General features: G+C 48.0%; 54 protein-coding genes (1 of these 54 only partly in view). 40 read left to right on the top strand and 14 right to left on the bottom strand.

Features of this window, described 5'->3' with window-relative positions; all coding sequences use genetic code 11:
- Window positions 1-390 precede the first annotated feature (390 nt).
- The 3 genes from C3B51_RS18040 to C3B51_RS18030 all read left to right on the top strand — a co-directional run bounded on the left by C3B51_RS18040 (window position 391) and on the right by C3B51_RS18030 (window position 2,025).
- Window positions 391-1,089, top strand: coding sequence for a hypothetical protein (locus C3B51_RS18040; RefSeq protein WP_130245959.1), 699 nt, complete (start codon window positions 391-393; stop codon window positions 1,087-1,089).
- Window positions 1,090-1,200: 111 nt separating this feature from the next.
- Window positions 1,201-1,668 carry a hypothetical protein gene (locus C3B51_RS18035; RefSeq protein WP_130245958.1) on the top strand — a complete coding sequence of 156 codons (468 nt, stop codon included), beginning with the start codon at window positions 1,201-1,203 and terminating at the stop codon, window positions 1,666-1,668.
- A gap of 147 nt (window positions 1,669-1,815) precedes the next feature.
- On the top strand, window positions 1,816-2,025 hold the full coding sequence (locus C3B51_RS18030; RefSeq protein WP_130245957.1) for a hypothetical protein: 210 nt from the start codon (window positions 1,816-1,818) through the stop codon (window positions 2,023-2,025).
- A gap of 98 nt (window positions 2,026-2,123) precedes the next feature.
- On the opposite strand, the gene C3B51_RS18025 is transcribed toward C3B51_RS18030, so the two are convergent.
- Genes C3B51_RS18025 through C3B51_RS18010 form a run of 4 tightly spaced genes read right to left on the bottom strand, consistent with a single transcriptional unit; the run spans window position 2,124 to window position 4,761 of the window.
- The gene (locus C3B51_RS18025) at window positions 2,124-3,011 is read right to left on the bottom strand and encodes a phosphotransferase family protein (RefSeq protein ID WP_130245956.1); all 888 of its coding nucleotides are present in this window, start codon (window positions 3,009-3,011) and stop codon (window positions 2,124-2,126) included.
- A 28-nt stretch (window positions 3,012-3,039) separates the two neighbouring features.
- Window positions 3,040-3,597: a carboxymuconolactone decarboxylase family protein gene (locus tag C3B51_RS18020; protein WP_130245955.1), complete on the bottom strand. Its 558-nt coding sequence runs from the start codon at window positions 3,595-3,597 to the stop codon at window positions 3,040-3,042.
- A gap of 24 nt (window positions 3,598-3,621) precedes the next feature.
- Entirely contained in the window at window positions 3,622-4,170 is a 549-nt protein-coding gene (locus C3B51_RS18015; RefSeq protein WP_130245954.1) for a redoxin domain-containing protein, read from the bottom strand.
- Window positions 4,171-4,179: 9 nt separating this feature from the next.
- Entirely contained in the window at window positions 4,180-4,761 is a 582-nt protein-coding gene (locus tag C3B51_RS18010; protein ID WP_125719096.1) for an NAD(P)H-dependent oxidoreductase, read from the bottom strand.
- A gap of 108 nt (window positions 4,762-4,869) precedes the next feature.
- On the opposite strand from C3B51_RS18010, the gene C3B51_RS18005 reads away from it, so the two are divergent.
- From C3B51_RS18005 to C3B51_RS17985, 5 genes are all read left to right on the top strand, one after another.
- The gene (locus tag C3B51_RS18005) at window positions 4,870-5,229 is read left to right on the top strand and encodes a winged helix-turn-helix transcriptional regulator (RefSeq protein WP_130245953.1); all 360 of its coding nucleotides are present in this window, start codon (window positions 4,870-4,872) and stop codon (window positions 5,227-5,229) included.
- A 342-nt stretch (window positions 5,230-5,571) separates the two neighbouring features.
- Window positions 5,572-5,892: a 2Fe-2S iron-sulfur cluster-binding protein gene (locus C3B51_RS18000; protein ID WP_130245952.1), complete on the top strand. Its 321-nt coding sequence runs from the start codon at window positions 5,572-5,574 to the stop codon at window positions 5,890-5,892.
- Window positions 5,885-7,273: an NAD(P)/FAD-dependent oxidoreductase gene (locus C3B51_RS17995; RefSeq protein ID WP_130245951.1), complete on the top strand. Its 1,389-nt coding sequence runs from the start codon at window positions 5,885-5,887 to the stop codon at window positions 7,271-7,273. Before C3B51_RS18000 ends, C3B51_RS17995 begins: the two co-directional genes overlap by 8 nt.
- Window positions 7,274-7,278: 5 nt before the next feature.
- Window positions 7,279-8,505, top strand: a complete 1,227-nt coding sequence (locus C3B51_RS17990; RefSeq protein ID WP_130245950.1) for an NAD(P)/FAD-dependent oxidoreductase — start codon at window positions 7,279-7,281, stop codon at window positions 8,503-8,505.
- A gap of 190 nt (window positions 8,506-8,695) precedes the next feature.
- Window positions 8,696-10,819 carry a TonB-dependent siderophore receptor gene (locus C3B51_RS17985; RefSeq protein ID WP_130245949.1) on the top strand — a complete coding sequence of 708 codons (2,124 nt, stop codon included), beginning with the start codon at window positions 8,696-8,698 and terminating at the stop codon, window positions 10,817-10,819.
- A gap of 142 nt (window positions 10,820-10,961) precedes the next feature.
- Here C3B51_RS17985 and C3B51_RS17980 read toward each other — a convergent pair whose 3' ends face one another.
- Window positions 10,962-14,066 carry an efflux RND transporter permease subunit gene (locus C3B51_RS17980; protein WP_130245948.1) on the bottom strand — a complete coding sequence of 1,035 codons (3,105 nt, stop codon included), beginning with the start codon at window positions 14,064-14,066 and terminating at the stop codon, window positions 10,962-10,964.
- Window positions 14,063-15,235: an efflux RND transporter periplasmic adaptor subunit gene (locus C3B51_RS17975; protein ID WP_130245947.1), complete on the bottom strand. Its 1,173-nt coding sequence runs from the start codon at window positions 15,233-15,235 to the stop codon at window positions 14,063-14,065. The genes C3B51_RS17980 and C3B51_RS17975 overlap by 4 nt, the downstream gene beginning before the upstream one ends.
- A 166-nt stretch (window positions 15,236-15,401) precedes the next feature.
- On the opposite strand from C3B51_RS17975, the gene C3B51_RS17970 reads away from it, so the two are divergent.
- From C3B51_RS17970 to C3B51_RS17940, 7 genes are all read left to right on the top strand, one after another.
- On the top strand, window positions 15,402-16,223 hold the full coding sequence (locus C3B51_RS17970; RefSeq protein ID WP_130245946.1) for a nicotianamine synthase family protein: 822 nt from the start codon (window positions 15,402-15,404) through the stop codon (window positions 16,221-16,223).
- Between the two features lie 5 nt (window positions 16,224-16,228).
- Window positions 16,229-17,494 carry an MFS transporter gene (locus C3B51_RS17965; protein ID WP_240701924.1) on the top strand — a complete coding sequence of 422 codons (1,266 nt, stop codon included), beginning with the start codon at window positions 16,229-16,231 and terminating at the stop codon, window positions 17,492-17,494.
- A gap of 9 nt (window positions 17,495-17,503) precedes the next feature.
- Window positions 17,504-17,956, top strand: coding sequence for a hypothetical protein (locus C3B51_RS17960; protein WP_125719110.1), 453 nt, complete (start codon window positions 17,504-17,506; stop codon window positions 17,954-17,956).
- A 157-nt stretch (window positions 17,957-18,113) separates the two neighbouring features.
- Entirely contained in the window at window positions 18,114-18,836 is a 723-nt protein-coding gene (locus C3B51_RS17955) for an ABC transporter ATP-binding protein (RefSeq protein ID WP_130245945.1), read from the top strand.
- A gap of 39 nt (window positions 18,837-18,875) precedes the next feature.
- Window positions 18,876-20,315 carry an ABC transporter permease gene (locus C3B51_RS17950; protein ID WP_130245944.1) on the top strand — a complete coding sequence of 480 codons (1,440 nt, stop codon included), beginning with the start codon at window positions 18,876-18,878 and terminating at the stop codon, window positions 20,313-20,315.
- Window positions 20,302-21,660: a DUF3526 domain-containing protein gene (locus C3B51_RS17945; protein WP_130245943.1), complete on the top strand. Its 1,359-nt coding sequence runs from the start codon at window positions 20,302-20,304 to the stop codon at window positions 21,658-21,660. Before C3B51_RS17950 ends, C3B51_RS17945 begins: the two co-directional genes overlap by 14 nt.
- A 143-nt stretch (window positions 21,661-21,803) precedes the next feature.
- On the top strand, window positions 21,804-22,301 hold the full coding sequence (locus C3B51_RS17940) for a GNAT family N-acetyltransferase (protein WP_130245942.1): 498 nt from the start codon (window positions 21,804-21,806) through the stop codon (window positions 22,299-22,301).
- 40 nt (window positions 22,302-22,341) lie between these two features.
- Here C3B51_RS17940 and C3B51_RS17935 read toward each other — a convergent pair whose 3' ends face one another.
- Complete coding sequence (locus C3B51_RS17935) at window positions 22,342-23,793, bottom strand: carboxypeptidase-like regulatory domain-containing protein (RefSeq protein ID WP_125719117.1); 1,452 nt, start codon at window positions 23,791-23,793, stop codon at window positions 22,342-22,344.
- A 187-nt stretch (window positions 23,794-23,980) separates the two neighbouring features.
- Here C3B51_RS17935 and C3B51_RS17930 point away from each other — a divergent pair, with 187 nt between their 5' ends.
- On the top strand, window positions 23,981-24,676 hold the full coding sequence (locus C3B51_RS17930; protein WP_130245941.1) for a hypothetical protein: 696 nt from the start codon (window positions 23,981-23,983) through the stop codon (window positions 24,674-24,676).
- Between the two features lie 425 nt (window positions 24,677-25,101).
- Window positions 25,102-25,794: a hypothetical protein gene (locus tag C3B51_RS17925; RefSeq protein WP_130245940.1), complete on the top strand. Its 693-nt coding sequence runs from the start codon at window positions 25,102-25,104 to the stop codon at window positions 25,792-25,794.
- 106 nt (window positions 25,795-25,900) lie between these two features.
- On the opposite strand, the gene C3B51_RS17920 is transcribed toward C3B51_RS17925, so the two are convergent.
- The 3 genes from C3B51_RS17920 to C3B51_RS17910 form a co-directional block, all read right to left on the bottom strand.
- Entirely contained in the window at window positions 25,901-27,037 is a 1,137-nt protein-coding gene (locus C3B51_RS17920) for a hypothetical protein (protein WP_130245939.1), read from the bottom strand.
- A 157-nt stretch (window positions 27,038-27,194) separates the two neighbouring features.
- Window positions 27,195-27,404 (bottom strand): cold-shock protein, encoded by a 210-nt coding sequence (locus tag C3B51_RS17915; RefSeq protein WP_010385841.1) that lies wholly within the window; start codon window positions 27,402-27,404, stop codon window positions 27,195-27,197.
- Between the two features lie 430 nt (window positions 27,405-27,834).
- Window positions 27,835-28,710, bottom strand: coding sequence for a LysR family transcriptional regulator (locus tag C3B51_RS17910; protein ID WP_130245938.1), 876 nt, complete (start codon window positions 28,708-28,710; stop codon window positions 27,835-27,837).
- Window positions 28,711-28,812: 102 nt separating this feature from the next.
- Here C3B51_RS17910 and C3B51_RS17905 point away from each other — a divergent pair, with 102 nt between their 5' ends.
- The 7 genes from C3B51_RS17905 to C3B51_RS17875 all read left to right on the top strand — a co-directional run bounded on the left by C3B51_RS17905 (window position 28,813) and on the right by C3B51_RS17875 (window position 37,762).
- The gene (locus C3B51_RS17905) at window positions 28,813-30,387 is read left to right on the top strand and encodes an NADH-quinone oxidoreductase subunit L (protein WP_130245937.1); all 1,575 of its coding nucleotides are present in this window, start codon (window positions 28,813-28,815) and stop codon (window positions 30,385-30,387) included.
- A 1-nt stretch (window position 30,388) separates the two neighbouring features.
- Window positions 30,389-32,839, top strand: a complete 2,451-nt coding sequence (locus C3B51_RS17900) for a YbcC family protein (RefSeq protein WP_130245936.1) — start codon at window positions 30,389-30,391, stop codon at window positions 32,837-32,839.
- A 195-nt stretch (window positions 32,840-33,034) separates the two neighbouring features.
- Window positions 33,035-33,256, top strand: a complete 222-nt coding sequence (locus tag C3B51_RS17895; protein ID WP_125719131.1) for a hypothetical protein — start codon at window positions 33,035-33,037, stop codon at window positions 33,254-33,256.
- 91 nt (window positions 33,257-33,347) lie between these two features.
- Window positions 33,348-34,094, top strand: a complete 747-nt coding sequence (locus tag C3B51_RS17890; RefSeq protein ID WP_125719133.1) for a substrate-binding periplasmic protein — start codon at window positions 33,348-33,350, stop codon at window positions 34,092-34,094.
- A 272-nt stretch (window positions 34,095-34,366) separates the two neighbouring features.
- Window positions 34,367-35,314 carry a GlxA family transcriptional regulator gene (locus tag C3B51_RS17885; protein WP_130245935.1) on the top strand — a complete coding sequence of 316 codons (948 nt, stop codon included), beginning with the start codon at window positions 34,367-34,369 and terminating at the stop codon, window positions 35,312-35,314.
- Window positions 35,314-36,552 (top strand): peptidase S41, encoded by a 1,239-nt coding sequence (locus C3B51_RS17880; RefSeq protein ID WP_130245934.1) that lies wholly within the window; start codon window positions 35,314-35,316, stop codon window positions 36,550-36,552. Before C3B51_RS17885 ends, C3B51_RS17880 begins: the two co-directional genes overlap by 1 nt.
- Before the next feature lie 166 nt (window positions 36,553-36,718).
- Complete coding sequence (locus tag C3B51_RS17875; protein WP_130245933.1) at window positions 36,719-37,762, top strand: type III polyketide synthase; 1,044 nt, start codon at window positions 36,719-36,721, stop codon at window positions 37,760-37,762.
- 178 nt (window positions 37,763-37,940) lie between these two features.
- Here C3B51_RS17875 and C3B51_RS17870 read toward each other — a convergent pair whose 3' ends face one another.
- Window positions 37,941-39,311 (bottom strand): BNR-4 repeat-containing protein, encoded by a 1,371-nt coding sequence (locus tag C3B51_RS17870; protein WP_165389191.1) that lies wholly within the window; start codon window positions 39,309-39,311, stop codon window positions 37,941-37,943.
- A 302-nt stretch (window positions 39,312-39,613) separates the two neighbouring features.
- Between C3B51_RS17870 and C3B51_RS17865 the strand changes: the two genes are divergently transcribed.
- The 8 genes from C3B51_RS17865 to C3B51_RS17835 all read left to right on the top strand — a co-directional run bounded on the left by C3B51_RS17865 (window position 39,614) and on the right by C3B51_RS17835 (window position 45,216).
- Window positions 39,614-41,545 (top strand): tetratricopeptide repeat-containing diguanylate cyclase, encoded by a 1,932-nt coding sequence (locus C3B51_RS17865; RefSeq protein ID WP_130245931.1) that lies wholly within the window; start codon window positions 39,614-39,616, stop codon window positions 41,543-41,545.
- Window positions 41,546-41,594: 49 nt separating this feature from the next.
- The gene (locus C3B51_RS23630) at window positions 41,595-41,753 is read left to right on the top strand and encodes a hypothetical protein (RefSeq protein WP_165389190.1); all 159 of its coding nucleotides are present in this window, start codon (window positions 41,595-41,597) and stop codon (window positions 41,751-41,753) included.
- On the top strand, window positions 41,753-42,007 hold the full coding sequence (locus C3B51_RS17860; RefSeq protein ID WP_130245930.1) for a hypothetical protein: 255 nt from the start codon (window positions 41,753-41,755) through the stop codon (window positions 42,005-42,007). The genes C3B51_RS23630 and C3B51_RS17860 overlap by 1 nt, the downstream gene beginning before the upstream one ends.
- Entirely contained in the window at window positions 42,004-42,624 is a 621-nt protein-coding gene (locus C3B51_RS17855) for a sulfite exporter TauE/SafE family protein (RefSeq protein WP_165389189.1), read from the top strand. Before C3B51_RS17860 ends, C3B51_RS17855 begins: the two co-directional genes overlap by 4 nt.
- Before the next feature lie 15 nt (window positions 42,625-42,639).
- Window positions 42,640-42,987, top strand: a complete 348-nt coding sequence (locus C3B51_RS17850) for an integrase core domain-containing protein (protein WP_130245928.1) — start codon at window positions 42,640-42,642, stop codon at window positions 42,985-42,987.
- Window positions 42,988-43,028: 41 nt separating this feature from the next.
- The gene (locus C3B51_RS24190) at window positions 43,029-43,343 is read left to right on the top strand and encodes a transposase (RefSeq protein ID WP_130245927.1); all 315 of its coding nucleotides are present in this window, start codon (window positions 43,029-43,031) and stop codon (window positions 43,341-43,343) included.
- 258 nt (window positions 43,344-43,601) lie between these two features.
- Window positions 43,602-44,699 (top strand): hypothetical protein, encoded by a 1,098-nt coding sequence (locus C3B51_RS17840; protein WP_130245926.1) that lies wholly within the window; start codon window positions 43,602-43,604, stop codon window positions 44,697-44,699.
- Window position 44,700: 1 nt separating this feature from the next.
- Window positions 44,701-45,216, top strand: a complete 516-nt coding sequence (locus tag C3B51_RS17835) for a hypothetical protein (RefSeq protein ID WP_130245925.1) — start codon at window positions 44,701-44,703, stop codon at window positions 45,214-45,216.
- Between the two features lie 325 nt (window positions 45,217-45,541).
- On the opposite strand, the gene C3B51_RS17830 is transcribed toward C3B51_RS17835, so the two are convergent.
- On the bottom strand, window positions 45,542-46,213 hold the full coding sequence (locus tag C3B51_RS17830) for a hypothetical protein (RefSeq protein WP_130245924.1): 672 nt from the start codon (window positions 46,211-46,213) through the stop codon (window positions 45,542-45,544).
- Between the two features lie 459 nt (window positions 46,214-46,672).
- On the opposite strand from C3B51_RS17830, the gene C3B51_RS17825 reads away from it, so the two are divergent.
- Together C3B51_RS17825 and C3B51_RS17820 are read left to right on the top strand one after the other, a co-directional pair.
- On the top strand, window positions 46,673-47,644 hold the full coding sequence (locus tag C3B51_RS17825) for a DUF6731 family protein (protein WP_130245923.1): 972 nt from the start codon (window positions 46,673-46,675) through the stop codon (window positions 47,642-47,644).
- A gap of 13 nt (window positions 47,645-47,657) precedes the next feature.
- Window positions 47,658-48,098 carry a hypothetical protein gene (locus C3B51_RS17820; protein ID WP_130245922.1) on the top strand — a complete coding sequence of 147 codons (441 nt, stop codon included), beginning with the start codon at window positions 47,658-47,660 and terminating at the stop codon, window positions 48,096-48,098.
- Between the two features lie 62 nt (window positions 48,099-48,160).
- On the opposite strand, the gene C3B51_RS17815 is transcribed toward C3B51_RS17820, so the two are convergent.
- Entirely contained in the window at window positions 48,161-49,150 is a 990-nt protein-coding gene (locus C3B51_RS17815; protein WP_130245921.1) for a phage integrase, read from the bottom strand.
- A gap of 313 nt (window positions 49,151-49,463) precedes the next feature.
- Between C3B51_RS17815 and C3B51_RS17810 the strand changes: the two genes are divergently transcribed.
- Window positions 49,464-49,691 (top strand): hypothetical protein, encoded by a 228-nt coding sequence (locus C3B51_RS17810; protein ID WP_130245920.1) that lies wholly within the window; start codon window positions 49,464-49,466, stop codon window positions 49,689-49,691.
- Window positions 49,692-49,931: 240 nt separating this feature from the next.
- Here C3B51_RS17810 and C3B51_RS17805 read toward each other — a convergent pair whose 3' ends face one another.
- On the bottom strand, window positions 49,932-50,300 hold the full coding sequence (locus C3B51_RS17805) for a hypothetical protein (protein ID WP_130245919.1): 369 nt from the start codon (window positions 50,298-50,300) through the stop codon (window positions 49,932-49,934).
- Between the two features lie 102 nt (window positions 50,301-50,402).
- On the opposite strand from C3B51_RS17805, the gene C3B51_RS17800 reads away from it, so the two are divergent.
- From C3B51_RS17800 to C3B51_RS17785, 5 genes are all read left to right on the top strand, one after another.
- Window positions 50,403-50,639: a DNA-binding protein gene (locus tag C3B51_RS17800; RefSeq protein WP_130245918.1), complete on the top strand. Its 237-nt coding sequence runs from the start codon at window positions 50,403-50,405 to the stop codon at window positions 50,637-50,639.
- Window positions 50,640-50,653: 14 nt separating this feature from the next.
- A complete protein-coding gene (locus tag C3B51_RS17795) occupies window positions 50,654-52,681 on the top strand; it encodes a replication endonuclease (RefSeq protein ID WP_130245917.1) in 2,028 nt (675 codons plus the stop codon).
- A gap of 98 nt (window positions 52,682-52,779) precedes the next feature.
- Window positions 52,780-53,097, top strand: coding sequence for a hypothetical protein (locus tag C3B51_RS17790; protein WP_130245916.1), 318 nt, complete (start codon window positions 52,780-52,782; stop codon window positions 53,095-53,097).
- 17 nt (window positions 53,098-53,114) lie between these two features.
- Entirely contained in the window at window positions 53,115-53,234 is a 120-nt protein-coding gene (locus C3B51_RS24185) for a tail virion protein G7P-2 (protein WP_430929846.1), read from the top strand.
- Between the two features lie 97 nt (window positions 53,235-53,331).
- Window positions 53,332-53,366, top strand: the 5' end (the start) of a protein-coding gene (locus C3B51_RS17785) for a major coat protein (RefSeq protein ID WP_165389188.1). It continues 202 nt past the right edge of the window; 35 of the gene's 237 nt are visible here — the first part of the coding sequence; it begins with the start codon at window positions 53,332-53,334; its stop codon lies beyond the right edge, outside the window.

Genomic DNA, 53,366 nt, shown 5'->3' with positions numbered 1-53,366 from the left:
ATGATTTAGGAAACAACGCCCAATGGCTCATCAAAAAGAGACTATGCGTTAGTTTTGAGAGACTCCCAAATAAAAACCGCTGTGCTGATGACGGCAGTTTAAAATTGGATGTCCTTGCAAATTTCCTAGCAAGTGAAAGTTGACTTCTATCGAACAAACTTTCGGTTTCCAGCATTAATCAATTAGGGTGCCGAGCATGAATTTGGCGCAGTTTTTCCTGAGCATATCGTGTAGGATGGTGATATCCTGCATGGTGTTTTTATCTAATTGGTTTTTGGCGAAATAAATTAGATAGAACAATGCCGTGTGTGTCCATCATATTGATTTAAAATATAATTACCTGGGAACTCCTCAGAGCAAGATGTTAGAAGCTGCCATTACCAGAACGTTATGAGTAGAAAAGTTAAGTACATAATATCCCTTTGTTTACTACTTGCTGTGGCTATAAATTTTGGCCCTGTACTATGGGGTATCTATCTAATCAATAAATCACAGAAAGATGCAGGTGGCGGAGAGGTCTTTACTGGACTGGTTTCAGGTGTATTTAATGAAACAACCCATAACGCTCTAAATCGCTTTGATTTGGGTTTTATTTCAATAGGGTTACAGGGTCGCTTTGTGGATGATAAGCTAGATGAGTTTAAACCAATGATGTATTCTTTTTCATCAGAAGCTGGAGAGAGTGTTGTCATTTCTAATAGGTTGTTAGAAGACGTAAATGTTGGTTATTTAGTTTCAAAACTAAGGCAGAGCAGTAACTTTGGAATTGATTTTATTTCCAATGACTTTGACTTTTTTAAAATCTTAATTAATTTGCAGCCAAACAATATTGGCGTTTTTAGCTCTCTATCCGAGATAAATCAAATGTTGGCGCTGCTAAGTTTTAGAGGTATTTATATCTACAAGTCTGAAAAGGAGTTTTATTACTTCAAGTTGGATGAAAAACTAGAAATAATTCAGCTGGTTGAGAGTCGAAGTAAAGGTCGTGTATTGCTATTTCACAATAAAGTTTGGTTGGGTGAGATAAACTACGATTCTTTAACAAAAGAAAGATTATCCATACTTCTTTCTAATATTAAAGTGAATTAAAATACTTATAACAAGCGGCTATGTCGGACGAATTTTCGCTGCCAATTTTTGCGCAAAAATACACAAAGTCGTCATCAGAAATTTGCTCGATGAGCGAGGCGTTAGGAAATTATGAAATTAATCCCCTACGAAAAATTCCAAATAGACACTGGCCTATCTTCTGAAGAGCTAGTACAACGAATTAGAGCGTTTACAGGGGAAAAGAAACTTTTCAGTTTCAGCCCAACACATGAATTTAGCGGCCATGTAAATGAATACGAATTTGAAATTACGAAAAATATTACGTATCAGAATTCATTTAACCCAGTTATTGAAGGCAAGATTGAGCAAAAAAGTGTTGGTGCACAGGTAACAATCTCGATGCGCCTGAACTTACCTACAATGATCTTCATGTTTATTTGGTTTTTAGTTGTCGGTATTGGTTGCATGGCATTTCTTTCAAATATGAATGAATTCTCCTTGCAAATGTTGATACCATTTGGAATGCTAATTTTTGGTGTTGCATTGGTATCAGGTGGCTTTTGGTTTGAAGCATCAAAGCAAAAAAGAAGACTCATCGAGTTGTTATCAAAAAAATAAGACAACTATGGATGGGGTGCCTAGGTCTCAGTAGGGGCTTATTCTTCACAAATTTTAGCCTAGTTTAAGACGCCCATAAAGCGGGGTTACCGCTAAAGCACGGCACATCGACCCACTAACACTCATATCAAACAAGGAACGAATACTATGACGAAGTTTATCGCCATTGCAGCGTTTGCAGCGATGGGTGTTTATCAATTATTTGTAGGTGACTTTATTACAGGCCTGGTCATGCTGGCTTTTGCCATTTTTTTCGCGGTGGTAGAAACCTCAAAGGGAAAGTCGTCAGGCACTTCTGTGCACACCTCCTATTACGACGGTGATTCGTCGGGCGGGGATAGTGGCGGGGGTGATTAGGCAAAATTACAACGGCCTCAGACCGCAGTCCTCCAATTCAGCCTTTGGTGAACATGTTGCCAAAACACACAAGCATGTGATGCTTAAGCGCTGTTTACCTATTCCGAGACAGATAAAACACCATTCAGATGCTGTGTAAATTCACCTTCGAACCGCGCCAGCTTTCCTACTTTTAATTTATTGTGTGTCAGGTAAAGGTAATCGTTGAACAGGCGCAACAGGCTCCAGCAGGCTACGCGTTGTTCAAGCCTTGTTTGTACTGCCGGGTTTTCACTGTAAAGCGCGATAGCGCGGGTTTGTAGAGCTTGGTCGGCGATGGGGCCTTTACCGTGCCAGTTGAGCAGGGCCAAATCAAAGGCCGGATCGCCAAAGTGGGCGCGCTCCCAGTCAATGGGGATAAGCTGCTGAGCAGGCGTGAGGATGAGGTTGCCAGGGTGAAAGTCGCCATGATTGAGCGTAAAGGTACTGAGCTGGTCAAAACAAGGCTGGTGCGCCTGCAATACCGGGTGTAGCGAGTGGTAGAGCTCGCTCAGTTTGGCCCGTTCAGTGGTGCGGCTGCGAAAATATCGCCAGACAGCGGTGAGGTGGTTTGCCGGGTTCAGGATGAGCCCGGCTGGGGCGCTGACTTTGCCGTGGCGTGGTGCGCTTATCTGATGGATTTGTTTGAGCAAGCGGATCACCTGCTCAAGATTGAGTGCAGCCCAGTCGGCCATGCATGTTCCCTCAATATAAGGGCGTAACAACGTCTGCTGGCCATTTTTACTTTGGTGGAGTTCAACCGGCTGCGCAAAGCGGGTGGGTGTCAGCAAGGTGTATACGTAGGCCTCAGTTTCTAACCCTGAACGATTGCGGTCAAGTGAGCGTTTACATACCCAAAGATTCCCATCATCTCTTGTCAGCAGAGTGTTGTTATGGGTCAGGCCGCCGTTAAGCGGCCTGTGCGGTGTAGGCTTGCGGTGCAATGGTGGCAATGCATTCACACTCATGGTTTATGTTGCATATTAACGCTGGTGATTAACGTCGATCCGGGTGCGTCCACTGGTAGGGCTGCATGGGCGAGTCCAGTTCGGTTTTGGCCAGGGCATTGGTAAAATTGGAGATAAGCTTTGCAGCCAGGCCGGTCAATACTTCCAGCGCTTGCTGCTTGTTGTATCCGGCAGCAAGAAACGCATTTAATGCGTCATCGCCAATGTGGCCCTGTTTGGCCAGCAAGGCTTTTACAAAGTCCTGCAGTGCTTGCAGTTTGCTGTCGGGCAGTGATGTGCCTTCGCGCAGTGCGGTGATCAGCGCCTCGGGCATACCGGCAGATTTCATCATCCAGGTGTGGCCGGGTACACAGTAGTGACAGTTATTTTGGTAGTTGGCGGTCATAAAAACCACCTGCTGTTCAACCGCCGACAAGCTGCTGTCCTGCATGAAAGCGGTAAAGGTGTCGTTATACGCCTTATAGGTGACGGCCGACTCAGCCAGTATTTTGTGTAGATTGGGCAGCATGCCAAAGCTGGCCAGCGACTGCTCCATCAGCGGCTTTGATTTTTCTGGTGCCGTATCGGGTTCATAATAGGTAAACATGGTTTTTCTCCTGCGCAATTCGGCTTAGCGGTGCATACCGCGAATGGGGTAGTTGTTATCCGGGTCGCGGATCCAGGCCAGTCCGTTGACCAGCGAGGTCAAGTCCGGGCGAACAAACGGGTTGTTAGAGATATCCGCCACCTGAATATTGCCGGCTTCATTGACGACAAACAGGCCGGGTTCCGCAAACGGATGATCGGTTTCCTGTGCGGAGCGCGGATCAGAAATAAATAAGCCCAGCGTGTTCATTTGCTCAAGGCTCAGGCCATAGCCCAGTTCAAAAGACACATCCAGCTGCTCGCTGTGGCTTTGCAGTTGTGCCAGGCTGTCGCCCGACACGGCAACAATATCGACTCTGATAGCGGCCAGCTTATCTTTGAATTGCTCTAGCTCGTTGAGGTAGCGGGTGCATAAGGGGCAATGGCGGCCCCGGTAAACCAGCACCAACTGCCAGCGCTGGTCATTATTGGCCTGTGCCAGAGGGCGAGTGCTGCCATCGGGCAAAGTCACCTGAATATCCGGGAACGGGCTGCCGGGGTGGAGTTTTTGGGTGTACTGTTCTGCCTGGCTCATGAGTATTCCTTAAAAGTGGGTGTTTAAATGGCTTTCGAAGCGTGCAAGGTCGCGCTCAATGTCTGCGTTTTTCATCACATCAAAACAGCTAAACGTAGGTATAGACTGCATGCCAAAGAACTTAAAGTTCATATGTGCCGGAAAGAGTAAGTCGTCTACACTTTTGCCTTCAAAAAATTCGTGCTCGTCATTAAACGACTCCGCCGGGGCATTAAAAGTCACAGACAGCATGTAACGTGTGTTAGTGAGTGTTCCGCCACGGCCATAATTGGCTTTGGGGTTGTCTGCCGAGCGGCCATCGCCATTACACAAAGCGCCGCCCATGCCTGCGGTGTATACCTCGTCCATGTACTTTTTAAATGACCAGGGCAGGCCCATCCAGTTGATGGGAGACTGCAGGATCACCACATCGGCCCAGCGATGTAGCTCAAGTTGCTGCTCAATATCCAGCGGCTCAGCCATAGTAACCACCCGGGTCTCATAACCTTTGGCATTAAGGTGAGAGACCGTTTTATCCACCAGGGTGGCGTTCAGTTTCCCCTCAGAAAATGGGTAGTACTGATGGGCGTTTATGATCAGGGCTTTGTTCATGTTTATTCTCCAGTAGGCTTAATAGCTTGTGTGGTTTATAATAGTAACCTGTGGCTTTTATTCAATTAGTTTACTTTTGGTAACCACCCTGGTTTTGGAGTTGTGACTGTGGAAAGTGTTGTTAAAACAGATAGTAAGGGCAGGAAAAAAGTTTTAAATGCCTGTCTGGAACCCTGCGCTATCGAAAAAGGTATGCGTCTGATTGGCTCAAAGTGGACGGGATCGATTATTTATCATCTTAAAAATGAACCTGTGCGGTTTAACGATCTGGCCAGAATGCTTGGCGGTGCCAGCAAAAAAATGATTGATCAGCGCCTTAAAGAGCTCGAGGCACGGGGTATGGTGCTGCGTACGGTTGTGAATGAACGCCCGGTGGCGGTTACCTATGAACTGACCGAGTTTGGCCGCTCGGCACTGCATATTCTTGAGCAGCTGCGGGTCTGGTCGGAATCTCATCAACTTGATTAAGGTAAAAGTATGCTTAATCAGTTCGTAAAGTGATCAGACCATGCTGCAAAAATCAGCATGCCCGGATCCAGATCAATTTCTGTTTATTTACTGTAAATAAAGGTGGCTTAATTGTTTATTCCGGGTTAATCTTCCCTCGTTCACAGGAGATGAGCTGAATGTGCCTAAAATAGGGCATATACGAGCGAAAGGAACCGGAAAAAAACGGTTACACACTTTTAATCAATTAACTTTTAATTATCATTTTAAGTTGCCCTCAGCGTCAATGGCTCTCGCCTGTCCTGTAAATTAAGCGCCTTTATTGCGCCTGATTGATGTATCACAACACGAGAGAGACAAGCTATGAAATCACTTAAGCGCACCAGAGATATCACGCCTCTGCCTTCGCGCAATTTTAAAATTACCGTCGATGATCAACCGGTTGAGGCCTGTGAAGGCGAAACTGTGTTGTCGGTTTTGCTGGCCGCAAACTACGCCAGAGTGATGGAAAACGACCGCAACGTGGCATCGGGTGCCTATTGTGGCATGGGCGTGTGCCATTGTTGCCAGGTTAAGATCAATGCAAAACATAAGCAGCGTGCCTGCCAAACTTTGGTGGAGCCACAAATGTCGGTCGAAACCCTGGCTAATCGTTTCAAGGAAGAGGGGATCAAACATGACTAGCCAGACACACGATAAAGTGGTGATTGTCGGCGGCGGCCCCGCTGGCACGGCGGCGGCAGCGGAGTTGGCACGGCATGGGTTAAAGTCAGTGATCATCGACGAAGCGCCTAAACTGGGTGGGGTGATCTATCGCGGACCACTGCGCCAGACCGACTCATTGCCACACCTGGATGACAATCTTAAGCGTGCCATGACCGCCTTGCAAACGCGTTATCAGGCCCACAGTGATTCCATAGAAGTTAAAACACAGACGCGGGTACTGGGCCCGGAAGGCAGCAATCAGCTGTTGCTGAGCGACAACTCAGGTTTGAGCCGTCAGCCCTATGGCCACCTGATCCTGGCAACGGGTTGTCACGAGCGCAGTGTGCCGTTTCCGGGCTGGCAGCTTCCCGGGGTAATGCTGCTTGGCGGTGTCCAGCTACAACTTAAAAGTGGTCTGGTCAGACCGGGGCAGCGCATGGCGCTGGTGGGCACCGGGCCTTTATTGCCTCTGGTTGCCTGTCAGCTGCACAAAGCGGGTGTAGATGTGGTGGGTGTCTATGAAGCCAGCCCGTTTGCCAAACTTGCCAAAGAAGCGGTGGCGCTGCTTAACAAACCTAAGCTAACGCTGTCTGGTATGAGCATGATGAGCTACCTCAAAAAGCACAAAATTCCGTTCAAATACGGCTGGGGTATTGTCAGTGCGCAGGGTAAGGAGCAACTGAGCAGCATTCAGGTGGCACCTTATGACAGTCAATGGCGCGCGCAACGAGACCTGGCGCAGCAGGTGGATGTGGATGCCATTGGCGTGGGTTACGGGTTTGTTGCACGTACTCAGCTTGCCATGCTACTGGGTCTGGAGCACCACTACAGTAAAGTCAGTGGCTATGTGCCGGTACTGGATGAGTGGCATCAAAGCCAGAATCACGAGGCATTTGTAGTAGGCGACAGCAACGGCCTGCTTGGCGCCGATGCGGCCATTTGCGAAGGCCAGCTGGCGGCACTACGCCTGGCCTGGCAATGTGGCAAAATCACCGAATCGCAGCTGAGTGCTCGCTCTACCAAAGTCAAAAACAAACTGGCACGGATTAAAAAATTCCGTTTCGGGTTTGATCGCTTCTCCGACCGCCAAAGCGGACTGTTGTCTCTGGCGCAGCCCGAGACTGTGGTTTGTCGTTGCGAGCAGGTGCGCCGGGAGCAGCTCGACGAAGCCATTGCTCAGGGCGTAAAAGACATCACCAGTCTGAAGATGCGAACCCGTATTGGGATGGGAGATTGTCAGGGTAAAACCTGTAGCTCTTATGCGCTGGATTATTTGCATGAGGCCGGTTTGACCGAAAATATCGGCGTGATCAAACCGCGTTTTCCTCTTGATCCTATCCCCTTTACCTTAATGGAATGAACACAATGAAAAAATATGATGTTGTCATCGCCGGTGGCGGTGCTGTGGGTGCGGCGTGCGCATACTTTTTAAGCCGCGATACTGATTTAAAAATCGCGTTAATTGATTTAAAGAAACCCGGTAATGCGTCGCGCGCTTCTGCGGGTGGACTGTGGGCCATTGGCGAGTCAGTTGGTCTGGGCTGTGGGGTGATCTTTTTCAAAACCTTGTCTAAGTTACACAGCGAAGCGAAGGGTGAAGAAGTACCCGTGATGCGCCCGCACCAGCTGCCTGACTGCTTTTTTGAATTTGCCCTGACGTCTAACAACATGTATCCGGCGCTGCATCGGGAAATGCTGGAAAAGCATGGGGTGGATTTTAAGTTTGAGCGCACGGGTCTGAAGTTCATCATGTATAACGAAGAAGACCGATTATACGCTGAGCAGATCACCCAGGGGATCCCGCATCTGGCCGATCAGGTACGCTGGCTGGATGCCGAGGAGCTTAAAAAGGAAGAGCCCTATGTAACGGATGATGCCATTGGCGCTATCGACTTTATCTGTGACCATCAGGTGAATCCGTATCGTCTTGTCGATGCCTATCTGGAAGGCGCGCGGCAAAATGGTGTGTCTTTGTATCTGAACACTGAAGTGACCTCCGTTATCCGCAACGGTAATGTGGTGGAAGGGGTGAAAACCGCTGACGAAACCTTTTTCTGCGATACCTTGATCAATGCATCTGGTGCCTGGGCCAATGAGCTGTATCAGCAGGCAACCGGGCGTACTATGCCGGTTTATCCGGTCAAAGGGCAGATTGTACTCTCAGAGCGCATGCCTAAGATCATGAACGGTTGTATCAGTACCAGCGACTGTTATATCGCGCAAAAAGACAACGGCGAGATCTTGATCGGCTCATCCACCGAAGAGAAGGGCTTTGATACCACCAACAGCCTGGACAAAATTCAGGAGCTGTCGCAGGGCGCAATGAAGTGCTTACCTATTTTGAAAGAATCGAGCATCAAGCGCTGCTGGGCAGGACTGCGTCCGGGTACGCCAGATGAGCTGCCGATCCTGGGACCGGTTGACGGCGTTGAAGGCTATCTGAATGCCTGTGGTCATTTCCGTACCGGAATACTGACCTCAGCCATTACAGGGCAGTTGATGACCGAGCTGGTGACGGGCAAAAAGACCACGCTGGATTTAACGCCGTTTAGCGTTGAGCGTTTTGAAGAAGCTGCACAAAAGGCGGGCTAAAACCGCTTAACTTACATACGCACAGGGAGCAAGGACGCTCCCGATTTCACTTTCCTGACAGGCTTATCTTTGTCAAAACCGCGTCATATCAAATACACAAAACTTCATTGATTATTTCTTAACACTTGGCTGCATTCGTGGTACAGTCCTCGCGGAAATTGTTATAGTATATCATAATGAAGGATTGATAATGAAACCCTTACACTCTGCGTGTCGTTTAAGTGTACTCTCTTTGTCTCTGGCTGCGGCGTTTTCTGTTTGTGCTGACAATGCCATTGAAACGATTGAAGTAACGGGAGAGCGTCAGGCCTATCGTGGCAACTTTAGTCATCTCCAGTCACCCGAATCTTTGTTTGAATTTGACGCTGAATTAATTGAAAAAACGGGTGTAACCGGACTTACTCAGGTGCTGGATATGTCGGCGTCGGTGAGTCGCCAGAACAGTCTGGGTGGCCTGTGGGACAGCTTTGCGATCCGCGGCTTTTTTGGTGATGAAAATGTGCCTAGTGGCTATTTGGTTAATGGGTTTAACGCGGGCCGCGGGTTTTCTGGTCCGCGGGACGTATCGGGTATTGAGCGCGTAGAGGTGTTAAAGGGGCCAAAAGCGGCCTTGTTTGGCCGAGGAGAGCCGGGCGGCTCAATTAACCTGGTGACGAAAAAGCCGACTTTTGCGTCTTCCAGCGAGTTTGAGCTGACTGCGGGCAGCCGGGCTCACCGTCGCCTGGAAGGGGATGTGAATGCCGTACTATCCAAGTCAGTTGCCGGACGTTTTATTGGTTTCTATCAGGAAGAAGACAGCTTCCGCGATACCATAGAAACACAAAAGCACGGCGTGATGGCTTCATTTGTCTTTGATCAGAGCCCAGATTCAACCTGGCATTATGACTTTGAATATGCCGAGCAGGAGATCCCATTTGACCGTGGTATCATCGCGCCGAATGGCAACTTCGACTTTATGCCCATTGAGCGTTTTCTGGGTGAGCCCGGTGATGGGCCAACCACGACTATGGTGCATGGTCATCAGCTTAACTGGTTGTACGATTTAAGTAGCGACTGGCAGCTAAGCTCCGCACTGGCATTCAGACAAACAGAGCTGGACAGCCTCTCCAGTGATGCAGATATCGCGCCGTCCAGACAAAAGTTATATCTCGACTTTCAGACGCTGACGCGTCAGCACAGACAGCGCGCTTACGATACCGACCAATATGTAGCACGTTTTGAACTGGCTGGAGATGTCACCACTGGCGCAATCAAGCACCACATCATTGTGGGCGTTGACTATGACCGATTTGAATTTGATCGTGACTACCGGGTTGCCCGCGCGCCTAAGCTGGCCACCAATCCGACTGATGCACAGTTGTATGCCATTAATATTCACCAGCCAGTGTATGGCCAGCATACGCCACCCACACCAAGTCCGGTGATTGTGCGTCAGCAAAACCAGTGGGCAACAGGCTTGTATATTCAGGACCAAATTGCCCTGACGGACGAATTTCAGGTGCGCATTGGCGGTCGTTTTGACTGGTTAAAGCAAACCACAGACGACAAGGTCAGAATGCAAAATGCTTCACAGTCTGAGCAGCACTTTAGCCCGCAGCTTGGCCTGGTGTATCAGTTCAGTGACAACTGGTCTGTGTACTCAACCTATGGTGAAGGCTACCGTCTGAACTTTGGTACTGACTATAAAGGCGATGGCTTTGATCCTAACCAGAGTGAGTCAATCGAGTTTGGCAGTAAGTGGTCGCTGCTGGATAACAATCTGGATATTACGCTGGCGTATTTCGACAGTGAGCAGACCAACATCATAGTTGCGGACATCAATAACCCCGGGTTTAGCGCTGCCATTGGTCAGGCGACCAGCCAGGGTATTGAACTGGACGTAGTCGGTCAGCTGCCGGCAGATGCCCAGATCCAGTTCTCATACACCTATCTGGATGCGCAGGTTGACAAGGACTCCATTGATACTGGTCTGGGCGTAGCCATTAAAAAAGGCGACGACCTGCTAAACATCCCTGAGAATTCTGCCAGCATTCAGCTGAGCCAGCAGTATTTGGTGGCAGGTAATGCCTTGTCTGCGGGAATTGGCGCGCAGTATGTGGATGAGCGACTGGGCCAGCGTGGCACAGATTTCTATCTGCCTTCTTACGTTACGGTAAATCTGTTCGCAGAGTATGCGATAAGCGAGCGCTGGTCGGTTAAGGCACAGGTACACAACGCCTTTGACCGTAAGCACTTTACTAACTCATATTCGCAGATGTGGGTACAACCGGGGGAGCCACGTAAGGTATTGGTGTCGACCTCTTATCAGTTCTAACTTTTGCCCTTCGACCTCGTGAGTCGTTTAATGTGTCCTTGCGCTCCCTGCCTGGGCACTTTTTTCTATCCTAAAACGGTTTTCAGATAGCTGTCTGCGTTTTAAATAGGATGCCCGGCAGTCCTTGCCGGGCTTTTTTATGTCAGCTTCGCAGCAACTTGAGTGGCGCGATTTTTGTGCTTAGCAGGCGTTTAAGATCTTCGAGCATTACATACAAACAGGGCACCATCAACAATGTCACCCCAGTTGCAAACAGCACCGAAAAGCTCAGGGAAATAGCCGTTGGGATCACAAACTGCGCCTGTAAACTCGACTCAAACATAATCGGCACCAGTCCTAAAAAGGTGGTCAGTGAGGTGAGTAAAATGGCCCGAAAACGACCAATGCCAGCCCTGATAACCGAGGTTTTTATATCCAGACCCGCTGCTCTGTGGCGGTTGATCACATCGGTCATTACCAGTGAGTCGTTGATCACCACGCCCGCTGCGGCCACAATTCCAAACACCGACATCATGCTCAGGCTGTAGCCGAGCAGGTAATGTCCCCACAGTGCGCCAACTACGGAAAAAGGGATCACCGACATCACCAGCACAGGTTGCAGATAGCTCTGCAGCGGCAATGCCAGCAGACAGTAGACGACCAGCAAGCCAACAACGGCAAACATCAGCACCTGGCTTTGTTCCTGACGCTGAGCTTGCAGCGCGACACCCGGTTTTGTCGTCAGTCCCGGATGGGCTGCTGTCAGCTCGTTTAGCAACTGGGATTCTATATATTCGGTGACATGGGCAAGGCTTGTTTGCTGTTCATCGACATCCGCACTGATGGTGGCGACCTGATATCCCTGCTCGCGGGTGATACTGGCAAAGCCCGGTACTTCAACGGTGCGTGCCACATCGCCAAAAAACACCTGCTCGCCATTGGGGAGGGCGATCAGTGTGTGGGCCAGTGCGCTTATCTGCTGGCGATCGGACTGGTCGCCCCGGACCTTAAACATGACTTCCTGACCTTCACGCATAACGCGCTGCAATTCAAGACCGTAAAACCTGGCGCCAACTTGTCGGGTTATTTCCCTGGCGCTCAGGTTGAGCTGGTGCGCCAGCGGTTTTAATTGGATCTGGTATTCAGTCTGGGCACTGTTGAGAGACGAGTAGACACTGTGCACGCCTGCAATGCGGTTTAGTTTGTTAATCATGGCCCGGCTGGCCTGATAAAGGGTGTCGGCGTCGCTGGCAAACAGGCGGTATTCCAGGTCGCTTTTCTCGGCAATGTCGATAACATCTGATTCTATGGTGAGTTTTTTCACACCGGGTATATCTGGCAAGTGCGCCTGCCAGCGTCTGGCCAGCTCAAAGGTGTCGAACGGACGCTGCGCTTCCGGCACTAACGGCACCACCACCTCGGCTTCAGTCAGATGGTCGATGCGGGTATACATGGCATCCATCATGGGTTTACCGGTTTGCAGCTGGATATCTTGCTCAACCTGGTTGATCAGGGTTTCTATTTGTTCAACCGCGGCCAGAGTTTGCGCCTCAGAAACATTGTGATCCATCTGAATATTAATTGACGGATAATCGTGCGGTACTTTGGGCACAGGAGTAAAGCGCAGCAAGCCGCTGACGGGCAGGCAGATGGCCAGGGCCAGCAGGCAGAAAAACCCGGCGATGACGGCATAACGGTAATGAATGCAGTGTTTGAGTAAAGGGGCATAATGCGTGTTCAGCCGTTTCTGCAGCCCGCTATTAAAGCGGTTACGCCAGTGGTCGTTTGGTTTTGCCGGTAAGCGGGTTGCGGCCAGATGTGCCGGTAAAATTAGCTTTGATTCAATCAGGCTGAAGGACAGGCATAAAATACAGACACCGGCTATGGCAATAAATTGCCCTGAATTAGGACCGCTGCTGAACATAAAAGGCATAAATACGGCTATGGTGGTCAGTACACCAAAGGTGGCAGGCATGGCCACTTTTTGCGCGCCCTGGATCACTTGCTCTGGCGAATGACCCTGCGATTCAACCTGCTCACAGACGCTCTCGCCTATCACTATGGCGTCGTCCACCACAATGCCCAGCACCATGATAAAGGCAAACAAGGAGACCAGGTTCATGGTGATCCCAAGCAAGGGCATCAGCCAGAAAGCGCCCAGCATAGAAACAGGCAAACCCAGCATCACCCAGATTGCAAGGCGGGTGCGCAAAAACACGGCCAGCACGATGAATACCAAAATAGCGCCCTGTGCGAGGTTTTCCAGCATCATATTGAGGCGCCCTTGCAGGTAAAAGGTGACATCAACAAACTCGTAAATGTTGATGTGTTCAGGCAGTGCCTGACGTTTGTACTCTACATACGCCTTAACCTTTGCCACCACATCGGTAAGTGACTGCTCTTTGGCCGCCAGCACCATAATATAAACGGCCTGCTCGCCATTAAAGCGTCCGGCATCCAGGGTTTCACTAAAGCCATCTTTGATGGTGGCGATATCGCGCAATTGCACGGTTTCGCCAAGCAAACCTCTGATAATGGGCGTACTGGCCAGTGCCGACCCCTGATAGCCACGTTGCGCCAGTCTGAGATAAATGTTGCCGCGCGCCGTTTTTATTTGGCCCGCTGACAGGTTATCGGCGTGTGTCTGAATCGCACTGACCACGTCAGACAGGCTGAGGTTATATTCGCGCAACTTGAGTGGCGACAATTCTATGGCGACCTCGTAGTCGGGAATGGCCGATAAGTCGACATGGGAGATCCCCTTTAACTGTAACAGCTCTGCTTTTAGTTCATTACCGAGTTTGCGCAGCTCAAGCGGGTCGTCCGGACCGGACAACACCACACTCAGCGCGCGCTGACGTTGTGCCCGCTCAACAATTTGCAACGGCTCCATGGCGACGGGGAAAGTTGCAATGGCATCGAGCTTCATCTTGATTTCATCCAGACGCAATGCCAGGCTCTGTCCGTATTCCAGCTCAATCTCCACCCGGCCACGTGAGGGGGTCGCCTGGCTGGTGAGGCGTTTAATGCCTGGCTGGGGTTTTAGCGCCTGTTCAATTTTGAGCAGGATATTTTCTTCGATCTCTCGGGCCGAGGCGCCCAGCTCGGTGGCGGTGACAATAATCTTATTGTTATCAGAAACCGGAAAGGTTTGCCGTTGGATCCCCTGATAGCTCAGCAAGCCCATGCAAACGATAAACAGCATCAGCAGATTTGCGGCAACGGGGTGGTGCACAAAATAGCCAATTAACTTGCTTTGCCGGCTCATTGCTTATCTCCTTTACTTGCCAGCTGGGTATGATCCGCGCCGCTGCGCACCAGCATGCCCGTTTGCGGATAGTCAGGTAGATGTGTGATCAGTTGATAATCTGCGTGGGGCGGCGCCGCGATCAGCACACTGCTTTGCTCCCGGCGCAGTATGTTGGCGGGATATTGCACCAATCTGTGCTGTGAGTTCATAAGCCAAAGCGTGTCATTTTTAACCCACTCCTGGGGCACTTTCAGGACGTTTTTCAGCGTGACGCCAGCAACGTGTGCGTGTAAAAACTGGCCGAAATACACTGGTTGCTCGTCGCTGTGTAGCGCATACGGGTCGTCTATTCGGATCACATAGTAAGCCATTCTCGTGGTATCGCTGAGCTGACCGGTATGGCGGGTGAGGGTGCCGGTTCGCCTTATCTCACTTGCGCTGACAGTGACGCCGGATGCGGGGAGTTGTGGTAAAAAGGGCCTGTCAAAGTTTGCCACGGGCACATGCAGTTCACCATAGTGCAGGTTAACCAGCTGCCCCAGTGGCTGACCGGCTTTAATCACCTGACCCAGGCCTGTATCTCGCTTTGCTATCAGCGCATCGTAAGGGGCGTAGTAATGGGTTCGTGAGAGGTTTTTTTGTGCCTGTGCCAGTTGGGCTTCGGCTGCTTTAAGACGCGCACGGGCACTGGCAACCTGAGGCTTTCTGAGTGCAAGGTCGGTCACATGTGGGCTACTGGCCCATTCTTTTTTTGCCACATCGGCCAGCGCTAACTGCTCTGACAAATGGGCCTTTGCCAGTGCCAGCTCCGCCTGTTTATTAAGTAACTGGGTCTGATAATCAAATGCGTCCAGCCTGGCAAGCAGAGTACCTTTATGAACAATGCCTCCCTCTATAAAAGCGTCGTTTAGCCAGGAAATTTTGCCCGGTAATTCAAAAGCAATGTCTGTTTGTTCGGCGGGCTTTAATACACCTGACAGGTGCAACGAGGTTTGATAGTCAGCGGGCACTAAAGGTGTACTGGAAACTCGTGGCGGCTGTGCCGGCTGTACCTTAGCTTCTTTTGGGGGATTTGCGAGTGTTATCAGGGCCACACAGGCACTGACGCCTGACAGCACAACCAGGAGCAGCACCAGTGAACGGCGCTTAAGTTGATGATAAGAAGACTTATTTTTATTTGACTCCATAATGGGTTTCCTGCTCGTCATATAACTTTAATGGTAAATTATTTGTTTCGTAAAAATGCTAATAGACTAACTTAACTAAAAATTTCTCAATAAATCTGTTTACACATAAATAACCGTTAGGTTATGTTATATCATAAAATCGGAACAGTACAGCAGTGACTAACTTATGACAATCGCGAATCACGTAGGGATCCACGCCTCGCAAATTGTGGACGTTTATGAACAAATTCATAGCATGGAGGCTCTGACTATCAACCCGGACACGATGGCTATCTTCGACCGCTTTCTTGGCCTGTTATCTAACGAGCATGGCAGCGAGTTTGCAGAGCAGGTGCTGGCACAAGATAAGATCAGGGCCATTAAGCCTCAGATCCAGCACTTGTTTAGTCTGGCATCCAGCATGTATGAGCGACACTGGGCGCAGCGCCTGGTGAGCAGTGACACGCCTCGGCAGGTGTTGCAAACTGAATACCCCTATTTTAAGCACTACCAGCGTGCAACGGGACTGGAGATCAATGCCATTAAATCTCTGGCGGCAGACCCGGTAAAGCAGGTTCTGATGGTGGGCTCTGGTGCATTGCCGCTGACGTCTTTGGCTTTACACCATGCAGGTTTGCAGGTTGATAATCTGGACATACAGCGCGACGACTTGTTGCTTGGCAAGCAGGTGTGTAAAGCACTGTCTGCCGATAATCAAATGGGCTTTATTCATAACGACATTTGCGAGCAGGCGGATCTGGCTCGCTATGATGTGATCTGGCTTGCCGCCCTGGTGGGGGATGAGCAGCTTAAAGACAAAATCATTGCACACTTGTATGAGTACATGCGCCCGGGGGCTCAGCTGGTAGTGCGCACTGCGTTCAACCTGCGCACGCTATTGTATCCAAGTGTGGACGAGAGTGGGCTGGCACCGTTTCAACTGAAACTGAAGATCCAGACTTACGCCGATAACTTTCACTCTATTTTGATTGCCCAAAAACCGGTGTAGCTGTTATGTCGATATTCACCTCCTATCTCAGGCTCAGTGCCGAGTATCGTTGGATGCTCGTTGCTGCGTTTGTGTTTAATCTGGGATTTTACATGCTGATCCCGTTTTTGGCGGGCTACCTGAAACAAGACTTGTTGCTGAGTGCCACCCTGGTTGGATTGGTCCTGGGTGTGCGCTCTTTTTGCCAGCAGGGCCTGTTTTTAGTGGGCGGCTTACTGGCCGACTTGTTTGGCGTAAAAAAACTGATAGTGATCGGGTGTTTACTCAGAGCGCTGGGATTCTGTCTGTTTTTGTTTTCGCAAATCACGGAGCTGCTGTTTTTGGCGGCCTTTATGACCGGGTTTGCCGGTGCCTTGTTTACCCCTGCTGCTCAGTCTTACTTTTCTAAACAAGCTGAGCTGAGTCGGGTGCAAATGTTTGCACTGGTCGGGGTTGCCAGAAATGGCGGGGAGTTACTCGGCCCGGTGTGTGGCCTGCTATTGCTGAGTGTTAGCTTTGATGTGTTGTGCGTGGTTTCGGCGCTGCCTTTTGCACTCTTTGCGCTGCTATTCATGGTTTTACTGCCAGCGAAACAAGCCCCGGCGGACAACCAATCTGCCTCGGAGAAATCGTCGGGAGGCGGGGTATCGGCCATGATTGCCGGTGTGCTAGGCAACCGGCCATTTTTGCTATTTTCAATGCTCATGTCGGGCTACTTTATGCTGATCAATCAGATCTCTTTTGCCATTCCGCTGCATCTGGTTAATCAGTCCGGGGCACCGCAGGATGTGGCCTGGGTACTGACCTTGTGTGCGCTGATCTCAATTTGTTTTCAGTTTCCCATCACGCGTATGTGCGAGCGCTGGCTGTCGCCCGATCAGTGGATCAGCATAGGTATTGCATTAATGGGGCTATCGTTTGCCACCCTGGTTCCCGCCTGGCCTTATCAATCCGGCGTTTTGTATTACCTGCCGATGAGCCTGCTGGCCGTCTTGTTTACCTTCGGCACTATGGTGAGTTTTCCCTTTATCATGAGCCAGATTTCTGTGCTGGCACAGGATAAGTCGGTTGCCACGCACTACGGATTTTTTTATTTGTTTGCCGGTGTCGGGTTAATTGCGGGCAGTGCAGTGGTCGGGGTGGCGTTTGATTATGCCAGCCTGAGCCAGGACCTGGCCTGGTATTGCCTGATAGCCATTGGCGTGGGTACGGCGGTGTTAAATACCTTGTTTATGTCAACGCCCGCCATACATGCCCAAATTCAAACAACCAGCCCATCTACATCAAAGTAAGGATTAACCATGATTCAACTTACTCAAGCGCAGCAACGAGCCTATATGTCAGACTATTTGGAAAATGGCTGGCGTGAGGAGCGCATGTCTTTTAGCTCTGTCTCATTAGAGCCCGGTTATATTGATGGCCGCATTAATGTGGAGCATTTTCAAATGCCTGGAGATGGCCGTTTTCATTTCAGTGCCCAAAGCGCCATGATCTGGATCTCTCAGCTGGGCATTATTTATGGTTGCTGGGACAACCAGCTGAGTAAAAAAGCGGGGGAAGTGTACCTCAGAGATCTCGATATTAAATTTAAGCGCACCATTAACACAACCGAAGAAGTGCGCTTTGAAGGCTTCTTCCCTAAGCAGTGTAAAAAGCGTTTGTCGGACAACCTGGTGTATTACAAAAATGCGCAGATCCATGTTGAGGGCGGGGCCTTTACGGGCACGGCGAGCTTTTTGGTGCCCACAGGTTAAGGTGGCAGAGTAATAAAAACTGTTCCTATTTAGATAATTAGTGTTATGTTATAACTAATCATAACTAATGACGTTTTTCAAACCGCCCATACACCGCATTTATGTTCGTCCATAAACGCGGTGTGCGCGGTTTTTATTGTATCAGGGAGAACTTTTTGTGTTAGAAGCCATACAGTTAAGTAAATCATTTGCCGATAAACAGGTGATCACCGACTTGAGCTTTAAAGTTGAGCAGGGCGAGATCATGTGTCTGCTCGGTGCCAACGGCGCGGGAAAAAGCACCACGCTGAATATCTTTCTTAACTTTTTACAGCCCGACAGTGGCCAGGCGCGCATTGACGGGGTCGATGTTCAGCAAAGCCCCAGTGGCAAAGACAAACTGGTGTATCTGCCCGAGCAGGTGAACCTGTATCAGGAATTCAATGCCATTGACAACCTCAAATATCTGGCCAGTTTATCCGGGCTTTCGGTCAGTGAGGCGCAGATCAACGCCGCACTGGACGAAACAGGACTTGAGCAAAATGCCCGTAAACAGTCATTAAAAAATTACTCAAAAGGAATGCGGCAAAAGGTTGGTATTGCCTTTGCCATCATGCGCCAGGCCAAAGTGTTGTTGCTGGATGAGCCTACGTCGGGGCTGGACCCCAGTGCCACACTGGAGTTTATTCGTATTGTTGAGCGGCTGGCGAAAAAAGGTGCTGCCATCTTGATGGTGACACACGACTTTTACTGTGCACATACCCTGGCCGACAAAATTGGCATTATGGATAAAGGCAAACTGCTGACGCTGTTAGATAACAATAAACTGCCTTTGAGCAGCCTGGAAACCACCTACCACGAACTGATCTCCGGGAAAGCGGCCATGCGCGAAGCCAGCTAACGCGGTTGGGCTCATGTATAAACAGGAATTGTCTGATCTATGAATAATAAAATAATGCAGATCTGTCGCCATGAATTGGCCAGTAAACGCAAAAGCCCCAGCCTGTGGCTGATCTTTTTTATGACCCAACTGCTGCTGGTGGTTGCCTTATTTACCGGCTGGCAGCAATACCAGCACAGTATGCACACCCAGGCCAAAGCACAGGAAATTGTTGAACAGCAATGGAATGCCCAGCCAGACAGGCACCCGCACCGGGTTGCACACTTTGGCCATTTTGCGTTTCGTCCTCCCAGTGCGCTGAGTTTTTTTGACCTGGGCGTTAATGCCTGGGTCGGCGACAGTATCTTTTTAGAGGCGCACAAACAAAATAGCGCCAATTTTGCCAACGATCAGGATGGCGGCACCTTACTGAGGTTTTCCGAGCTCAGCAGCGCCAACATTTTGCTGATCATCTGGCCTTTGTTGATCATTGCTCTGGGTTTTGCCAGTGTCAGTGGAGAGCAAAAAAGCGGCACACTGCGCCAGCTGATGTCCATGGGCGTGTCGTTCCGTGAATTAATCGCCGGCAAGAGCCTGAGTTACTTGCTGGTGTCTGTGGTGTTTATCTTACCTGTGTTTGTTTTAGCCCTCGCCCTGGCCGCCGGCTCAGGCGCTCAGTTTTCAGCAGAAGCGCCACTGAGATTAACGCTGCTGTTTGGCACCTATCTGCTTTACTGTCTGTTCTGGATAGCGCTGACGTTATTGATTTCGAGCCTGGTAAAGGCGCCAAAACAGGCGCTGGTGCTGCTGACGTCGGTATGGTTTATCCTGACTATTCTGATGCCACGCATGCTGGCAGAATTTGCACACCACCAGTATCCCCATCAAAAGCGCAATGATTTTGAGCTGGCCATTAAACTGGATAACCGTAAAGTCGGAGACAGCCATAACCCCAACGACCCGTATTTTAGCCAATTCCGTGAACAAACGTTGAAAAAGTATGGTGTATCGACGGTTGAGGAGCTGCCGATTAATTACAAAGGGCTGGTGATGCAGGAAGGGGAAAAACTCAATGCTGAAATCTATAAAAAGCACTATCAGCAACAGGTAGCGCTGTTTGAGGCGCAGCGCCAGTTTGTCAGTCAGTTTTACTGGCTGAATCCGTATTTGTTTGTTCGTGATTTTTCAATGGCGCTGACGCGCACAGACACCCGACACTTTTTGGATTTTGAACAGCAGGCAGAGGCCCACAGATATGCACGGATCCAAAAACTCAATGAGTTACACACCCATGAGATCCACCATCATAACGACAGAGCGCAGCGGGTTGATAAATCCTACTGGCAGGAATTTGAAGCGTTTAACTACTTAACGCCTAAGCTCAGCTGGTCATTGAGTGCGTTTTCTCTGGCCTGGTTGCTGCCGCTGCTGGCGGTCGCAGCACTGTTTAGTTTCCTGAGTTCAAACCCGATGCAGAGGAGGATCTATGCTGCTGTTTAAACTCGAATGCAAGCGTTTGTTTGCTGGCACCATTAATAAGCTGGTGCTGGTATTGTTTATCGTATCGGGTGTGTTTGCCATTTATCAGGGCGCGCTTGGTTATAAGTCACTGCGCATTGATCAGTATAAGTCGATGGTAGTATTCCAAAAAGAGCGGGAGCATGTGAACAGTCGCGAGACACTGCCCGAGGCAGGTTCTCTGGCCTACTATGCCAGCGCTCCGACCGAGTGGAAACTGAGCCCCTGGGCTGCTTTGTTTGTGGGTGAGACACCGTCTTCTATGGTCGCAACTAAAATTCGCGCCACTGCATTACAAAGTCAGGCCTTTAATCGCGAAATTGTAAACCCGGCTCAGCAACGGGCAGGCGGCCTGGATTTGGGGTTTGTGTTGGTTTACTTTTTGCCTCTGGTAATTGGCATACTCACCGTGACGCTTATCTCAGACGAGCAGCACGCCGGTCGTTGGCGATTACTCAACGCCTTACCGGGCAGCGCGTTCGCTTTGCTTGGTAAGCAAATTGCGCTGCGTTTTGCTGTTATCTGGCTGCTGGTGGCTATCTTGCTGGTGAGTGCGGCACTGATATTGTCTTTGCCGTTTGATGCACTATTTTGGATTGTGCTGGGCGCCACCAGTTTGTATATGGTGTTCTGGTTTGCACTGGCAACCTTGATCATGAGCTTTGGCAAAAATAGTGTGGTGAATAGCCTGGCTTATCTCAGTAGCTGGGTGGTGCTGGCGCTGTTGATCCCGGGCGCTGTGCACTTATATCTGTCTGGTCAGTATCAAAGCGATGCGCCGCTTGAGATCACGCTGCAACAACGCACAACACTCAATGATGGCTGGGATAAAGACAAGCAAGCCACGCTCGATGAGTTTTTGACACACGAAACACCCTGGCAGAATACTGCACCTTTGGGCGAGGCGTTTGACTGGAAATGGTACTACGCGCAGCAGCATATGAGCGACCTTGCGGTGCAGTCGCTGGTTGAGGCCCATTTCCAGAACAACCAGGCACGTCAGGCACAGTTACAAACATTGAGTGTGCTGTCTCCGGCGTTGCTTTTTCAGCTTTCTCTGAATGAACTGGCTCAGACAAGCAGTAGTTACCAGCTCAAATATCAGCAGCAGGTGGCCGACTATCACACGGTTATGCGTCATTTCTTTTACGACTTTATGTTTTTTGATAAGCCGGTAACCCGCCAGGATGTGGAAGATTTTCCGCTGTTCAAAGCGCAGGCAATGAAAACACAAAACGGACTGTGGAAGTGGTTGTTCAGTGTGTTACTTGTGCTGGCTATTTCCGCACTGGCAACAGCCAGGATCCGTCAGGTAAAACCGTTCTAACTCCTCAGCATGTACGGGCGGTTTTCGCCCGTATCTATTACTTAGCTAACATAAAGCATTTACCAAAAAGTGTATTGTCCAATTAACGTATGCGCAGTAGGATGGATGTTTCCAATTTTTACCCATTTTGCTAAGGGACGCGCATGTTATCACTCAGACCTTTTGAGCCCTCAGATGAATCAAGCCTGGTTCGTTACTTAAACAACCCTGCCACCGTGCAATATTTATCACCCAAAGTCCCTTTTCCTTATACTCAGGAAGATGCCCTGTGGTGGATCACAACCGGCAGTAAAGAGGGGATCACCCGCGCGATTATGCTTGATGGTGTGCTGATCGGGTGTATCGGCGCTCGCCCTGGCACCTTCGAGTATTGTCGAAGCGCGGAAATTGGCTACTGGCTGGCTGAGGAATACTGGGGCCAGGGGCTCACAGGCCGGGCATTACAGCTGTTGGTGGACGAAGTAACAACCACCACTGAACTGATGCGTTTAGAAGCCGTGGTGGTCGCGCAAAATACTCGCTCTGCGAGAGTGCTGGAAAAAGCAGGCTTTGAATATGAGGGCCTGCGCCGTATGGCAATCTATAAAGATGGCGAGTTTTTTGATGCGCGGCTGTTTGGCAAGATAAATGAACATGTTTGAATAAAAAAGGAGAGGTGACCCTCTCCCGTGTGGCGGCTGTTTAGCGCCTGTTACAGATGTATTCTTCCTGGCCACTGGCGTAATCTTTATGCCAATAGCAAGTTTGAACTATCTTTTCTTTACAGATATGGAAAAAGCCGTGTGCAAAGTCGTACTTTGAACTGCCCGTTTCGTCCATTAACAGGTACTGATAAACGGCCGTATTATAGTTTATGTCCCACCACTGCTCAGGGTTTGTGGCTGTACCACGTGTTACCCTGTTTTTGACCCTTGCATCTTTTGTACCTGAGCAGTCAGGCAAGCTCAGTGTTGATGAGAACTTGCCTTGTGCATCGGCAAGTAAATTTTTGAAACCTATTTCACTCTCACGGCTGATGGCGCGCAGTGCAACAGAGGCATAAGGGACCGGATTACCAGCCGCATCAATCGCGGTACCCGACATGCCAATTTCCTGGTGGGCCTCAAGATAAGAAGGCGACAGTAGGTTAGTCAGGTTTTCGTTATTCCAGGTATGTATACCTGAGATTTTTGTCGCTGAATGCGGGTTTGAAACGGTGAATGTATACTGTGCTGCCGTTGGTGGTAAGTTTGCTGCATTACCACGGACCTGGAACACCGCACCGTTACTTCCACCAGTGTTCAGATTGACCTGCTGATTGTGCGGCACTTTCGCCCAACTGCTGCCGGTCCATAATTCCAGACTGAATTGATCGCTGGCACTAAAATTAAGCGCGATAGCCGTTTGTCCTTCACCGACCTGATAGATGAAGTAATCAAGATCATTCTGATTATCGATATTGCCGGTGATTGTACCATTGCTTGGCAGGGCCGTGGCCTGGCCAGGTTTGTCATTCGCTTCGTGCTGGTCAAAGTCAGGATGGCTGAACCAGCCGATGATGCTTTGTTCGGCGCTAAAGCCCGTTTTGGCCTCTGCCGCAATGATGTAAGCACCTGGCTCGGCTTTGACAACCACTTTTTCAGTTAGCGCGGTTGTTGAGTCAGCGATGTCCAGGGGGGTGAAGCTGTTATCATCTTCCAGTTTAAACAGATACAAGTTGTAATCTACATCTTGTGGAATATTTACCAGCAGCCCTTCGATTTTGGTTGGCTCTGTAATTTCAGTGCTATAGCACTTGATTTGGCCTTGCTCACTGAAATTAAGGTAGATAGCGCCATCTAATGGTAAGTCTGCGCAGCCACTACGCTGTGCAGGTGTCTGGCTGACGGCCGGATCAGCTTGTGCAGAAAATGCCTGGAATTGCGGTTGAGCAGGTAACGACATGGCATTGCGGCGGATCTGAAAAGGGAAGGCGTGTTTTTGCTCAAGTGCCTCGTCAGCACGCTCTGTGACACCATCAAAATAGGTGCCGGGCATATCATAGATTGACGGCGTTTGTTCAGACTGAACGGGTAGTTCAATGGTCTTTGCTGATGCGGTTGCACACAAAGACAGTGCGAGTGTGATTGTAGAGGCGAGTATTTTCTTATTCATAAAATGATTTCCTTTCAATATTTAATTTAACCATGCTTAAGTTCGATAAGCCCTATTACACTAATTCAGCGTTCCTGAATAAACAACAATAATTTCATAAGGATATGATCCATCGCAAGAATTGACTACATACGACTTTTGGTTTAGCTTGGGAAAAGCATCGCGCATGTAGCACAAGGAGTGACAGATGATGAAAGTGAATGCGAGCGTTACCCCTGCATTGTCAGGTAATATTCGAAGTCAAGAACGCCCACCTATGGAGAAGCTCAGGTCTGTCCAGATTGAGCCGCAGGATCCTGATATTCAATATGCACAAGAAATGACCATCAGTAAGCACACTGTAGAACTGAGCCCGGAAGCTTATGCCAAGCTGACAAAGCAGCTAAGTGAAGATTTCGCAGGTCATGTGAAAGACTTTGAGCAGGCACAAAGTGCCTTGGTCACTAGCCTGGACTTATTTGAACAGTTTAAGGCACAACAGCAAACAATTAGCCCGCATTTAAACCTGGACAGAGTGGATCTGGCGCAAAAAGAGGATGGCACACTGAAGCTGGTTGGGGGTGACTTGTCTGGAGCACAGCGTAGTGAGCTTGAAGAGGCGCTCAATGGCAATGATGAACTGAAAGAGTCTTTCTCCAAAGTCCATGAAGGGATCCTGAGTGTATTACAGCTTCATTCTTCTGACTTTGATTCACTGACTGTTGAAGACTTACGCGGGACGCTGAAGCTTAATGAACTGACTGAAAAGTATAGTCGTCAGTTTGATCCGGCTGGCTTAGGTCAGAACATGCCCACAATCGAGGACAAAATCAGTGCGGATCCTATGCTTTTCTTCGGTATGATGGTGGAGGCTATCAACCCCAGAGTCAGTATTAAAGTGTAACTGACCACGCCTGTCCGTTTGTACGTGGTTTGACCGCCTTGACACGTGAAGCACCTTCCAGATAAGGGACTTCACTCGGTTAGTCCGCTCTTTCAATTGCATGAGTCAGAAAGATTAAGTCGTAATGCAATCGGTGCTTGCGGTTCGCTCAGGTTGGATGGGGACAGGGTCTGGGACAGTGGTCACTCGTAAAGGCAGTGCCCGTGTAATTGCTGCGGTGCGTATGCTAAATTTCATCAAATAATTACGCCTCAAACCATGAATTATCAATTCGTAAGTCTGAAAAACACTGATAGCTAGTTCATCGTTCTTAAATAAACAACAATAATTTCATAGGGATATGATTTGTGCCAAATGTTGACTGTTTACGACTTTTGGTTTAGTTTGAGAAGGAACATCACACGTTCTAGCGCAAGGAGTGACAGATGATGGAAGTAAATCGCCACGGTATAACGCCGCCAATACCGACCAATAATCGCAGTACCGAGTCCGCCCCAATAGACAAGCTTAAAGCCGCCAAAGTTGAACCTGAGAAACCTACCGTCAGCGGTAATATCACTTTCAGTGAAGAGACAGGCCTAATGGATGAAGAAACGATTGCTCGGGTCAGAAAGGAACTGAACGACGAACTGAAGCAGCAGGTTAAAGATTTTGAACGTGCGCAGGGTGCGCTACTCAACAGTCTAGATCAGTTCAGCGAGTTTAAAGCGGCACAAAAAATAGTAAATCCACACCTGAATTTAGACTCAGTCGACTTAGCCCTAAACGAGGATGGTTCTTTGGCGCTGGTTGGAGGCAGTTTATCGGGTGATCAGCGTAGCGAGCTGGAACAGCAGCTCAATGACAATGATGAGTTGAAAGCGTCTTTTTCGCAGGTTCACGATGGCATTCTCAGTGTCTTACAAATGCACTCGTCAGATTTCGATGCGCTGTCTTCGGAGGATCTGCGCGGTTCGCTGAAGCTCAATGAACTGACTGAGAAATATAGCCGGCAATTTACACCGGATGGCTTTGGTCAGAACATGCCCACACTTGAGGATAAAATCAATACCGATCCGTTGTTGTTCTTCGGCATGATGGTAGACGCCATCAATCCCAGAGTCAGCATTAAAGTGTAACAGACCACGTCTGTCAGCTGGGAGCAGGCTTAGTTTGCTTGCATTCACCCTTCAATTTTCTTCCTGATAACGGACTACACTCGCATAGTCCGTTATCTCAATTTAGCTAGTCAGCAAAGTCAAACCGCAGCGCTGCCGGCTCCAGTAACTTTACTGTGGGAATAAAATACCGGGTATCGTAGATGCCATCATAGTTATGCCAATGCAGGCCTTCGCTGTCCGTGTCTGCGTCATCGTGATGCCAGGGCTCCAGCGGCTCGCTCAGAAAGCTCACGTGCAGGTGATTTTTATGATTGGCTTTGACCTGGGTAACACCGCGCAGGTTGTCGGCAAAGATGATTTGCGTTGCGCCCAGCTGGACCAGCGCATCGACCAGGCTTTGTGTTGCCTGGCGGTCATACGCGGCATCGCCAACGCTGATGGGACCGCTTTGCGTGCCAAGCGGTCGAATGTCCACGGTGCCGCCAAACTTATGAGTAAAATGCGGTGGATTAATGCCGCCCCAGCGCATGGTGGCACCGGTAATGGTTAAGTGATCTGGCATACCGGCTGGTTTGTCAGGCTGTGCATGCCAGGCGCGGCCGAGGTTTTGCAGTGCGGCGAGTAAATCGGGGTGTAAATGGCGACCGACTAACCCGGCTGTGGTGAGTCCCTGATTTGGAGTATCCGGGATAGGCACCAGGCCGTTTACTGCACATTTTACCTCTAAGGTTTGTTGCAGTGAGCCCGCTCGGGCGACAAATCTGTCTGAGCCGGGCACGCTGTCATTGCCGCAACTATGAAAGTTGTGAATGGAAACCGTTACCTGTCCGCGCGCATCTGTCACCGGGCTTGATACGTTAAACGGTGCTGTTAAGCGAAACAAGCCTTGCTCAATGCGGGTCAATATCTTAGCGCGTACACTGCGGCTAAATCGGGCGGCCATACCATCAGGCTCTCGCCATTGGGGTGCTGTCAGCGTCAGGGGCGCAGCGCTTATCTCCACCGGCTCGCCCACAATGGGTTGACCCCGCCAGTTGGTTAATGTCAGCGTCCAGGTGGCGGTATTGCCATTTTTTGGAAACAGGGTAACGTCTGTGGCGTTTTCCAGCCATTGCTGGCCAAAGTAGCCGCTGCCGTCAGGCGCTACTATCAAGCCATCATAATAAAATTGGCTGGTCAGAGCCGAGGGGTGTACTGTGTTTGCAAAAACCGGGCAGCATAAACCCAGTGCCGCGCTTAGCAGCGCAATCCGTGCTTTCATGGTGTCTCTCCTTGGGTTGTCTACTCAAGGCTAGCAGCTCAGACGGGTGTGACAAATTTATAAAGATGCATATTTTTCATGCGTCAGGAAGGAATAGCAGAGGACAGAAACGAAAAAAGCGAGCCTTAGCTCGCTTTTTTTGCAAAATGCGTAGTAATTAAAGAACTACGATTTTGTCAGCCTGAGGACCTTTTTGACCCTGAGAAACTGTGAATTCTACGCTCTGGCCTTCAACCAAAGTTTTGAAGCCGTCGCCTTGGATAGCGCTGAAGTGAGCGAATACGTCTGGGCCATTTTCCTGAGAAATGAAACCAAAACCTTTAGACTCGTTGAACCACTTAACTGTACCAGTAACTGTGTTAGACATAGTATTAACCTGTAATATAAATAAAAAATTAACCTTCGATAGGTGTGAATGCATCAAAAGTAGAGGTGAAACTTAAATACTGCAGGTTGTGTTACGCGGTGTAAAACAACGAATTGTAGGATGTAAATATCGACTTTCTTTCTAGCGGCCTTCACTCTACAGGGACTCACTGGGTCTGTCTAGTATTATTTGTACAAATTTTAAATTTATCTGCGGCGCACTCTCAACCGGGTAGTCAAATGTACGCCTCGGCAGAAGTTCAATCCTGGCTTGCATTTAGATTTCGTCAATCACATGAAACGCCCGGTACTCATCAAAAGCAAACTAACTTGTTAACAAATTGCCCAGCTGCATACTGTGACGGCTTCTGGCTGATCTGCAGCCGAAAAAATATAAAGCACTGGCTGGAGTGTCCCTCAATGCCTCTGTTTTACGATAAGGGCTGTTTGAGCAGGTCCAGCAAGGCCTGAGGAACGAATTTACGAGACGTGGTAATGGCGTAAAAGTGCTCAAAAATAGGCAGCTGACTTTGATACTGCTCCAGTAAGCCCTGGGCAATTTCGTCTTTGACCACCACCGGAGGCAGCACTGCAAGCGCGCCACTGTCCCTGGCCAGTAGTCGCAGCATGGCCATGTCGTCCACCTCAGCCTGGATATTGGGTTTGTACTCATGGGCTGCGCACAAGGCGTTAAAGGCCGAGCGGATCTCTGTGGTTGGCCCGGGCAATACCCAGCGCACCGTGTCATACCCGTTTGGAAAGTCACTTTTGATGGCCGCGCCTTTGGGGCCGACAATGGCAACTTGCTGGCGCGATACCAGCTGAGTATGCCAGCGGGTTTCGTCCTGGCTGGCGGGGCGGTTGGTAAGCACTAAGTCCAGTTCATGGTTGCTTAATCCCTGTAACAGGCTGTCCATATCGCGGGTGGTCAGGGTAAAACTGATATGAGGATCATCAAGCAGGGGGCTGATAAAGCTTTCAATAAAGTTTCGCGACAGGGTGGTTTGTACACCAATGGACAGGTGTTGCCGCTCGGTGGCCACGCCTTTGAGCAAGAAAGACTCCAGCTCTTCCCCTTTATAAAAAATGTCGTCGGCGTAACCGAGCACCTGCTTTCCGGAGTCGGTCAGGATCAGCTTGCGTCCTTGTTTTTCAAACAATGAGACACCCATGGTATGTTCCAGCCGCTTGATCTGAATAGACAGGGCTGACTGGGAAATATGAACATCCTGCGCAACCTGAGTCAGGCTGCCTGCTTTGGCAACACGCCAGAAATAATAGAGGTGGTGATAGTTGAGTCGACTCATTTTATAGTTATATAAAATATATGGTTTAGTTAGAATATATATATTTTTTATATCTTTCAACGTCTGACATACTGAGCCCGTTCTGAATGGAGTGGGATAATTATGTCAATATCGTTAATGATGATGCTCGTCATCACGCTCAGTTTTGCGCTCAGTGCCTGGTATTGTGGCCGAGCAGGTCATATCAGCAGGCGGTTTGTTAACGCGCTGTCTGGCTGGTTACTGGTTTTGCTCACTGTGGCCATTGCCGGGCAGGGCACCAGTGTTGAGTTACTCTCGCAAAGCGGGCTCGTTCAAGTTGTGCACGTGACGTCGCTGGGTCTTATCATGTCAGGCCTGGTGGTATTTATGGCCATCATTCTTATGCGCTTTTCTCTTAACTATATGGCCGGGGAGCCACGCCTGGCTGTTTACTGGCGCTGGTTGCTGGGCACACTGGCGGCGGTGTCTCTGGTGGTGTTGAGTAATCATTTACTCTTATTCCTGCTGGGCTGGACCTTAATAAGCCTGGCTTTGCATCAGCTGTTGCTGTTCTACCCTGAGCGTCCCCGTGCTGCGCTGGGCGCACACAAAAAGTTTATTCTGGCACGTCTGGCCGAGCTGGCGTTGCTTATTGCCGTGCTGTGTTTGTACCAGGCCCACGACACCTTCCTGTTAAGCGATATTCTGGCTCATTATCAGGCACCGAACCCTGAGGTCAGTGTTTACGCCCAGATTGCGGCCGTCATGCTGGTCATTGTTGCGCTGATCAAATGTGCGCAGCTGCCAGTTCATGGCTGGCTGATGCAGGTGGTTGAAGCGCCGACGCCAGTCAGTGCCCTGTTACATGCTGGTGTAATTAATCTCGGTGGTTTTTTAATGATAGTGTTTGCGCCCCTGGTGATGCAGGTCGCTGCGGCTCAGTGGTTGTTACTGCTGGTAGGTGGCCTGACCACGGTGCTTGCGGCACTCATTATGACCACCCGGGTCAGCGTAAAGGTGCGTCTTGCCTGGTCAACCAGTGCGCAGATGGGCCTGATGCTGGTTGAATGTGCGCTGGGGTTATACGAGCTGGCACTGCTGCATTTACTGGCTCACTCCGCCTACAAGGCACACGCCTTTCTTAACTCAGGCAGTGCGGTTCGCGAGAACCTGCAGGCGCGTTTGGCGGTGTCCGTTACTCCTTCGCTGGCACGCTGGCTGGGCGCGGCACTACTTAGCCTGGGTCTGGTTGCGCTCACCTACTGGCTGGTCGGTCAGGGCTCCGCATTAAGTATGTGGGCGCTACTGGCCATGTCGCTGACTTTGCTTCTTGCGCAGCGCAGCAGTGCCCATCATAGCCTGCCGTGGACAGGTGTGCTGCTGGTCAGTGTACTGCTACTGGCCAGCTATGCGGCAATGAAGACACTGCTGGCGCAGACCGTGTTTGCCGGTGTGTCTTTGCATGAGGCCCCACTGAGTGCCGCTGATAGTGTCGTGATGGTGCTGTTTATCAGCTTATTTGTGCTGAACTGGTTATTAACCTACCGCGCGGCACATCCCCGGGTGCAAAGCTTATCTGTGGTGCTTTTTGCCGGTTTGTATCTGGACGAGTGGTGGACCCGTCTGACATTGAAAATCTGGCCTGTGAAGTTACCCGCGCCAGTTAAATCGCAGCGCGCCGCCAAGCGCCAGTATGGATTAATTCAGGAGTCTTAACATGGCAAGTGATACATGCACGCTCACACAGGCACAGCACAGCGCTATCCAGACTGCTTGTCAGCAGCTAGCACCCAGCTGGCCGCTGGATCAGATGATAGCCGTCAGCCCTTACTGGCCGATGCGCCATGAGCGCATAGAGCAGGTCAGTGCCCGGCTTAGCGCACTGGCCGGTATTTCCATGCTAATGCCTGAGAGCGACTACCTTGACTGGTATCGACGCGGTCTGATAAGCCCGCAAGCTCTGCGCACTGCATTGGCAGAGTCCGGGCTTGGATTAAACGTCGATGAACTGATCCAGACAATCGAGCAGAGCGAGGAAAAGCTGCCCTGGCAGTCGTTATCGGCGCTGCTTGATGAGCACCGGGCGCGTCACAAAATGGCCTGGCGCGACGAGATAATTCATCAGATCAGCCAGTTTTGTGCCGCCCATTTTCAGCAGGCGCAGCCTATGCTGCACCGCGAGCACAGCCAGGCACAGCCGGATTTGTACGCGCACTGGCTGGTGGTCAGCCAGCGCGACCGGGGGCTCAGCATTGTACTGGACGAGCCTGATTTGCACCGCTACTTCAAACAGTTACCGGATGATCCGAACGCATTGATAGCGCAGGCGCTGAGCACTTTTGGTGTGCAGGACGAGCAGGTTGAACTGTATGCACACGCATTGCTACTGGATATTGGTGGATGGGGCGCCTGGGTTGCCTATTTGCGCTGGCAGGGCGAGCTCAATGGTGAGCCACACGACCAGATGCTGGACCTGCTGGCAATTCGTATGGCCTGGGAGCTGGTACTGTGGCGCTATCAGCAAGCACATTTTCCAACTTTTTTTACCACTTTGGAGCACGCATGGAAACAGTCTCTCGGCCGGTTGCAAAACCTGCCCGCGCAACACCAGACACAACAAAAGCCCCTGTGGGTTTGGGCCAGAGCGGCGGAGCTAAGCTATCAGCAGCAGCTTCACCACGCATTGAGCAGTCCTGTAAACACATCGGCGCACCCCATACAGTGTCAAGCCGCATTTTGTATCGATGTACGTTCGGAAATCTATCGCCGCGCGCTCGAAGCACAAAGCGATGGCGTTCAGACTATGGGGTTTGCTGGCTTTTTTGGCCTGCCACTTTCCTACCAGCCGCAACAGGCTGACGTGAACCGGCCTCAGTGTCCGGGGTTATTGCTGCCCAGCCTGGTGGCCACGCATGCGCAATCCGACAAGCACGGTGCAGCCTCGCTGAATGCTCAGGCCCGCTGGCAGGGGTTTTCTAAATCGGCAACCGCGTCCTTTTCTATGGTGGAATCGGCAGGCTGGCTGGATACGTTTAAGCTCCTGAAAAAGGCCTTCTTTGCCTCTGAGCAGGCTCACCCGGTCGATAAGCTGGCCAACCGCCAGGACTGGTCGCTGACACAAAACGGCGAAGAGCTGAGTGCCCGGCAAAAGGCTGAGCTGGCCGCCGGTGTGTTGCATGCAATGGGGTTTGAGCAGTTTGCTCCTACCGTATTGTTAGTAGGCCATGGCAGTCACTCGACCAACAACTTGCAAGAAGCCGGGCTGGGATGTGGCGCCTGTGGCGGACAAAGTGGTGAAGTGAACGTCAAAGTGCTGGCCTGGCTGCTTAACGACAAAGCGGTGCGCACTGAATTGCAGGCATTAGGGGTTGAGATCCCAGAGCAGACCCGATTTATTGCGGCGCTGCATAATACCACAACCGACCATCTGCGCTGTTATGGCGAACAACCGGGTACTGAGATCATGTCCTGGCTGCAAAGTGCCACAGCGGCGGCGCAAAAAGAACGCGCAGCGAAGCTGGATGAACAGCTGGCAGATGCTGACCGTGAAGCGCTGGACCAGGCCCTGATAGCCCGCAGCCAGGATTGGTCTCAGACGCGTCCGGAATGGGGGTTGGCAAATAATGCTGCCTTTATTGTGACACCGCGCAGCTGGACCCGGGGCATTGATCTACAGGGGCGCAGTTTTTTACACGACTATCAGTGGCAGCACGACCCGGACTTTAAGGTGCTTGAAACCATTATGACCGCACCTATGTTGGTCACCCATTGGATCAACATGCAGTACAACGCCTCGACCACAGACAATTTGCATTTTGGCAGTGGTAATAAGGTGCTGCACAACGCAGTTGGCGGCAACATCGGCGTGTTTGAGGGCAATGGCGGAGATCTCAGAACCGGCCTTGCAATGCAGTCACTGCACAATGGACACGATTGGATGCATCAGGTGCAGCGACTGTCGGTTTATCTGGCTGCGCCCAAATCAGCAATTAAAGAGATCACTGCGCGTCATGATGTGGTTAAACAGTTGATCGATAACGAGTGGTTGTACGTATTCCAGTGGCAAGAAACAGGCGAAATAAGCCGTTTTTATCAGCAGCGCTGGTGGCCGGTGTCTGCGGCGCAGATCAGCCAAGATGAAGAACAGAAAATAGTACAGTGTCTTTGATTTCTGGTATGGCTAATACCAGAACAAAGCTGTGGGGCACGAAGCGGCAACCGTAGGGTTGCCGCTTTTTTTATTGCTAAACGGTTTGGTATATTGGTGTTGATCTGCCAAAGTTAACAATAACCCGGTCAATTTCATCAAGGGTTTGGGTGAGATATAAAAGAAGCAAGCGCAACAAGAAATGTGGGAGTGAACATGTCGGGAGATATCGTCAAAATTCAGGCGCAGCACTGGTCCGCCACGCAGCTGAAGCTAAAAGCACTCAACGACAAAATGGCTGAACTGGCGCCTTTGATACTCGAAGCGGCCGAGCAGCTCGACCCAGACAGCAGTAGTTACGATGCCAGCCAACGGCAGGCACTGGCGCAACGCCTTAAAGCAGCGCTTTGCGCAGATGAACCAGACTCAATGGCATAAACGGGTGGGTAACAAATGCCCCTCATTTTGTCATTGCACCGGGCATAAACCGCTCTAAAATAATAACGATAGCAGGAGGCCGGTAAATACGATGACGTTATCACAGTGTGTTTTTATTTGTAGTGTATTGATATCCGGCCTGTCTTTGGTCAAGGTGGCCTGGGCAGACGTGCTGGATGTCTCGGTTGGCTGGACAAAACCGCCGTATGTCATTGAGCAGGGCGATACCGGATTCGAACTGGATATGGTGAAAGCCATTTTCGCTGAACTGGGCCATGATTTGCGTTTTGTATATGTGCCTTTTGGCCGCTCAGATTCTCTGTTGAAAACGCAAAAAGTGGACGCGGCACTGACCATGAACCGGCGCATGGACCTGGCCGGAGCGGTCTTGTCTGAGCCCTATATTACCTACCACAATACCGCCATCAGTTTAAAAAAGCGCAACCTGAAAATACACAGTGTCAGCGCACTGGAGAATTATGCCGTGATTGGCTTCCAAAATGCCTCTGTGGTCTTGGGTATGGAGTATCGGCTGGCTACCGCCAATAGCCCTTTGTACATTGAGCTGCCCGATCAGCAAAAACAAGTCGCATTATTGCTAAGTGGTAAAGTGGATGTGGTGGTGATGGATATCAATATTTTTAACCACCTGAGCAAAGCGGTTCTCGGTCAGGATCAGATGCCTAATGTCAACGTTCACCACTTGTTTGCGGCAACGCCATACCGTATTGCCTTTCGCGACCCGGCGCTTAAAGACGCTTTCAACCTAAAAATGGTCCAGTTTAAAAACAGCCCCGCCTATTACAAGTTACTGCACAAGTACGAGTTTTTGCAGTGAGTTGAGTTACAACGCCTATAAATAGTGATATCGGCCTGCCTGGTTCGGTAACCCCAGGAGCAAGGCGATGGTTTGATTGAACTTCCTGAATTCCGCGCTACTCCAAAACCACTTCTTTGCGTGCTTTTCACTTTCAGTGGCCTTATGGCAATGCATCAGGCTGGGGCTTTTGTATGAAAGTTCAACTTTGACAATGAATGTCTGTTTTTGTCGTTTTAATGCATTAAATGACACCTTTGCATCGGTTATGATAGTTGCCAAAGGAGTAATGCATGACCAGAAAACAAGTATATTTTATCGCCGACGGGTTTCAGGCCCTGGATTTATTTGGGCCATTGGATGCGTTTATGGAAACCAACTGCCATGTGCCCCATGCCTATGACTGTAAGTTATTGAGTATTGAGGCCGGTGCAGTTGCATCTGTGTATGGCCAGCAAGTTCAGGCTGATTTTGGCCTCGAAGACGAATTTGCTGTGGACGACCTGATCATCTGTGGTGGCAATGGCATGCGCACGTTGTCGCTCAGTGCTGCGCAGCTTAGTGCGCTATCGGCACTGGCGGCCAGAGCCAAACGGGTGTTTAGTATCTGCACCGGTGCTTTTGTGCTGGCCCAGCTTTTTCCGCAGCAGGCGTTAACGCTCACAACCCACTGGCGGCATTGTGAAAGCCTGGCCCGACAAAATGCCCATTGCACCGTTTCGCCCGATCCGCTCTATATTCAGGACGAGCACATCTGGTCATCGGCAGGGGTGTTGTCGGGGGTTGACCTGGCACTGGCCATAGTACGTGAAGATCACGGTAACAGCATTGCCGCGCAGGTGGCAAAAGATCTGGTGGTCTACTTGCAACGCGCCGGAAACCAGCATCAGTATTCGGATGCGTTGGCGCTGCAATCTGGTGACAGTTTAAAGCTCTCTCCGCTATTGGACTGGCTAAGTACGCAGCTTAATCAGTCTGTTACGGTAGCGCGAATGGCCGAGTTTTGTCACCTCAGCGAGCGACAACTGACGCGCTTGTTTAAACAGCACATGAACTGTACACCCAGCCATTATTTTAAAGTCCTGAAACTCAATCACGCCCGAGATCTGTTGAGTGAAGAAAATATCAGTTTGCAGCACGTGGCGACAAAACTGGGGTTTACTTGTTATGACAGTTTCAGGCGTGCATTTGTCAGGCAATTCGGCGTCTCCCCGTCACATTACACAAAAGGAATTAATTAATGAGACAGGTACTTATGGGGCTGCTGTTTACTTGTATGGCCGCGCAGGCCGATGCGGCATTACTTAACCAGGCCCAGCAGCAGGCCTGGCTTGAAGACATTAATTTCTATGCCCGACAGGTAAAAACGCAGCATATTCAGCCATTTCATACCCTGGCAGAAGCGGACTTCGATCAGAAGATTAGCGCGCTTAAAGCGCAGTTGGGCGCTCTGAGTGAAGTGCAGGTTGAAGTGCGATTGATGGCAATCAGCCGGGCAATAGGCGACGGGCACAGTAACTATTTGATGATGTCGGGTAAGCATCAGCACTTTCCGTTTCGCTTTAAGTTTTTTGGCGAGGCTTTGCGGGTGGTCGATACCATACCTGAGCACCGTCATTTACTGGGTATGCAGCTGCGCGAAATCAATGGGGTGAGTGTAAGTGAGCTGTATAAGCAGTTGCCAGCCTTTTTGCCCGGCGTGGATAATCAATTCAGCGAGCAAAGCAGTTTTGAATATTATCTGACCTTGCATAAGTTGTTATTCGGTCTTGGCATAGTGGATGAAAAATCACCGGCATTATTTCGCTTTACGGGCGAGGAGGGTGACGTTAGCGCCAAAATATCGCCTGTGAGTATGCGGGAATTTGGCAAGCTGAGTTCTGCATATGTGCGCTCAGAGCCAAAGCTATCAGCGCTGGATATAGGCATGGGGGGGATCAGCCTGAGCCTGTTAGACAAAAGTAAAACGGCTTATTTCGAATTTGCATCTTACCCGACACCCGAACAAGTGATGTCTCATTGTGATGCACTACAGGCCAGATTAAAGTCGGCCGGCTCGCGCTATCTGATCATCGACTTCAGGGGCAACCGTGGTGGCAACTTTTACGCAGGCCTGGCGTTGTCTGCCTGTTTATTGCCGCTGGATCAGTTTGACTGGATGCAGGGGGTTTATGTGTTATCCGACGGCGCGACTTTCTCTGCCGCCATGTCTAATACCGTGCAGTTTAAGCAGATCCTGAATGCCAGAGTGGCTGGCACGCCAACTGGCGGAGATCCCAACCATTTTGCAGAAAATAGCGTGTATTCTCTGCCTAATTCCGGGCGCCGGTTCAGCTTGTCTAAGCGTTATTACCCGTTCAGCGACGTGCAAAGCGATGCGGTGTACCCGGATATCCATATCGCGCCGAGCTGGGAGGATTATCGGCAAGGGAAAGACACGGTACTCAATGAGGTGTTAGCTCGACTGAGTTCACTTTAAATCGTTCTTTGGTTAACATTTTAAAGGGTTTTACGTCGCTGCATGCACTTTAAATGCGCCTAAATAATTGATTTTTAAATTTCATTGTTAATTTTATTTTTTATTTATGTGAAATTTATTTCCGTGCCACAGGTCTTGTTGTATGAATTTTAAAAGGAGATACAACATGACCACATTATGCAAACCAGCGACTTTTTACCCCGAGCACTTAGTCAATGCCGATGACATCATGACTGTGATTGAAATTTGTCACCCCGATAGCCCGTACAAACAGCGGGCGTTTGAAATGATCCAAAATACCGAAGTGAAAAACCGGCACCTGATCTTACCCCTGACTGACGTTGTTAAGCTTGGGGACTTTGGCGCGCGGGCCGCAATTTATAAGGAGGCAGCCATCGACATGGCCGAAACCGTTGCCAGGAAGGCGATAAACAATGCCAAACTAGATATGGCTGAGATTGATATGGTAATAGCCACGTCCTGTACCGGGTTTATGATGCCCTCGTTAACCGCGCACCTGATCAACCGTCTGGACTTGCCAAACGAAACCAAACAAATTCCCATTGCACAGCTGGGTTGTGTGGCGGGGGCGTCGGCGATTGGCCGGGCGTTTGAGTATTGTCAGAATCGTACCAACAGCAATGTTCTGATCGTCTGCGTTGAAACCTCCTCATTGTGTTTTCATAAAGAGGCCAACCGCTTACAGGACTTCATCAGCGATGCGCTATTTGCCGACGGCGCAGCGGCTGTGGTAATGCGTGGTGACAGCCAGGTGCCAGGCCTTAAGCTTATTAATAATCAGAGTGTGACCATTAAAGATACCCTGCCTTACATTGAGTATGATATTACCCATCAGGGCTTTAAGTTTTCTCTGGATAAGGAAGTTATGCACTCAATTCCCCATGTTGCGCCTTATTTGCAGTCATTTTGCAGACGCAGCCTGTCGCGCGATGCCAATCAGGTCGACAGCGCGATTTTTCATACCGGTGGCAAGCGTATTCTCGATGAGCTGGTCCGGTGTTTATCGCTTGAGCCTGAGATGGTTGCACGCTCACGTGCTTGTCTGGCCGAAACGGGCAACACCTCCAGCGTGGCTGTTATTGATGTCTTAAAGCGTACCTTTGACAGCGCCAGACGCGGCGATGCCAGTCTGCTTGCGGCATTTGGCCCCGGGTTTACCTCAGAGATGAGCGCAGGCGTGTGGCACTGAGACTGCAGAGAAAGCAAAGAGCGATTGTTATTCTAATTTGCACACTGAGGGTTCAAACTTAAAGGTCGGGTAAATTTCGACTTGTGCCGACTGACCAGGATTAACGCAGCCCGTAAAGCTTCTTCTGCGGGAAGGGAAGGCACTGAGACCTTTTTATTTCGGACTCAGTGGGCTGTTTTTAAAGGGTTGAACCCACCTTTAAAATTGACAACTTGGCGCCATTGGAATGAGAGCAGTGGCCACTAGAGTCGCTTTTTTGCGTGGTGCCACTGCATATTTCTACACCATACAACAAGTCTTCCTGACTGTTTAGTTCAAGAGCATGGATACGTTCAATATTCTTACTACTCAGAACATATTTTTGCCAGGGCGTATTGGTATACCGTTCAATGACCTGCAATCTGTTTTGATTAGGGGTATTTCCATCCAGAGTGTAATACACGCGGGCGCGTTGGCCGTTGTGAGTATGTCCCAGCGCAGCTATGGTTGGTCTGCTTTCCAGAGTCTCGCGCTGCGTCCAGGCACCATTCCATCGTTTTCGGTATAGCTGGTATTTGTTGTCATTATAAAATCTATACGCAATGCTGACTTTGTTTTCAGCGCCATAGACGGCGAGTTTAGCTGTTTGGATACCGTTGTCATTGCTGTTAAAGCTACGACTGGGGGGAACGCCCTGAAATACCACTCCCGGGGTTGTCGTGGTGGCAGGAGAAGTAAGCCGGGTACCGGCTGCGGTGAAGAAAGCATCTTCACTTGGGCGGTATTGAAGATAGCTGCCATAATGCCTGTTTGCACGAGGGTGACTGTACGCCCACTCCCATAAAATATGTACATTACCGTCTTTATCAACAGCGATATCGTCTGGATAAACGACAGCGTTATCCTTTTCGGCAAACGTGCCTGCCAGTCGCCACTTGCTGATCGTATTCTCCCAATGGTACAGCTCTCCTACTCCCTTATAGTCCGGAGTAGGTGTGTTATGTCGACCAGGTTGATTGCGCACGATTAGGTAAATATCGCCATTCGGTGCAGTTGCCGCGATTGGGTAGGTAAATGCACCTGTTGTGTTAGGTGTGCTGTCGGTGAGTTCATTATTACGAAGCAGCTCCATCGTACTGTCATTGCCTACTGGCTGAGATCGAAAGTAATGCCAGCCGTCAGCGTCAGCATGCATATCGGCCCACACATGAACGCGACCGTTACCATCTACGGCAATGGAGGGTTGATCATGGCCAAAATCATCCTTGTGAACCCATTCGCTGAAATTCACTTCTTTTAGAGACGTAGTGGTGCTGTTACCATTACTATCGAGCCTTGTTACGTACACCTTATGTTGACCAGTGTTATTGTTATCCTGATAGTTATAGGCGAAGTAAGTTGCTCCATTGTGTCGTGCCATCGGGCTCCACCATCCTGCTTGGTTGGAATTGTCGACGGGAATAGCGCTGACTATTTCACTCTGATGGCTTTCAATTTCACTGGTATGGCCTGGGACGCTTCCCAGAGCGCCTGCAAGCAAGATAAAAGTGCTAAGTTCTTTCTTTATCATATTGTTGTTATTCCTTTTTTGTAAGCCAGAACTGAAGGGAACCGGTTGCGAGAATGGTAACATACACAGGAATATGGGTTAATCCAATCTGACTGAACTGTATGAAATCACACTACATGTTATCGACTCTTTTGGTGACAGAGAAGCGATGAAGATTTCGTGGCTTCGAGGCTCAGGTGTTGTATTTAAACAGTTTGTATCAGGGCAAAACAAGGGCACTATTCGCTGCGGTCAAAGCCGTTTCATGGCTAGTTAGCCACTTTATTGTATAATTTAGTAAACACCCTTGAATGACCCGGGTTATGTATAAAAAAGCTTTTCTCGCGCTGAGTTTATTTTTTGTTTCTATGCTGATAGTGGCAACACTGGATACCTTTTGGCTGCACGGTGCCAAAATGCAGCGCCCCGCACAAATCCCCTCAGCAATACCGCCCGAAGAACAGTTAAAGCTGCGGGACCCATCTCACCCGCTGCTCGATATTTATAAACTGGCCGCAGACTCACCTAAGGCGGCATTATCGCAACTGACGCAGTGGCAACAAGACAACCCGGATTTAAAGCCAATTGAAACCGTGTATGTACTTTGGACTGCCAGACGCGCCGCGAGCGACGATAACGAACGCGCTGCGTTAGACAGGCAGCTTTCTGAGTTGGCACAAAAACATCAGCTTTACTGGTTGCGGGCCTGGGTTGCACAGGCCCGGGCAAAGGTGGCACTGCGAATCGGTGACCTGGAAGCGGCGCGCACTGAGATTGTGGAAGGGGCTACGATTGCGCAAACACACAACGTCGGGTTTCTTTTAACTGAACTTTTCAACACGGCCGGTGTGATTTTTAACTCAACCAACGAGCTGGTTAAGGCGCAGCAGTATTTTCTTAAAGGGATAAAACAGGTCGAAACGTGGCCCGATGACCGCCTGCATGCGCTGTTGCACAATAATCTTGGGCTTTTGTATGTGCACCTCGAACAATGGGAGAACGCATTAAAGTACCTGAGTCAGGCCGAAACACTCTACGGAAGTTATGCCGGTGCCACCCCTGAGTACATGTCTATGATCTTGCTCAACCAGTCTTTTGCACATAATCGCGCCGGGCAAGCCAGCCAGTCCCGAGAGAAATTCGAACAGGCGCTCAGTTATCTCGATGAGGATACAGGGGATTTCTATCGGATTGTGGCGCTCAAAAATGAAGCCAGGCTGCTTAATCTGGAAAAAGACCTTAGTGGCGCGACACAAAAAGCCACCCGCTGCATCAGTATGACCAGCGCAGAACACTATCCGATGCAGCACGGGATCTGCTGGCTGGAGCTGGGCTTTGCGCATTATGCAGACGGAAAAATGGATGCTGCACAATCGGCAACCCAGTCGGCAGTGGCGGTTTTTAGCCAGCTTAATCACACCCGCTGGTTGCTAAAAAGCCGGCTTTTTATGGCACAAGTACTGGAAAGCCAGGGCGAGGCCGCAGCGGCACTGGCACTGCTGAAAAAGGTCCGGGTAGAGGAAAAAGCCATGATCATGAATGAGCTGATAGCGCTGGATACAGCCCTGGAAGTACAGCAAATTGCTCAGGAGCGTGACCTGTTAAGTGCTCAAAGCCGGTTATCTAACCTTGAATTATTGCTTGATAAACAGCGCTTCAGGCTGTTGGTGTTGTGGCTGATCCTGGCATTCAGCGGCGCCGGATGGCTGGCACTGCGGGCCAGAGCGGTCAGTAAAGACAACCGCCGCCTGTACGATTTGAGCTTTGTTGACCCACTCACCAAAGCGGCCAATCGGCGTTTATATCAGCAGGAAATGACAAAACCGAAAAGATTGCGCACCGATACGTTATACCGGCTGGTGGTGATCGACCTGGACCACTTTAAACAGATCAACGACAGCTATGGCCATGACAAGGGAGATGCGGTGCTGGCCGAGGCGGCAACCCGGCTGCAAAAGTTTGTTGCCGATGATGAGTTGTTTGTCCGCTGGGGCGGCGAAGAATTCCTGATGGTGGCCAAAGAGCGCGATGATTTTCAGGCATTTAGCCAAAACATGGTCAATGCACTAAGAGACGCCCCCTTTAAACTTGGAGACACCACACTGCATGTGACCGCCTCGTTTGGCGTCAGCCATGCGATGAAAGTACAGCAGCTGGGCGCATCAGATGCAGCATTTAAATGCGCCGATCAGTGCCTGTACCAGGCCAAAAGCAATGGCCGGGATCAGGTGGTGATGCCTGAAGCAACCCGGTAGCAGGGCACTGGATGTAAAGGCACATCACAAAATAAAGAAAAGCTCAATCATGCTGCTGGTTTATCCCTGCCTGGTTAGCCTTGGCTCAGACTTAGCCCTGAGCAATTTTCATAAGCAAATACAGATTGCCCTGACCATGGTGTTCGGCTCTTTTATTGCCGGCAGCACGGCACGGCGCTGGGCGGCGGTGCGGTCGCGTTTCCGGTGATGACCAAAGTGCTGGCGATTGAACCTGCCACCGCCAAAGTGTTTTCACTGGGTATTCAATCCTTTGGCATGGTTGCCGCCACACTGACCATTTTGTTTTTTAAAATCCGTTTTTATCATCGAGTCGTATTTAACGCATTAACCGGCGCAATCCCGGGAGTGATCGTCTCTTTGCTCTGGTTAAGTGATCTGCTGCCAAGGCTGGCAATTAAATCATTATTCAGTGTCCTTTTGGTGTTGTTTGCCACACTTTGATAAAGCAGCTCAGAGTAGGGATCCAGTCTCATATCCACGAATGCTCAACCGACTACCGAGCCATTCCTTTGGTGGGTTTTATTGGCGGGCTGTGCAGTGGTCTGGTTGGCTCAGGAGCCGATATTCTTATCTTTTCCTATCTCGTTTTAATGCTGAAAAAACACATCAAAGTGGCGACGGCAACCAGTGAGAGTATCATGGCCGTCACCTCAGTGGTGGGCACTTTTACCAATATTGCGCTGTTACACACATTAACCCCCGACATTCAGTTGATGGTGCACGCCGCAATCCCCGTCGTGATCATCGGCGCGCCACTGGGCGCCCTGGTGTGTGCAAAACTACCAGAGCGCGGCGTGGTTAATATGTTATTGCTGCTTATCGCACTGGAGACCGGGTTCACAGCGTATGAGTGTGTCAGACTATATCTGTCTGTAAGCAGAAATCGCCTATGTAGAGCTGGTACACTTTTACTATATGTAATGCTCGAAGGCATTTACTGCAGAGAAATAGTGGGCCATGAAGTCCACGACCAAAAATCAGGTGAGCTTGCAGCTACAATGCTTGAGCAAACATTAGTGCATGACAATGCGCTGCATGGCGGTGTAGTTTTGCATTAAGACAACGGTGCGTCGATGAAGTCGCAAACCATGCGTGTGAAAGCACAAGAGCTGGGTGTGACAATGTCATATAGCAGACCGCGAGTCAGCAACGACAATCCAATTGCAAAATCGTTGTTCAGAACCTGTAAATACAGATCTGACTGGCCTTCGGCTGGTTTTAAAAGTCTCGAAGAAGCCTGGGCACGGGTACTGAAATTTACTCGTTGTTACAACTATGCGCACAAGCACAGTAAATTGAGATTTGGTCAGCAAACTTCAACAACAAAGATTTGGGCTGAAAAAGGCTCACACCCAAGAATCGTTAAGCAACAACAATTCGAATATGCCTATCTGTTTGGTGCTGTGTCCAACGACTGGTGAAATAAAAGCACTCTTCTTACCTTTAGTGAACAAAAGAGGTCATGTATTGTCACCTGAAACAAATATCACAAAGGATTCAACTAGGAAGAATAGCTGTGGTCGTCATGGATCGCGTAGCTTGGTACTTCAAAGATGGTTTGGTAGAGGGCTTGGATAATATGGTGGTCATTAGGCTACCACCTTATTCACCGGTGCTAAACCCCATAGAACAAGTGTGGGTTTGGCTCAGAGAACACAAGAAATCAAAAAGAATCTTCACAAACTTCGATGACATTTTGGGTAGGGTCACTGAAGCATGGAATGCGTTTATCTCATGTGCTGACAGGGTGAAATCATTCTACTTTATGGCCGTATAAATTTAATCAGTTAATTATTCAAAATGGTATAACTTACAGGAGTAGATGGAGAAGAGGGCTCTTGCTTTGAATAAATGGTGTAACAAGGTTTTCATGTTTTTATGTAGAAATGATGGGTTTATGTAACGAGGGGGTTAATTTTGGTTTAAAATACATGTAGAGTGTTATAAGTTAAGGTTTAGGGATGTATCACCATACTTTAAGGTGAGTCGTAGTTACATCTGGCGATAAAAATATAACTATTTCATGGAGTTTTAGATGTTTGGTGCAGGGCACATGAACTTTTTTAATGTAGACCATTGTGGACTATACAAAGTTGGTAAAAGTCAAACTCATGGGTGTGAGCTGGGCGAAACGTTTGACCTAATAATGGATTGGGTCAAAGACAGGCCTTTGTCTCTCACTATTCCTTGGGATCCCGCTCAATCAAGAAACAATAAATCAAAGTCTTACTGCAAAGACATTTATAAAGATCCAGAGACTGGTGATTTTCTTTTAGTTTTATGGAAATCTGACACCGATAATGCTGGTACGTTGTGGGGAGCAAGTGAAGATAAAAAGACAGGGTCGACGGACGTAGTAAAGTATACAAATACTTATAAAGGAAGCAAAGTTATTTGGGGACGGCCTTGTTACTATTGGGTGTTACCGAGGTATAATGCTGTTATTTCTATCAAGTTTGATCATTCAGTTTGTGACGCTCAGCTCTTTGAAGATTATGTTATAGGGTGTATAAACAACAGAGTAAAACACCCGAATAGAAAGAAAGAGTTCACTGAGCAAGGCTTTGTAAGGATTTCTTATCAAGACAAAGAAAATCAAGGTCGCTATCAATATAGGTTTGGGATCAGTTTAAAAAGTTTGAACACATCAAACTCTCAATTAAGTGAATTAGCAAAGAAGGTAACACATATAATCCGAAGAGAGACGATCTTAGTTGATGCTAAAGATGCAAGGGCTGAGTGGGTAAAGAAGTTTAGTGATTATGTACCTTATGTGGGGGCGAAGCCTAAGGCCAAGAAGCGTAAAATTGAAGTTAAAGCGGAAGCGAAACCGACCAGTAAGGAAATTAAAGAAATCATTGAGAAGAATGCTCAAGAGAATAGGAAAAGTCACGAGTGGGATAATGTTGGATTCGCAACGGAGAACGGTGTTACTTGGGTAGATAAATACCGGCTTAAAGATATAGTAAATATTTCAGGTACGGGTGAGGACTATTTGTCTGCTGAGAAGTTATATGATGCTATTAAAAAAAACATGTCGAGATATATCGAACCGCTGAAACAAGAAGTAAATAAGGCTAGTATGGTAGTTGAAGAAAATATGGTGGCGGAAAATAAAGTCGCAGAGGCTTAGAATGTTTAAATACTCTTTTAAGTATATTCTTCTTTTGATTGTAACAGTCGTTTTTTTTACAAAGCTTGAACTGCGATACTCTTTTGGTGATTACAAAGAATATCTGATTTTGCTTTTTAATATATCCAGTATGGTTTTTACACTAATGGGTATATGGATAGCTTTTTTGTATCCAAATGCGTTAAAGCGTTTAGTTAACCCAAAAGTAATTGAAAATGCAGATTTTTCAGAAACTTTAAATGAAACAAAGCGACTGGAATCTATCGTGGGAAGTGTATTAAAATCAGCCTTAGTGGTTGTTGGGATATTATTCATTTTTTTCTTTAAGGTTGTGTTGTCATCGTTTGATTTTTACTTGGAATACCTAGTTTTTTGGAAAATATTGGCTTTATCTCTCGCTGTAGTAATGACTTTTATGCAACTAGAGTCGGTTTTTCATGTCATTAAAAGTAATATCATGTTTATCAATGACCTACACCGAAAGAGGGAAGAGAAAGAAGCGGATCATGATATCTGAGGGGGCCTTGTAACAGATTCTGTGTAACTGCCTAAAGCTACTCTATGCCGGTATACTTAAAGCTCAAGAGCGCTGGACGCATCCTATCCGAAACTGGAATCTCACGCTGTCGTAGATGGCCATCCACTTTCCTGGGCGCTTAGATGACTGCATCGAGCTTTGAGCTCAGTAGGCTGACACAGAATTATGAACCCCCTCGACAGGAAAGCAACTGCGCTGGGCTATACGTAAATACGTGCGCTTGATACATCGGCTCGAGAGGCCCTCAATTATGAGGGGGGGATCCCCCTGAGCCGCTATTTAGAGGCTTTGCTGATTGTTATTTTCAGCCTTTTTTTATCTGTTCTATTAATATACTTATGTCACTCTCAGTATATTTATTCTTAATTAAATCGCTATCAAATATATCTGAGTTAGCAATGACTTTATTTTCCTCTTCATAGATACTAATTTCTGTAAGTGATTTTGTTTTTTCTAATAATTCTTTAATGTCACTATCAAGTTGTTTTAAACCGATGAAGTCAAGAGTGTGACTACATTTATCTAAACTTTGAGTTGCTGCTTCTAAGGATTTTAAATAATAAAGATGATTGTCTTCAAATATTTTTAGTAAAGACTCATACTTGGGGCTTCTTTCATCTAGATTCCTATATGTATCAATTAAAGATCTAGTGTTAGAAATATATCTTTTAACACTAGGCTCCATTGTTTTGACAGTCGAAAAAATTTCTAAGTAAATATTCTGCTCTAGAGTAATGGAGTTCGTCTTTTTAAGCTTGTCTACCCATTGACTATAGGCTTTCCACGCAAGAATTGTTGCAAATAAGCTTGCCAGTCCACCTAGAATAGAGGTTATGTCTTTAATTAATTCAAACATATCATTTCCAAAGATAACTTTTACTAAAGCAATTATAAATACCGTTAGGCAAGTGATTAGAACACTTCCCTCAATGAACAAGACAGGATAAAAACATTCCCTAATTTGGTTCTTTTCCACTTATAGAGTTTTTCCTTTCTTCAGTTGTTTTAAATTTTACGAGGGACTAAAACGTGACAAATCATGCCACATTTGCCTCCCCATTTACACACTACTCAAATCCCAGAAAAACAAAACCCCATCAAAAACAAGTGCTTTGATGGGGTTTCGGTGTTGCTATGTGGTGGAGCTGGGGGGATTTGAACCCCCGTCCAGAAAGCGTCGATTTTCTTATGCTTCCTTTAAAAACAATGATTTATATCAAAAACAAAGTCTTGTAATCTCGTGTAATCTAGCCGAACCTTGTGTTGGCTAATGAATGTGGGCACAATGTGGACATAGACTACGTAATTCAAAGCAGGTGTGATTTACACAGGTATTGAAAAACGCCAGAACTTGTACAACTAGTGACAATGCTTATTGATAAAAAAGTTCAAAGGTGAAAAAATTACTCAATAAATATTTTGTAAGGAAATGAAGTTGTCTGAATCTAAAGCTAAAAAGACAAAACAGCTTAGTGCCTCTTTCTATATCTCTGGTCAAGATGATAAGTCAAAGTCGCTTGTTACTGCAGATTGTTTCAAAAATGCCTATGCTCGACATAAAAATCTTCCCTGTGAGAATAGAAGAGAACCTATTAGTAGGCCTATTACAGGGAATACGAGTCGGGACTTAAACTTCAGAATTGATAGCTACGACGCTAATTCAAAGTGTTATTTTGGTTATATTGCTGTGGCTAGGGACACATTTCTCCCTTCTATGTATGACAAGAAGAAAAATGAAGAAACTAACTTTGAGCTTGAGGACGACCAGTATGTTTATGAAAGAAGTTACTTTTTATACTATGTAGATACGGATATTTTAGTCTTTAATATTAATAGACTTGGCCCGAGACCAGATGATTTAGCTTATGCTCTGACCTATAAAGAAGATGAAGCGTCGATAGATTTTGACCCCATTTGGAATCAAAAATCATTGCAGGACGTCTTGAGAAAAGGGCAGTCGGTCAAAAAGTGCTCAGTAACGGTTGCGTTACCTAGAAATTTTAAAGATTCTCAGTTAGATTTACAAAATGCTTTCAGCAAAACGATTGTCAAAATGATGTCTGAAAACGGAATGAGTAAACTCAAGTTGGACTTTTGGGGTAGAGCAAGCAATAGAAAAGGTACGCTAGGATACCTATCACATGATGTAGCCGATGGAATAGTAGAGTTTATCGATAAGTTTGGAAGTAAGAAAAAGGCTACAGATCCAGAAATACAGAAAGCTCAGTTACAAGCAGCGGGTAGCGGCCACAAACCTGAGAACTTACTCTCTCAAGAGCTGAAGTATACGACTGATGTAGACGTGGAGAAGGGGTACCCAAAGTTGGGGAGTGTGAAGTGGGCATTAATGAGAGCTTACGGATCGAACAAAAGTACATTGAGGCAGTATGCAATAGCCACAAATTAAATCTGAGTAATTTATGAAATTCATTGTGATTTATTTTATAGGTGTTTTGTTTGCTTATTTGGCTAATAGTGTTTATGTTCCCAAAGATCACGGAACAATCTTAGCTATAGCAAGTCCACTCGCAACAGTGGCAGCTATGTTATTTGGCTTTATTATCGCTGCTCAAACCTTCTATTCGGGAGCAAAATCGAACACATTATTGTCTAATTTAAAAACACAGAAAGTAATGTTTAATAATATACTTGATGAGATTAAGCATACTGGCTTTGCGTTAATAGCGAGTTGCATTTCTTTAATATCAAGTATGTTTTTGCCTCATAAGAAGCTTTTAGATAATTTTGATATTAAAATAGATGTTCTGCTTTTAAATCTTGGCTTCTCTTTTTTGATTTCAGCCTTAATCCTTTTTGCGCTATCATGGAGGAAGTTTACAATAATAATAAAAAACTCTTAATTTAACATTTTTTTATTTTTTAAAAAGCGTAATGCTGCTTTCTACTACCTGTTAAGTATAAACTATAATTTTGGCCCTAATTTAATCGCATCCTCCAAATGACTCGGTGCGAAGTGTGCGTAAACCATGGTTTGCTCTATCTTCGCATGACCTAGTATCTGTTGTAATACCAATATATTCCCCCCATTCATCATAAAGTGACTGGCAAAGGTATGTCGAAGTACGTGGCTACATTGTCCCGTTGGTAAGACAATGTCGGTGTTATTTATTGCACGCTCGAAAGCTTTTCGGCAATCTGCAAAGAGTGGTCCTGATTTTTTGGGGATTTCATAATACAGAGCTTGCGATATAGGGACTGTACGGTTCTTTTTGCCCTTAGTCTTCATGAACATAATTTTGTATTTTCCACCGGATTGAATCACTTGCGAGCCTTTTAATGTGTGAGCTTCACTTATTCTACATCCGGTAGCCAGGCATATTTTTGCCACGATATAAACGTGCGGATTAGACGAGCGTTTAAGCTCGTTTAATACGGTTTGTATTTCTTCTTCGGTCAGGAAGGCTAACTCTGTCTGCTGCAATCTGAAAGGTTTTACATCGGCTAAGGGGTTTGGGTAATTAATTTCACCTACTTCAATGAGTTTATTAAATACGCCTTTTAAAAGTGCTAAGTCATTATTGGCCGTTTTACCCGAAATAGCCTTTTCACCTGTCATTCGGCTTCCTCGCCAATCAACATACGTCTTTGAGTGAAATGATTGAGCGATTGGATCACCAAAGGCTTCGCACATCATTTCCAGTTTGTTCAGGGCTTTTTGTGGGTCTGTATAAGTCTGCCCATGGATTTTGTACCACGTGGCTACAAGCTCAGATAGCTTCCTTAGGTCCGTTTTTTCCTGCTTCCAAGGCTTATCCTCAGCTTGAGCTACAGTGTGGTTTATAAATCTTTGTGCTTCCCCTCGGGTTGGGAACACTTTTCGAATTCGGCGGCCACTTCTTCCCCAGGGCCTAATATCAATTTTATATCCTGTTTTTACTTTTATAATGGACATTTATTTTTAGCTTAACTAGAAATGTAATTTGGAAATAGGCCACACTTGAAATGTGGCCTCTGAAATTTCTTAAACGAATTTCATTTGTAGATGCGTTTTTTAGAATAGCTATCTTAGCGTAAAAAACAAGCTTGATTTTCTACTGATTGTGGATTAGCTTAATTGTGTTGGCTTTTCTGCTCATAGCGCCACGCTACTCCAACATATAGAGCATTTTACTCATATTCAATATGAGCTTTTCAGCCTAGGTTCGCCTAAGGCTTTCAATTTTCTAATAAACACATTTCTGGTGAACGAATTATTGGAGTTGAAGATGCTTTATTTTTTTGGTGCTATGTTATTTCTGACATTATTAGCGATTTACCGTGCCGATGATGACGAGAGTAAAACACTTGATGAACTCGCCCATGAGCTATTAGAGGACTTTGAATCAATCGGCGAAATGCCCTTAGATGATAAGGTAAATGCTTACGAAAGCTGGAAAGTCAGAGTATCCAGATACCGCGAGCGTAAGCATGGCGGTGAGGTATATTCGAAATGACTTTATCGAGCTTTATATGCCCTCGCTGCAATACCTTATTGGCTGGGGCAAACCTTATAGCTGTGTCTGTTCCCACAAAAATATATAGCCCCAATCATAAGCTTGAGCTTCATTTAGTGACTGAGGCTGTGCTATGCACTAATGCCGATTGCAATGAGTTGATGATTATTAGCCAGCTTTCGAGCGGTGATGACTTTTTTAAAAGCTGGCTATGGCGTTCAAGTATTGAGGGGAAAGGCACTAATCAGAAAACATGATCTTAGATTCAAGTCGCTTTAAAACCAGGGTTGAAGCGACTTTGATTTGCTCAGCACTTAAACCTGATACCACTTCAAGCGTTTGAGCTTCAAAAAGACCATCCTGGACTTCGTTTAGAACCTCTTTCTTTTTTAGGCTTGAGGTGTTTTTTTCAAATAAAAACCAATCCATTGAAACCCCAAATTCAATACAAGCTTGGGCGCATTCACTGTATGGGATAGCGTTATTTTTTTTGGCCTGGGCTGCCCAGCTTGTATTTTTACCGAACTTTCTTGATAACTCTGTTAGGGTTTTACACTCGTATAGAACTCTAAGCTTTTCAAGCACTTCCTCAGCATTGTTAAGTTTCATCTGATACTAACTCCAAAATACATAGATATTTTCTATTGACATAGAAAATATCTATGGATTAGTCTAATTTGCAATGACATCGTCTCTATACGGAAATATAACATGAGTGACCGCTTAGTTTTATCTCTCACATCTCCAATTTTAACCTATGACGAATACGCCAGGTTACAAGGTCAAAAGGTAAAGGACGTCGTGAACGCCGTCGCAAGTGGGCGTTTGCCTACCTATACGCCGCCATGTGCGCCCCATGAAAACCCCGCACGAGTGAAAAAGTATATCAACATGGTTGCATTATATGCAGAGGCAGCCAAAGCCGCGAATTTAGACTTTCAAATTTAAGGGGAGGGCACGCCATGCTTCATGAACGCCAATTGACAGTTTTTGAGAAAACATTCCCAACACAATCGGCTGAAAATGCTATTGCTCACATTGGACCTGATACAAGTGCACAGGCCATCGTTACGCGCGCTAAATTACCCATCAAGCAGCGTATAGCAGAGTCAAAATTAGATAGTCACCATTTGCGTTCACAAATATTACAGACACATAGTAACTTGGCCATCTTGCTTGCCAATGGTTACTTAGTCACTGATAAGTTCTTCGGTTATTCAGAAGCGCGCAAACGGTTGTTAGAAGCGGACAGAGTATTAACGATGGGCGGCATCAACCTAAGCGTTTCAGATGACGAACTATGCCAGATCGCAGAGGACAAAGCCCGCCTGTTCGAGCTGCGTATTAAGTGCAATCAGCACACTTACAAGTTCTACAAACAGCTTTGCAACGATTTTCGCATGTATTGCGTTGAGCCACCTAAGTTTGATGATACTTATTTTACGGTTTCGCCTGCTGAGCGCTCAAAATTACCCCCAGCCTATCGCCAAAGTGTCATGGCTTTATTGACTGGCGCACTAAATCGGATGGCTTGTCCGTTATGGTGGCGTCGCCGGTTGCGTAAAAAGCAGGCGCTTGTCATCGAGCAGTTAGCCCGTGATATGCGTACGGTGCACAAAAAGTCATCTCCTTATGTAAGCGAGTTTACGATTCGCAGAAAGCGCGAGCGTAACGCTAAATCAGAAGAAATTATGAATGATTTGTACGTCGTTCCACATGACGCCAGTCCCTTCGACGAGTTTGAGTCACTTAAAGATGTAGCGGCTAAAAGCTCCACCTCAGGTATACAGCTCGCTGCGGAGCTTATGGTGCGTATTCGTGGTTTTGAAGAGTGCTCAAAAATGCTAGGTCATCGTGGGGAATTTTACACTATCACTGCACCCAGTCGTTTTCATTCTGTACATGCGAGCGGTATTCCTAACCGTAAATATGATGGCTCAACGCCCAATGATGCACAAGATTATTTCAATGACTTATGGAAACGAGCAAGGGCTTTGTTTGCCAAGGCAGGTATTCGCCCTTATGGGTTTCGTGTTGTTGAACCCCATCATGATGGTTGCCCACATTGGCATATGCTCCTGTTTATGGCGAAAGGTCAGGCAGTCAAAGCGCGCAAGATTTTAAAGTCACTGGCACTTAAAGATACGCCTGGCGAAGTTCGTACATCATCCACTCGTTTTAAAGCTATCAGTATCGACAAAAGCAAAGGCAGTGCGGCGGGTTATATCGCCAAATACATCACCAAAGCTGTAAACGGTGAACACATCAATCAAGTGACTTGTCCTGAAGCAGGAAAGATTTCTATCGCTCCAGCTGATGCCGCTGAGCGCGCATCCACATGGGCCAGCACATTTAACATCAGACGTTTTCAGCAAATCGGCGGCCCAAGCGTTACCACATGGCGCGAACTGAGACGCCTTGGCATGGGTGAAAGCGGCAAATGTGAGGTTGCAAACTCTATGAACACGAACTTAGACACGGTTTCTCGTTACGCCCTTGAGAAAGTAAGGGCTGCGGCTGACGCTTCCGATTGGGCGGCTTTCTGTCTTGCGATGGGTGGTGTGCAGGTTAAACGCAAAGACCAAGCGGTGCGCATTCATTATCAAATTCCTGACATCGTTGACCAAATCACAGGGGAGATAAGCCGAAGTGAATCAAAGTCGCCTTACTTTTCCACTAAATACGGCGATATGCCAGCAAAACGCATTCTTGGTGTTGCATGGGATTCTGTTGTTGTGATTACTCGTCGCGGCACGAATCAGGTATTGAGTGAAAAAGACATCCATGCACAGCGCAAGATTATGCTTGGAGTTTCTGAGTCGATTCAGAATTGGGTAGATGATGGCCGCTTTGAACAGCCAAGTGTAGAGGAAATGCAGTTCTTGGAATCTTGTGTTGTTGAGGACTATCAGAACATGTGCCTTTTCATGGATTACGAGGCGCTTTCTGTAGTCAATAGCGACGAAGTCGCCTTGGACTTGTGTCATTAACTGTAACCTAACGGATTTCACATGCAAAACGACAGATTAAACGACCTACTCAGGTCACAACATCAACTTATTGAAGACTATTCAAAGGAGTTATAACCATGGCCAGTATCGAAGGTGCAATCACAGACTTACAGCGCGTCAATCGGACGGACGACAAAGGCGCGCCATTACCAGAAACCGCTGAATTTAAGTTCCACACTAAAAGCCCGGCAAGCATTTGGACGGTGAAGGTTACGAATGAGCAAATGGCAAATGGCACATTTTCTCAGCTAGAAAAACTCCAGTCCGACCCGAACGGATGGGGCTTGAAGCCAGTGCTACTCAATCTTGAGTATTACGAAGGTGCAAATGTGGCGCGTCAAATGGAGTGGAAGGGCTTCCGTTTGAACTCAATAGCTACACATCAAACTAAGTAACCCAAAAGGAAAGCCGGATGTCGAGTGACGAATTTCAGCTTTTCATTGAATTGGGTCGTCAGCTATATGACCTGATTTTTGGCCTGGGCCTCGTTGCTTGTTTTGGCCTTGGTTTAATTTCAGGGGGTCAACGATGATTACGTTAACTTCCTACTTTCTCGGTGCTTTTGCTCTTGGTTGGGGCATTGGTGCAGGGTGGTTATTTTTAAAGCGACTAACAGAGGAAACTATATCGTGAAAAACATTCTTAAATCTAAGTTATCAAAAGC

The sequence above is a fragment of the Pseudoalteromonas rubra genome, assembly GCF_004212645.1.
Lineage (GTDB): Bacteria > Pseudomonadota > Gammaproteobacteria > Enterobacterales > Alteromonadaceae > Pseudoalteromonas > Pseudoalteromonas rubra_G.
Note: the sequence above shows the minus strand (reverse complement) of the source record. Positions and strands in the feature narration are given on the sequence as shown.

Bases quoted from the DNA above. Each gene is read 5' to 3' on its own strand.
- C3B51_RS17930 (WP_130245941.1), top strand. From the start codon at position 23,981: ATGATGAAAGTGAATGCGAGCGTTACCCCTGCATTGTCAGGTAATATT.
- C3B51_RS17885 (WP_130245935.1), top strand. From the start codon at position 34,367: ATGACCAGAAAACAAGTATATTTTATCGCCGACGGGTTTCAGGCCCTG.
- C3B51_RS17795 (WP_130245917.1), top strand. From the start codon at position 50,654: ATGCTTCATGAACGCCAATTGACAGTTTTTGAGAAAACATTCCCAACA.
- C3B51_RS17850 (WP_130245928.1), top strand. From the start codon at position 42,640: ATGAAGTCGCAAACCATGCGTGTGAAAGCACAAGAGCTGGGTGTGACA.
- C3B51_RS24190 (WP_130245927.1), top strand. From the start codon at position 43,029: ATGTATTGTCACCTGAAACAAATATCACAAAGGATTCAACTAGGAAGA.
- C3B51_RS17905 (WP_130245937.1), top strand. From the start codon at position 28,813: ATGTCAATATCGTTAATGATGATGCTCGTCATCACGCTCAGTTTTGCG.
- C3B51_RS17860 (WP_130245930.1), top strand. From the start codon at position 41,753: ATGACCAAAGTGCTGGCGATTGAACCTGCCACCGCCAAAGTGTTTTCA.
- C3B51_RS17820 (WP_130245922.1), top strand. From the start codon at position 47,658: ATGAAATTCATTGTGATTTATTTTATAGGTGTTTTGTTTGCTTATTTG.
- C3B51_RS18020 (WP_130245955.1), bottom strand. From the start codon at position 3,597: ATGTTTACCTATTATGAACCCGATACGGCACCAGAAAAATCAAAGCCG.
- C3B51_RS17815 (WP_130245921.1), bottom strand. From the start codon at position 49,150: ATGTCCATTATAAAAGTAAAAACAGGATATAAAATTGATATTAGGCCC.
- C3B51_RS18035 (WP_130245958.1), top strand. From the start codon at position 1,201: ATGAAATTAATCCCCTACGAAAAATTCCAAATAGACACTGGCCTATCT.
- C3B51_RS17935 (WP_125719117.1), bottom strand. From the start codon at position 23,793: ATGAATAAGAAAATACTCGCCTCTACAATCACACTCGCACTGTCTTTG.
- C3B51_RS17810 (WP_130245920.1), top strand. From the start codon at position 49,464: ATGCTTTATTTTTTTGGTGCTATGTTATTTCTGACATTATTAGCGATT.
- C3B51_RS17800 (WP_130245918.1), top strand. From the start codon at position 50,403: ATGAGTGACCGCTTAGTTTTATCTCTCACATCTCCAATTTTAACCTAT.
- C3B51_RS17915 (WP_010385841.1), bottom strand. From the start codon at position 27,404: ATGTCTAACACAGTTACTGGTACAGTTAAGTGGTTCAACGAGTCTAAA.
- C3B51_RS24185 (WP_430929846.1), top strand. From the start codon at position 53,115: ATGTCGAGTGACGAATTTCAGCTTTTCATTGAATTGGGTCGTCAGCTA.
- C3B51_RS17975 (WP_130245947.1), bottom strand. From the start codon at position 15,235: ATGGAGTCAAATAAAAATAAGTCTTCTTATCATCAACTTAAGCGCCGT.
- C3B51_RS17910 (WP_130245938.1), bottom strand. From the start codon at position 28,710: ATGAGTCGACTCAACTATCACCACCTCTATTATTTCTGGCGTGTTGCC.
- C3B51_RS17875 (WP_130245933.1), top strand. From the start codon at position 36,719: ATGACCACATTATGCAAACCAGCGACTTTTTACCCCGAGCACTTAGTC.
- C3B51_RS17970 (WP_130245946.1), top strand. From the start codon at position 15,402: ATGACAATCGCGAATCACGTAGGGATCCACGCCTCGCAAATTGTGGAC.
- C3B51_RS17940 (WP_130245942.1), top strand. From the start codon at position 21,804: ATGTTATCACTCAGACCTTTTGAGCCCTCAGATGAATCAAGCCTGGTT.
- C3B51_RS17950 (WP_130245944.1), top strand. From the start codon at position 18,876: ATGAATAATAAAATAATGCAGATCTGTCGCCATGAATTGGCCAGTAAA.
- C3B51_RS17925 (WP_130245940.1), top strand. From the start codon at position 25,102: ATGATGGAAGTAAATCGCCACGGTATAACGCCGCCAATACCGACCAAT.
- C3B51_RS18010 (WP_125719096.1), bottom strand. From the start codon at position 4,761: ATGAACAAAGCCCTGATCATAAACGCCCATCAGTACTACCCATTTTCT.
- C3B51_RS17805 (WP_130245919.1), bottom strand. From the start codon at position 50,300: ATGAAACTTAACAATGCTGAGGAAGTGCTTGAAAAGCTTAGAGTTCTA.
- C3B51_RS17865 (WP_130245931.1), top strand. From the start codon at position 39,614: ATGTATAAAAAAGCTTTTCTCGCGCTGAGTTTATTTTTTGTTTCTATG.
- C3B51_RS18025 (WP_130245956.1), bottom strand. From the start codon at position 3,011: ATGAGTGTGAATGCATTGCCACCATTGCACCGCAAGCCTACACCGCAC.
- C3B51_RS18015 (WP_130245954.1), bottom strand. From the start codon at position 4,170: ATGAGCCAGGCAGAACAGTACACCCAAAAACTCCACCCCGGCAGCCCG.
- C3B51_RS17790 (WP_130245916.1), top strand. From the start codon at position 52,780: ATGGCCAGTATCGAAGGTGCAATCACAGACTTACAGCGCGTCAATCGG.
- C3B51_RS17985 (WP_130245949.1), top strand. From the start codon at position 8,696: ATGAAACCCTTACACTCTGCGTGTCGTTTAAGTGTACTCTCTTTGTCT.
- C3B51_RS17880 (WP_130245934.1), top strand. From the start codon at position 35,314: ATGAGACAGGTACTTATGGGGCTGCTGTTTACTTGTATGGCCGCGCAG.
- C3B51_RS17900 (WP_130245936.1), top strand. From the start codon at position 30,389: ATGGCAAGTGATACATGCACGCTCACACAGGCACAGCACAGCGCTATC.
- C3B51_RS23630 (WP_165389190.1), top strand. From the start codon at position 41,595: ATGCTGCTGGTTTATCCCTGCCTGGTTAGCCTTGGCTCAGACTTAGCC.
- C3B51_RS17890 (WP_125719133.1), top strand. From the start codon at position 33,348: ATGACGTTATCACAGTGTGTTTTTATTTGTAGTGTATTGATATCCGGC.
- C3B51_RS17990 (WP_130245950.1), top strand. From the start codon at position 7,279: ATGAAAAAATATGATGTTGTCATCGCCGGTGGCGGTGCTGTGGGTGCG.
- C3B51_RS17995 (WP_130245951.1), top strand. From the start codon at position 5,885: ATGACTAGCCAGACACACGATAAAGTGGTGATTGTCGGCGGCGGCCCC.
- C3B51_RS17920 (WP_130245939.1), bottom strand. From the start codon at position 27,037: ATGAAAGCACGGATTGCGCTGCTAAGCGCGGCACTGGGTTTATGCTGC.
- C3B51_RS18040 (WP_130245959.1), top strand. From the start codon at position 391: ATGAGTAGAAAAGTTAAGTACATAATATCCCTTTGTTTACTACTTGCT.
- C3B51_RS17960 (WP_125719110.1), top strand. From the start codon at position 17,504: ATGATTCAACTTACTCAAGCGCAGCAACGAGCCTATATGTCAGACTAT.
- C3B51_RS17965 (WP_240701924.1), top strand. From the start codon at position 16,229: ATGTCGATATTCACCTCCTATCTCAGGCTCAGTGCCGAGTATCGTTGG.
- C3B51_RS18030 (WP_130245957.1), top strand. From the start codon at position 1,816: ATGACGAAGTTTATCGCCATTGCAGCGTTTGCAGCGATGGGTGTTTAT.
- C3B51_RS17835 (WP_130245925.1), top strand. From the start codon at position 44,701: ATGTTTAAATACTCTTTTAAGTATATTCTTCTTTTGATTGTAACAGTC.
- C3B51_RS18000 (WP_130245952.1), top strand. From the start codon at position 5,572: ATGAAATCACTTAAGCGCACCAGAGATATCACGCCTCTGCCTTCGCGC.
- C3B51_RS17840 (WP_130245926.1), top strand. From the start codon at position 43,602: ATGTTTGGTGCAGGGCACATGAACTTTTTTAATGTAGACCATTGTGGA.
- C3B51_RS17895 (WP_125719131.1), top strand. From the start codon at position 33,035: ATGTCGGGAGATATCGTCAAAATTCAGGCGCAGCACTGGTCCGCCACG.
- C3B51_RS17945 (WP_130245943.1), top strand. From the start codon at position 20,302: ATGCTGCTGTTTAAACTCGAATGCAAGCGTTTGTTTGCTGGCACCATT.
- C3B51_RS17870 (WP_165389191.1), bottom strand. From the start codon at position 39,311: ATGATAAAGAAAGAACTTAGCACTTTTATCTTGCTTGCAGGCGCTCTG.
- C3B51_RS17980 (WP_130245948.1), bottom strand. From the start codon at position 14,066: ATGAGCCGGCAAAGCAAGTTAATTGGCTATTTTGTGCACCACCCCGTT.